Here is a 57,671-nt window from a genome sequence, read left to right on the forward strand (position 1 = left end):
AAGCAGCCGTGAGATTATTTTTGATAATATAGATGAGATCCTATTCTTCATAGAATCTGGCAACAGTCAACAATTAAAAAATCAATTAACTACATTATTCCATGGGATGATAACATCCCATCATATGACTTTAAATGAATTAAAAAAATTTGGTCTCTATATTATCGAGCAAACAAAGGGTATGTTAAATAACCGTTTTAACTTTAGTACGAATTATACATTACCAATTATAGATAAGACAGTCCAGGAAACTATCTTTTCTTTTAATGAATTGATAGAATACTTCCTTGTTTTTCTTTCTAACATTGCGGAAAGCATGCGTAACGAGAAAATATATGCCTCACAGGATACAATTGAAAACGTAAAGAAATATATTCTTAAGAATTATGATAAGAATATTAAGTTAGATTTCTTATCTGATATCTTCTTTCTCAACAGCACTTATTTATCTACTTTATTTAAAGAAAGAACGGGTCAGAAATATATAGACTTCTTGAATTCTGTCCGCATTGAAAATGCAAAAGAATTATTAAAGAAATCAGAACGAAAAATCAGCCACATATCGAAAGCAGTCGGCTATGATAACCCCAAATACTTCTTTCGTGTTTTCAAAAAATATACTGGTTTATCACCGGAACAATATAAAAAGCAAGTACAGAGTAAGGTTAACCCCTTGTAAAGGTCATTTTATATATTGAGATAAGCAGTATTACGAAGGTGATTAATGGAACTTAAAAATGTACAAAAGTGATTGTTTAAGTATGTACAGCTTGTTCACTGAAGCTGCATTATATTATGCGTATTTTTATAAACGCAACTTGGAAATTATTTCTCATCAAATAACACTGCCGAGTTTCTATCATAAGCCAGTTTTTAATTTATTACAGGCATGCCGCCAAGATTGTTACATAAATATTTTTTCTTATCTAAAAAGCAATTGCAACCTACACACTTCTGCAGTATATAAAGAGAAACTGTTTTCTAACAACTTTTCGTATAAAAGAGATCAGAATTGTTCAGGCGACCAAATGATACCCTGATTCAACTCAACAAAGGCACCAATCTTTAGATTCAAAACTTATTCTTCCATTTCCTACGCAAAAAAGGAGTAGAAATCCTACTCCTTTTTTGCTTGATTTTTTGATAATTAATATTAAACGTTAAATAAACCACCATCAATAGTATAAGAGGATGAAGTAACATAAGAAGATTCATCAGATAGTAAAAAGGCAATAACATTTGCCACTTCTTCCGGTTCACCATATCGTTTCATAGGAACAGCATCATTATAAGCATGTTTTGCTGCTTCAGCATCTTCTGAAACATTTGCTTCAATATTACGCATCATTTGCGTATTAATGACACCTGGATTAACAGTATTCACACGTACATTATAAGCTGCTGCTTCTAAAGCTGCTACTTTATTAATACCCATTACAGCATGTTTGGATGAATTATATAAAACCATACTTGGTGCTCCAGTTAACCCAGCAACTGAGGATGTATTAACAATGGAGCCAGCATTCTGTTGTTTCATCACAGGCAATACATGTTTTAGACCAAATAATACGCCTTTTACATTAATGCCATAAACAAAATCAAATTCTTTTTCTGTGATTTCTTCGATTGGTTTTGCTGGTCCTTCAACTCCCGCATTATTAACAAAACCATCAATTCGACCAAATTTAGCTATTGTTTGTTCTACATAATTTTTAACATTCTCTTCATTCGATACGTCAGTTTGTACAACTAAACTATTATCTTGTGTTAATTGAAGCTCTGATTGTACAGATTCGATTGCTTCTTTGTTTAAATCAACTAGTACTACCTTTGCTCCACCACTAACTACTTTCTTCACTACTTCTTTCCCTATACCGCCTGCTGCTCCTGTAACTATAATAACTTTATCTTGAAAATTCATTTTCCATTCCCCTTTTATATATATTGAATTGCGATATCTCAAATTAATAATAACATAGGTTATTTTAAATAACCAACAATTGAACTCAATTAACTTAACCATTCTAAAATTCATATAATTAAATGTTTATCATTTGCACTTTTCTTTTCAAGTTAATGTGCTAAATCTACAAGTAGAAATAGCATATTATCGTAACCTTATTATATAAAACTGCCAGGTTTGTCCCATAAGAAAAGGACTTCCTGTTATAAAGGAAATCCCTCGATTGTTTAGCGTAATTGATCATCATATTGGCCTTTATCTTTACTGTCACATCAAAAAATCATTTTGCTTTCTGTCCTTTTCAGCATTAGATAAATCACTAATAGAGTCTATAATACATTTTTTATAGCTTTAAGAAGAATAGTTTTATATGCCTGCCATTTATATACCATATCCTAGCTTAAAGTAGGTAAGTAAAAAACATTGCTAATTTCAAGTTCTGCTTGAAAACCATCTTATTATCTGGATTTTCCCTCCTCTGCATACTTCAATTCATTTACCTCTAATACCTTCCAAACATTCCCATCAAACTCCAACTTTGTTACACTACCATTAGCAAACCCTTCTGCTGGTACTATACTAGCGTCAATTTGTGAAAGGATTGTTCCCATTGTTATTCCGTGGGAAACCACTAATACATCACCACCACCATTTTCATAGGCTTCATTTGCAATGGATTCAAACTCCGAGAACGATCTTTCTTTCAATTCTTCATAACTTTCTGCCTCTCCAGAAGAATCAATTTCCGCAACGGCATTCATAATTTTTTCAATAATATTGCCACCACTAGCTAAAAGCTCTTCTTGGTTATCGAAACCCAAGTGCTTAGCAGCATCTCCCCACATGACTTCATTTTTTTCTCCTTCATACGCACCAAAATAACCTTCACGAATACCTTGCTTTTGAACTAACTCTATGCTTTTTGCATCCGTTTTATTTTCTGCTAAAATCAAGTTAGCTGTTTGTATTGCTCTCCCACTGTCGCTTGAATAAGCAGCAATGAATGGAATTTCAGCCAATCCTTTTCCCACATTTTTAATTAATTCTTCCCCCTCAGGAATTAAGGGTCCGTCCGCCCAGCCTTGAGCGCGGTCTGTGTTATTTAAAATTGTTTTACCATGGCGCACAAGATAAATGGTTGCATTTCCTGGTTCCTTTTGCTCTTCTGCTGTTTGATTCTCCTCATTTGAGCTCTCGTTTACATTTTGATTTGAACTTGCACAAGCTGCTAAACTAAACATCATTACTAGCATTAAAATGACACACAAAAACTTCCTTTTCATCTTTATTCCTCCACTTCAATTATTTATTGATAAAGACTCTGGAAAAATTCACAAAGCCTCTCACAATCTCAATAAAAAAACCCGACCTAATAAGTAGACGCAATTACTTAGCGCCTCATATCAGTTCAGGTTATGCCCTATTAAGGTAACATTCCATTATGGATATTGATTATATTAAATTTTATTTAACTTCTCATTTCTTCTACTTGGCAGAAAAGAACTACGACTTATACTTCTCCATTTGTTTCAATTACTTTCTTATACCAATAATAGCTGTCTTTACGTATGCGTTGCTGGGTGCCCTCTCCGTAGTCGTCTTGATCTACAAATATAAAGCCATAGCGTTTTGACATTTCCGAGGAGGAGCAGCTGATAATATCAATAGGTCCCCATGCATAATAGCCACGCAGATCCACACCATCTTTGATGGCTTCTTTCATTTGTTCGATATGGGAACGAAGATAGTCAATTCGGTAAGTATCATGAATTTTACCATCTTCTAATTTGTCATAGTACCCAACACCATTTTCTGTAATATAAATTGGACATTGATAACGGTCATAGAAAAGGTTTAAATAGGTTCGTAGTCCAACAGGATCAATGGACCAACCCCATGGATTTGCATCCAATTGAGGATTACGATGGTCTTCATTACCATTGGCAAAACTATCGGCATCACAAATACGAGTATAATAGTAGGAGAAAGACATAAAGTCGGCTGTATTCTTCAGTGCCGCTTCATCGCCTTCACCGAATTTGATATTTATTCCACTATCATCAAAATATCGAAAAGCATAACCAGGATAGTACCCGCGAAGCAATACGTCTGCAAAGAAGTATTCCATTTGATTATGGCGAACAGTTGCGAAAACGTCTTCTGGTTTAGCTGTAGCTGAATATGCCGGACCCCCGCATAACATCATCCCGATTTGTAAATTCGGATAATTTTCGTGAGCGTATTTTGTCGCATGACCACACGCAACCATCTCATTGTGAACACCTTGATATTTTGCTTCCATCAGGTTTTCAACTTTATCTTCGGCAATTCCTAAATGGTTAAATGATTCGTGACCGATTAAATTAATTTGGTTTATGATAATCCAATATTTCACTTTAGTATGATATCGATCAAATAATACATTACAGAAGCGAGTAAAGAATTCAATCAATTCACGAGAATACCAGCCATTATAAGCCGTTGTTAAGTGTAATGGCATTTCATAGTGAGAAACAGTAATCATTGGGATCATCCCATTTTTAATGATTTCATCAATTAGATCATCATAGAATTTTAAACCTGCTTCATTCGGCTCCAATTCGTCCCCATTTGGAAAAATACGAGTCCAAGCAATAGATGTCCTGAATGTTTTAAGGCCCATTCCTGCCAATAGTTTCAAATCTTCTTTGTACGTGTGATAGAAATTTATTCCCCAACGTTTAGGAAAAATATGATTCGTGCTTTTTATAGAATTCTCAATGTATTTTGTATCAAGCTCCCTGTTTGATTTTTGGTCAATAGGAATATCTGCGCGAAATTCGTTAATATCTGCAACACTTAGTCCCTTTCCGTCTACATCATACGCACCCTCGGCCTGGTTGGCCGCAATGGCTCCACCCCATAAAAAATCTTTTGGAAATCCAGTCGGTACTCTACTCATGTTCATTCACCCTTTTTAACCTTTCTAATATAGTTAAACGAGCATCATATGCTTCAAATATTTTAATCATACGTTTAGCAATATTAATCTCACTATAAATTGTCATTAAAGTATCCTGAGCATGGGCAAAAAGCACAGAATATTCCCCAGCCTCCCCTTGCGTTTCGTTTGTAATGCAATTCGTTTGAATCCTATGTGCTTTAACAATTTCATCATTAGCGCGTTTTATTTCGTCTTTTGCTTTATCAAAATCACTGTTTTCAATCGCTTTTAAACCGTTCATACAATGTAGTCGTGCATCTCCTGCATGGAGAATGATTTGCATCGCATCCTGAACCTTTTTTTCTTCAAGCATGTTCAAATCTCCTCGAAATATTATTTTGCTGGGCGTAGTGAAGCTTTTTCTTCTTTTGTTTCATTTTGCATTTCCTGTTGTTCATATACTTTAAAAAATGGATACCAAATGAACGTAGCTGCAACTAAGCAAATTAGCATTAATAGTATTCCTGTAATCGTTCCAGTTGTAACCCATGTAGAAATAGGGAAGGGAACATACCATAAGTCAAATACAATTCTAGGAATTGGCGCAAAGTTGATCACTTTTGTTCCAATCCAAATGATTGTTGGCAATACGATGGAGATAATCCACATTGGAAGCATCATAATCGGATTCCAAGCAATCGCTCCAAAGACTATCGGTTCATTAATATTAAAGATACCAGGAGTGATACTTGCTCTTCCAAATGCTTTCAGTTTTGCATTTTTTGAGAAGGCCATCATGATAACCAAAGGTAATGTTGCACCGATACCACCTATCCATAGATAAGCAGAAAAGATCGTTTCAGAAGTAACAAGGTAGCTAGCGCCAGCTGTTGCATTTGCGGTAATTGCTGCTAAAAAAACGGGCTTTGTTACTGGTGTAAGCACCCACGATGAAATACCCATTGTATATAAGAAACAGGTAATAAAACTAACAAGTATGAATCCCCAAGGTGTTTCAATAATGTTTGCCAATGGCATAAAGAAGCCTAAAATCGAGTTGTATAAATCAAAACCTGCTATATCAACTACTAACCAAGCAGCGACGATTACAACGCCAATTGGAAGCATCGCATCAAACCAGGCTCTTACAAAATCAGGGATAATAGATTCCTCTTTAAAGAATGAAAAACTCCCAAAAATCCCCATTACCCAACCAGTAAAAACACCTGCTACTATCGCGACGAACATACCACCAGCACCTAAGGATGCATGGCCAAAGCCAACTGTTTTATCCGCAACTATTTGAGGAGTTACAGTGATTAGAAATGTAATAAGGCCTGAACAACCAGCAATAAAACGTTGTTTACGCAATCGTTTCTTTTCCATTAGGTTAAAAGGTATTAAGAATGAGATTAATAAGGATAGTACTCCCATTGTCCAGCCGAATAATGTCCAAAAATTCGGGTAATTATTTATCTTGAATACATCACCAGGGATGGTAAGTAAACAAAATACAGATCCTAATAGGATAAACGGAAGTAATTGCATTATCGAATCTTTTAGGGTTACGACCCACACATTATGATTAACTTTGCTCATTTTTGGGGAAAAATCATTTTCAAGCCATTTAATCATTTTATCCATTCTCTAACCCCCGCCCTTATTAGTTTAGAATTCCTTTAAAAGATCTTCTAACGCCGCATCTCCATCAAGAGTGGAATAATAGGTAGGTTTCATCAACAAAACCTTCACATTCGTTTCACCAATATAGTCTTCGATTTCATCCAATATATAGGCCAAGTGAGGGCCTACCATTAAGGCATCAATCTCATCAATGTAGTTTTCAATTTCTGCTTCACCACGGGCCTTAATGTTAATGTCAAGATTCCGCTTCGCGGCTGCTTTACGAATGTTTGCCGCCATAAAACCTGAACTAGCTCCAGACCCACACACCAGTAATACGTTTAATTTCACCATGTTTACTCCCTCCATCTTCTATAATTGTAAGCGTTTTATCCCTTGCTATTACTATAAATTGTTTCTCGACAACTCTCAAATATCGATTTACACTATAATGGTGCAAACAGTTGTATGGTCTCGTTTGGTGAATAAATATTACGATGCAAAAATATTAAAACCTTTATAAGGAGGTTAACGTGTTGAATGTTAAATATAGAAATATTCTTCGACAATTAAGTATGCAATCTGACTGGACTCCTTCCACCCAGCTTGCCAAAACAAATGGCATCTCTAAACGAAGTGTGAAAACCTATATTGCCGATATTAATTCCATGGCAGAAGGTTTGATTATTGCATCGAAAAAGGGGTATAAAGTGGATTTAAAAAAGTTAAATTCCTTTTTCGTGTATACGAATGACGTCATTCCACAGTCTCCGAGCGAGCGTACCGTTTATTTGCTAAAACGTCTGGTAAATTCAGATATTCCGCTTGATCTTTATGATTTAAGTGATGAATTATTTGTCAGTGAAATAACATTAAAGAATGATTTACGCAAAGCAAGAAAGCGCTTAACAGAACACCAATTAGAATTAAATATGTCTGGGGAAACCATTCAAATTAGTGGAAACGAAAAGAACAAACGAAAATTAATGAGCGCCCTTCTTTATCGTGAGGCAAATGATAGTTTCTTAGATATTGATAAACTAAAAACGTCTTTTGAAGGTTTTGATATTGACTGTATTCGTAATGTTATAGCAGAGGTATTTTCAACCTGTCATTTTTTCACTAACGACTATGCACTGACTAATATTGTTTTACATATTGCGATTGCGATTGACCGCATGAAAAATGGATTTATCTATACAGAGCAAATGGATGGGACAGCAAACCTTGACATGGAAAATGACATAGCGCGAATCATTGCCGACCGTCTTGAAAGAAATTTTGGCGTAAAGTATTCAGAAAGTGAAATCAGAGACCTAGCACTGCTTATATCAAGCAGTGGAACAAGTATCAACTTTATGCATTTACAGCTTTCAGAATTAGAGGAAGTTGTAGGAATACGGTGTATTAATTTGATACAAAAGATTTTAGAGGATTTGCGGAATAATTATTATATTGACATTGAAGATACAGATTTTTTAATCCGTTTTACTCTTCATATTAAAAATTTACTATTACGATTAGAGAATAAATTCACTAGTAAGAACCCGTTAACTTCAACATTAAAGCAAAATACCCCCTCCATTTATGACTGTGCAGTACATGTTTCGATTACTATAAAGAAGGAAACTGGATTTACATTAAATGATGATGAGATTGCCTATATTGCTTTTCATTTAGGATACGCTTTAGAAATGCAAAAGCAAGCCAATTTAAAAATTACTTGTTCCATTTTGTTCCCTTTCTATTATAATTTCAACGCACAGCTAATGGACAAACTAAAAAAACACTTTAATGAGGATCTTTTAGTCCAACATGTTGTCACAAATGAAAGCGAGTTAAACGCATTAAATAGCGAACTTATTATTTCAGCTGTGCAGTTAAATTCAGTACCAAAGGTTCCGTTTGTGCTAATCAATCCTCTTTTTTCTAGTGTTGATATCTTTAAGGTTGCTAATAAAATCAATGAGCTGAAAGAAATGAAAAGGCGAGATTCATTCAAGCAAAATATTAGTAGAATTATGGACAAACTGCTGTTTGAAAACACCGAACAGTTTTTAACCCAAGAAGATGCCTTGAAGAGAATGTGTGAAATCATGGAACAATATGAATATGTTGATTCTGGTTTTGTTTTGAATGTAATGGAACGTGAGGCAATGTCCACCACCGCTTTTGGACGGATTGCCATACCGCATGCAATAAAAATGAATGCAACGAAGACTGGTATGTTTGTTCTAATTAGTAAGAATGGTATCCAATGGGGGGATTTTAGAGTAAACTTAGTTTTACTAATTTCCGTTAATAAAGATGATCGAAAACTTTTTCACGAGATATTCGATTCACTCGCCACCATATTGACCGAAGACGGAAATATATCAGAACTTCTCAACGCAGATAACTATCAAAACTTTATGGACATACTAGTTAAATGTTACTGAGTTTACTTTCGATCCTCCCATTTTAGGTTTATTCAAAAAATAACCATTCTTCCTTCCTAGATTGATGCTGGAAATGCGACTAAACACTTATACGTATTTATAAAGCCTTGATAAGAATTTAACTCAACTTATAGATTTATCTTTTCATTTCCCTTGTCTGTTAAAGAAGCTGCATATACTTTGTAGGTAACTTTACATTCCTCTGTTGATAAAATAATGATTTGTTCCTGCTTTAAGCATCTTTCATTCTCTGGAAAACATGGTAAAGCAGTTGGTGCTGCATAATAAATAAGGACTAAAGATCCTGATGTCTAACTATCTCCCCCGATTGTATGAAAGAAAATAAAAAACCGTCTAATTCTGTTTCCCCTCCTTGCCCCGAAACTTAATGTGAAAATCAAACTTCGGGGAGCGGGGGTACAGTTAAACGGCTCTTTAGGTCTAAATAAATGCTTTAGCGTATATTTATAAAATCATATAAACAAAATCTAGTTATTAGTCCACTACAGCAGCTGTAGTTAAGAAGGATTCGTAACAGGCGTATAAAAAGTACGCTCCCGTTTTTCGAGTAAGGGGACGATTGTATCTAATACAATCCGCTTAAAGTATAGTGTTTCTGAGTGGTCGGCAAGTGCTTGTTCGTCTTCATATTGTTCAAACAATAAAAAAGAATCTGGGTCATCTTTCGAGCGGTTAACTAGATAGTTAATACATCCTTTCTCTTCCTTCACTAACAAAATCATTTCTTTCAATGCTTGTTCTACTGTATCTCCCATACCAGCCTTACATTGATAATTTGCTGTGAGAACTATCATGTCATGTCATCTCCTTTTATTAAATAAATGAATTAATTAATATTGATAAGTATTAGTGTAATAACTCGAAATCAGACTTGGCAAGTAAAGAATCCTAAAAACATTAAAATTCTATTCCAATAACACTTGAACAAGCTCTCTTTTAAATATTTGGGACTTTGGTTTTAAATTAAAAAGTTAGTGGAATAACTAAATAACTTATTAAGATTGGAGAATGGTCTCATAACCTTTTAGATCCTTAATAAGGAAGCAAGGTTCTTTGAATGTCCTCATGTTAAGAAACATAATGTAAATTGACAGTACCCGCTTAAATGATACTTAGAAATTCTATAAATACTTCTAGCTTTTTCAGCTTTACTGTCTTTATTTACTTTGTCCTGATTAAGCTTACAATTTATGTTCAAAAAAATTAAAGTATTTCACCTCAAATTATAAAAGCAAACTCTTTCTTTCCATTTTTTTCACAAACCGAGAACAATTATATATTATTTCTTATTTCCTACTTTCCTTGTTTTAATTTATTAAAAATTGACTAAAAGGGAGTGTTTTTAGTGAACGGAAAAAGAGTCATGTATCAAGGGAAAGAATATATAGTAGTTCACAAATATGAAACTGGGTATTGTGAGTTAAAAACCTTAGAATACTTTCAGTTTATATTAGTACACGAATCAGAAATAACATTTTTAGATTAGCGAACCAGCATCATTATTTAAATTGAACTTACTAATGGTCCCTCTCCATAGTAATCGAATGGCATGGTATCCCAAAATGGAACAACTTTTATAAAGACCGTTATTTTTTCTCCTATTTACTCTCTCAAATAATGAAAAAAGGCTTCCAATTGCATACGGAAGCCCCTATTTATTTATGTTTATTTCTTCATGAATACGAATGCAAAAAATGTCCAAGTATTTTCCCCATATCTCTGACCAACATAACTGAAGTCTTTGCCATGCTGTACTGTATAAATATACTTAAACAATACTTATATCCTCTATCCACCTCTCACAATTGCTATAATAGCCAGTACACCAACAAAAGTAATGGCTCCAAGACATATTGCAGCAAATACCTTCACTCTTAATCTTAAACTGTCACGCATATTTATTTCCCTCAAACATATGGTTTTTTGTTTTGGCAGAGATGTTTAAAATTAAGGTTAATGACAACATATTGGCTAGGATGGAGCTGCCTCCATAGCTTAATAGAGGTAACGGTATACCGGTAATAGGAACTAACCCTATTACCATACCTACATTTTCAAATATATGAAATGTCAGCATAGAAACAACACCTGCAGCTATTAAGCTTTCATATTCCCCTTTACTTTTTATGGCGATAACGATTATTCGATAGATAAGGAGAAAATATAAAGTTACGACAACACTTGCTCCGAGAAATCCGTATTCCTCCCCTACCACAGAAAAGATGAAATCTGAGTGTGCTTCTGGAATGTTTACTTCTCCTTTCATGTAGCCTTTCCCGTAATTGGTGCCTGATCCAATCGCTAATATTGATTGACTTAACTGATAGCCAATACCTCCACTATATTCAAATGGGTCTAACCAAGAATGTATTCTATTTAATTGATATTGGTCTAATACCAGCAACAATGTATCCGGATAATAAATATAAATAACAACCAAGGCACCTATAGCCGACAATACAGTGGAGAAAAATATCATAAGGATTTTCCAGTTTACTCCCGATAAAAAAATGACACCAAACATGATTACAAGTATGACCATAGCCGTACCTGCATCTGGTTGCAATAGGATAAACAACAAAGGAACTAGCGTTATTCCTACTATCTTTCCAATTAATTTCATATCTGTTGAAATGGTACGATGAATATTTTTATCATTATGGTCGACAGTAATTTTAGCTAAAAACATGATTAAAAAGATTTTCATGAACTCCGAAGGCTGGACGGAGCCAACTCCTTTTATGCTAAACCATGCCTTAATTCCTTTTGTAGACGGAGCTATTGATTCTGGAGCAAAAAACAAAACTACCAACAAAAATACTCCAAACAAATATATATATAAAGACAATTTCTTAATCTGCTCCAAGTCAAAATAATAAATTACCGATGTAACAATCAATCCCACTGCATACCAAAATAATTGCATGCCCGCAAAGTCTTTATGGTACGGCAGGTACTTCTGTGCACTGTGAATGTTAATAATACTTATAGCCATAAGTAAAATAATGATGAACAATAAGGAATAATCAAAGTTGTTTCTATCTCTGCTTGCCAATGCAATTCTCCTATCCAAATCTCTTTCTCTTTTTTATTAAAAAAGTTAATTTCTTCTTTCTTTCATACCAGTATTAAGACGCAAGGGAGAAAGATCTGGTTTCAGAAAATTGGAGATTGATGAAAAAACATAAGGATTGTGCTGTAAATAAAAAGGGATAATTAGCTCCTATTACGGACTAACTATCCCTTTTTATTAAGCTACTTATATCATTTTTTTGGATTTTTACTGCAAACACTTTTACCGGTTTCATCCTGAAAAAAAGGAAATGCTGTCATTGTTATCACATTATTCAAGGTTATTATAAAGTGCCCCAAACTGAAAAATTTTCAGAAGAATTATGTTGAAGAATAAATAGAATTACGATAACTATTATTACTGCGAAAAGTAAGCTTAAACCCATTCGTTTCATGTTATCACCTAGCCTTAATTATGAATAGCCAATTATATAATAGTTATTTCGGATTTTCCAGGCCTTTTCCTAAACTCTTTTTCCACTTAAATTCTATTTAAAAAAAGCAGCAGACAAATATCTACTGCTTTTCTATTTCTTATTTTACAAAGAAGCTTTTAGGATAGATAAAATATCTATCTTATTTAACTTTTTAAAGTTGCCAAAGCCTCCATACTCCATCTCACGGGCAGCTATTTCTGCTATTTCGTCAAGTCTTTCTTCACCAATATCGTAATCAGCTAATCTTGATGGTGCTCCAAGGCTTGACCAGAAAGCACTTAGCTTATCAATTCCTTCTAAAGCAATTTCTCTGTCACTTTTTCCTGTTGTATCAATATCAAACATACTCAGCATTAGACGCTTCATACGAACTACATCTTTATCTAGAACGTATCTCATCCAATTTGGGAATAAAATTGCCAATCCGCCTGCATGGGGAATATCATAAACTGCTGAGACAGCATGCTCCATTGTATGAGAAGCCCAGTCGCCGAAGTACCCCATTTGAAGTGTGCCATTTAATGCAATTGTTCCTGAAAATAGAATCGTTTCTCGATGTTCGTAGCTTTGTAAATCCTCCAGCAATTTCGGTGCTGTTTCAATCACTGTTTGTAATACGGAGTAGCACATACGGTCTTGTAATGGTGTGTTTTTCACATTATGGAAATATTGTTCAAATACGTGACTCATCATATCTACCATACCATAAACTGTTTGATCTCTTGGAGCAGACATAGTATTAACAGGGTCTAAAATAGAAAAAGAAGAGTGTGTTACATCACTTCCCCACACATATTTTTCATTTGTTTCCCAATTAGTAATAACAGAATCCGGGTTCATTTCAGAGCCGGTTGCTGCTAGTGTTAAGACTGTTCCGAACGGTAGCGCTTTTGTAGCAGTTACTTTTTTGTTGATGATATCCCAAACATCACCGTCATACAGGGCACCAGCAGCGATAGCTTTTGTACAATCAATAACACTTCCTCCGCCAACAGCTAATAAGAAATCAATTTTTTCATTTTGACAGATAGCAATTCCTTTTTTTACCGTAGATAATCTCGGATTCGGTTCTACGCCAGCTAGCTCTAGCACATTTACATTTAAATCTTTTAATAACGTAACAACTTGATTATATAATCCGTTTCGTTTAATGCTTCCTCCACCGTAAACGAGTAAAATATTTTTTCCGTATTTAGGAATTTCCTCTGCTATTGCTTCAAGCTGATTTTTTCCAAAGATTAATTTTGTGGGATTACGATAAGTAAAATTTTCCATAAAACATGTATACCTCCTTGATGAATTTTATGTACATGGTCGCATTTCGCAAACAAGAATGTAAGTATAATCATAAAATCAAATAAAAACAAGAAAAAAGTACTCGATTCGCGTACTTTCCTCTTGTTTATTTTCAGTATACTTCCAGTTCATTATCAGATGGAATACAAAATGATTACTGTTAAATGGAGTGGATGGTTGCAAAAAGGCATTAATCCTTGTAGGAATAATGCCCTCGATTACCATATTGTTTTTATAGAAGATTTACAAATAAACCTGTATAAAGTAAGCCATAAACAACTTCGATAAACCCTGTTAATTATATGGAATTAGAACGCCCAACCCTTTTCATAAATCCATTTGCAAGTGGCACGACAATGACACCAGCAAGGACGAGCTGCATGATATTACCTGGGATGGAGCCGAATGGCTGAATCCAGTTTCCGTAAAGGACAACTTCTGTAAAATAGTAGCCGACAACTTTGATAATTAGGGCAACAACTACTGCCAGTACATGTACGTAAACCTTTTTGCCTGGCATTTTTTCAGCAATAAGTCCTGCAACATAGCCCATTGCGCCAACGATAACAAAAGTAAACGGAGCCCATAACGTCCAGCCTGAAACAATATCGAACAGAGCCATTCCGAAGGCTCCTACTATTGCGCCTGATTTTTTGCCAAAAACAAAGGCAGCAATCAAAAGCGGTACGTTGCCCAAATGAATAAGTCCCCCATTACCCATCAGCGGCAGCCTGATATTGATAAACATTGTAGCCAGAAACGTTAAAGTAATAAATAGTGCATTGAGAACCAGAATTCTTGTTTTGTTTTGTTCTGTCGTGAACATGTAAATCCCCCTTGTCATTCCACGTGGTTGTATTCCAATTTATAAAAAGAATTTCCACTTCTTTAATGATTACTAGTATAATGAAATCTGACAATATAAAAAGTGCCACTTTTTCAAAAAACAACATGGTCAGAACGGAGGGTTCCAAATGGATATGCTAATGTTTGAACTGAATAAAAACACAACAAAACCCTTGTATGAACAGCTTTATATTGGCATTAAAAATGCTATTTTGAGTCAACAAATTGAAGTTGGCACAAAACTTCCCTCCAAAAAAAAGTTGGCCGAATTTTTGAACATCAGCCAAACAACCATTGAGGTGTCGTATGCTCAGCTGATTGCAGAGGGCTTTATTGTGTCAAAACCGCGGATTGGTTATTTTGTAGAGGATATTAATGAATTACCTTATATTGAAACAGAACAGGTTGAGTTGCCTGTGGAGCATGCAGAAAATCAAAATATTCAATTTGACTTTCATCCAGGAAAGGTCGATACAGACTCCTTTCCTTTTCCACTGTGGAGAAAATACGCAAAAAATTTATATGATCTTCCTTCTAAGGAATTGTTACAGAATGGAGAACCTCAAGGGGAATACACATTAAGGACTGAAATAGCAAAATACCTGTATCAATCACGGGGAATTGTGTGTAAACCAGAGCAAATTGTCATTGGTTCAGGAACAGAACAGCTCCTTCCAATGATTTTAAGACTGCTTGAAAATGATTCAAACTTTGCCCTTGAAAATCCTGGCTATTCGGCCATCCCTCGAATTCAACTGCAAAATAAAGCAATCCCGATACCAGTTGATGAAGATGGATTGATTGTCGATGAACTGGAAAAAACAAATGCAAATGTAGTTTACATCACGCCATCCCACCAGTTTCCGACTGGTGCAGTCCTGTCCGCCACAAGAAGAACACAGCTGATGCATTGGGCAGCAAAGCTCGAAAATCGCTACATCATTGAAGACGATTATGACAGTGAATTTCGATACACCGGAAAACCGATTCCCGCCTTGCAAGGAATGGATCAAAACGATAAGGTGATTTATCTAAGTACATTTACGAAGTCATTGATGCCTTCATTACGAGTTGCCTATTTTGTTTTGCCTTCCCCATTGCTGAAAAAATATAAGGAAACATTCAGTTATTATTCAGCAACAGTTCCAAGATTCGATCAGCATATAGTAGCAAGCTTCATGAGAGACGGTTATTTTTCAAAACACTTAAACCGAATGCGGAAAATTTATCGTAAAAAGCTCGATAAACTGACCCATATCTTTCATACAGATTATCCTGAAGTTATCATCACTGGAGATCAGGCCGGGATGCACATTTTAATTTCCCTTCCCCTCCAAAAAAGTGAAAAGGAGCTACAAACAATTGCTGCAGAAAGCTCTATCGCCATTTACCCTGTAATTGATTATCTGTTAAAGCCAATAGATTATAAGTATCCAACGTTTTTGTTAGGATTTGGCGGTATCCCATTTGAGAAAATCGAGGAAGGCATACACCAATTGATGCAATGCTGGGGAATAGCAAGATAATTAATGAGATAGCTTATGTTTTTTCATATTAATTATTTAAAGGCATATAAGCGGAAACTGCTTTCGTATTTTTATATCTTTGATTTCAATCACGTATTCTTAAGGTAACTATTCCAAAGACTGTAGGTAGGAGGTTGTTCTCCTTTTACGTGCAAAAGCCTTGATATTTCAGGGCTTTTTGTTGGTATTAAAATATCCAAATTACAATAGCGGAGTCAACTAAAAGGAAAAGCTACTCTTTTTAGAAAGTAGTCTTAAAATATCATTAAAAATATTAAACATTAGAGTAAAAGTCCTTGAAAGATTGACAATATTCAAAATATTATAAGTGAAGTATTTATTTTTTTTTTTTATCCCTATAATGGGAATTGAGTAGGTGAGAAAATGAAGAAATTATCTAATGTTTTAATATTCGTCCTATTAATGGGATGTCAATTCTTTATGTTAGGTTATAGGTATAAGCTAGTTGATGAAGATGAATATTATCACTTCATACAATTGTTCCAAACAGATATTAACTATAAACTTGTCTTGATAATGCTAATCCTATTCATAATAGCAACTGTTTCATTTTTTGTTTATTTTTCTCTTAAATTTTATTTAATAATAGCCAATAAAGTTTTAAATTTACAGTTGAATGCCCATTTTGTGTACTATTTAGTTTCTATAAATCTAATCATTACTGCATTTCAAGTGTTAATACAAGAAATAATCAGCAAAAACTTACTGCTTTCTTTATACTTAAATCCCCTAGTTTTACTTAGCATAACAATTATTTTTATACTTCTGATTTACAAAACAAAAAGGGTATTAAATTCCCTCTTACTTTCTATGCTATTTTACATAGTCAATATATTTATTACACTTATTTTTGTATAAAAAACGACATAGAAAAGAAACTGGGACAAAACTAAAATACAGCCTTCTAAACACGAATAAAAAATAATTTTTTTCTAACTTTGAAATACTGGGACTTGGGTTAATAAAGTATGGATTCGTGATTAAAAATTAAAAAAACTGAACTATTATTCGATAATCGAGAAAATAGTTCAGTTTTAACCTAGATTTATATACTTTTGTTCATTAGCTCGGACGAACTAAAATTTTACATTCTTTTTTATCACTTATCAGTTTCTCAAAACCGTCTTCCACAATATTATCTAACGCTATAATACTTGTGATGACTGGTTCAACGTTCAATGAACCCTTCGACAACAAATCGATCGCTTGGGCAAAGATATTATTATAACCTAGAGAGGAATTGATTTTTTTCTCACTGACTACTTGAGTTGTCGGGTGATATGTAATTGGATTAGCGAACACACTTACAATCATGAACTCACCATTAGGTTTGATGCAGTCAAGCGATTGGTTGAAGGTAGCTTCCACACCAGCAACGTCAAAGGAAACATCCACTCCACCGTTTGTATGTTCTTTAATAACTTGAACGGCATCCTCTTCCAGCGGATTGATTACAACATCTGCTCCCATTTTCAGTGCTAAATTTCTGCGTTCCTCACTAACCTCCGCTACGAAAATCTTACTAGCTCCTGCTGCTCTTAAACTTTCAGATAACAGTAGTCCGATTGGTCCTGCCCCAAAAAGAGCGACACTATCGCCAATTTTGAACTTGCTTTTCCTAATTGCCTGCAATACAACAGCAAGAGGTTCTACTAAAGCTGCAAATTCATAGCTTAGTGAATCAGGCAATAAAAATAAATTAGCCTCTTTCACTACAACATATTCAGCGAAGCCGCCGTTTTCGTGAATGCCATATGATTTCATATCAGGACAAATATTATAATTCCCTGTTTTACATGTATCACACTCACCACAGCCCCAAATAGGTTCAATAGCAACTCTGTCGCCAGCTTTAAATTTAGTTACATTACTGCCGACTTCAACAATCTCACCAGTAAATTCATGACCTAAAATCATTTTATCTTCTGTTACAAAGGTTTTATGTAAATATTCATGTAAATCTGTACCACATATACCTGCGAATTTAACTTTTACTTTAACAGTTCCTTCTGTAACTTCAGGTGAAGAAACTTCCTCCATTCTTACATCCTTCGAACCATAATAGACCAAAGACTTCATTTATATATCCCCCATTCTCAGTAACTAGTTGTAATCATGAAATAGTAGAGTATGCTATTAACTGTTCCTCGTACCATCCATGACTACCGCTTCTAACTATAGTCATACTTACTTATTATATGTAACTAAATTACTCAAGACAACTAACATGCTCTTACTTAAAAAATACTAGTTTATCTATTATTCAAAAATTACTGCAGACTATTAGTAGTACTAGAAGTAATGTAAGCATGCACTTACATTGCAAATGATTATGTTAATCAGGATTACAATAAAAACAGTAATTATATAGAAGCATGCGACCAGCCAGTCACATACTTCTTAAAACAATCGGTGCGTATAGATTTTTTAGACAAATATAAACCTACATATCTAAAACTCTTTTTAAGAAGTGATAGTTTTAATGTATTGTCCGATCTCATTGCTTTGGTCATTTAGGTTTTGGATATCCTCCATAAACTCTACCATTACACGAGATTGCTCTGCTGAGGCAGTAGAGACTTCACCAATACTCACTGTCAAATTCTCCATATTTGTTTGTATTTCTTGCAGTGATTTACCGATCGTGCCAACGGCATCCTTCGTCCCGATGGAAAGCTTGCGTATTTCATCTGCCACGACACCAAAGCCTCTGCCAGCTTCACCAGAACGTGCTGCTTCAATTGCAGCATTCAGACCAAGCAGGTTCGTCTGTGCAGAGATGTCTTCAATCAATTTAACAACCTTGCTAATTTCCTGAGAATTCGCATTAGCATGTGCTGCTTGGCCATCTATATCCGTGCTGGTTGCGGAAAGTTCCTCCGCTTGAGCGGCAACTTGCTGTACTTTGCCCTGCAGACTGCTGACAATAGTGCGTAATTCATCCAAATCCTTATCTAAAATTTCTTCATCCTTCAATGTTTTCGTTATTTGGAACACACCGACAATTTCACCGTTTTCATCACGAATTGGATTGGCCGTATAGTGCATACCAACGCCATAGCGTTCTTTTGGAATATGTATCTTTATTTTTTCTCCATTAAGTGCTTGTCGAAGTATATCGTTATCTTCAGTAAAGGCAAAGTCCCCGACCTTAACACTATAGTCCAAATCTTTTGACTGAGAAGAGAAAATAAAATTCTCTGTATCTGTAACAACAACAGCACAATTTTCACCAAGGTTTTTTTTGATTTCAGGCGCTAGTTTAACCAACGCTTGTAGTGTTAAATGCATAATGTACGCTCCTATTCCTGATTAGTTACTTTCTTCATATTTTCAATTATTTGTTTACTTTTATCATCCAAAGCTTTAATTTCATCCATGAATTCGACCATGATGACAGACTGCTCATCTGACGACGTGGACACTTCATTAATACTAAGGGTCAGATTTTCGATGCTGGACCGGATTTCAGTTAAGGATTTACCGATTGTCTTCACTGCGTCCTTTGTATTGTTAGATAATTTTCTAATTTCATCTGCCACAACACCGAAACCTCTTCCTGCTTCACCAGAACGAGCTGCTTCAATAGCTGCATTCAATCCAAGCAGATTTGTCTGCGTAGAAATTTGTTCAATCAATTGAACTACTTCGCCTATTTGTCGGGAGTTTTGATTTGCACTTTTTGCTTGATCATTAATATCACTGCTAGTTGCAGAAAGCTCTTCAGCTTGAGCGGCTACATACTGTACCTTACCTTGCAATGCATCAATTACCTCATTAATTTTGCTAAGCTCTTTATCTAGCTTATCTTGGTGCTCTAATGTTCGTGATAAAGATAACAGTCCAACGATTTCGTTTGTTTCGATATCCCTAATTGGAGTGATGGAAGTTACGACTGGCGCACCGAATATACTTTCATCTTCTGTTTTGGAAACAATATGTTCACCCCTAAGCGCCTGCACATAAACATCGTGTTCATCAAGTCTTGACCTTCCGACTTGAATGTCCAGATTTAATAACGTTGACGGGGCGAAAAATACAAATTTCTCCGTATCCAGCACACCCATTGCAGCTGTTGGTCCAAGTGTATCTTTTATAATCGGGGCAATATTGACTACTGCCTGAATCGTAGAATTCATAAAACAATCTCCTCCATATGTACTTTTCCTTTATATCGGTAATATGTACCAAATGTGAAGCTATTCACTAAAAAAAAGACAGATTTTTGTCACTTTTTGTAGAAAAACAAGGATAATGCACTAAAAAAAGGATAGATATCCCTTTTTAAGCCAAGGTTATTTCTTCAACAAGTAATCTTTGAACCTAGGTAAACAATTTTTTAGTTTCTATTTTTATTGCAATTGCAAACACTCCAACTTTAAAAAATGATGTATATTCTTCTCCTTAAAATAGTTATCATTGTTGGACTTTCCTCTACATTCTTCTCAATAATTAAATCCCAACAGAAATTCCCTGCCAAGACAACACTTGACAGGGAATTATTTCGATAGAATAACTCATACCAGAAGTTTAAGAGAGACGGAATTACTATGGGACTTGTAAGCTCAAAAGATTATTACTCATCGTCAAAAAGTCGAAATATCTCATTTAATTTTATTATTCTCTGTATCCATATCTGCTAAAATTTCATCCACAGTTCTTTTTGCTAGAGTAACAAATCTAGGGTTGGTTACTCTGTAGTATGGAATAATAAGCACTGCCTGATGAAGTGCATACCCTCTGGCACGAAGCCAAGTATCTTTGTCCGCATGAATCGAATTTCGAAAGACTTTCCGACCTTGAGAGTTGAATATGGTCCAAGCTGGTATGAGGTCGAACGCCGGATCTCCAATTCCAACTCCTCCGAAATCAATAATTGCAGCCAATCTCCCGGAGTGAACCAAAAGATTTGGTCTAAGCAAATCAGCATGTATCCAAACTGGTTTACCGTTCCAAACAGAGGCTTTACACGCATCCTCCCATGCTGCTAATACTCTGTCCTTTTCCAGCAAATCACCTGCATCATAAATGCTTTCTAATGTTTTCTGATTTAACTCAAGCAAAGGTAATCGTCCTGCTTTAGGCGCATCAGTTGGCACATCAAGTGAATGCAGCTCATTGACAAAATCCGCCAAATCCTTAGCGGCTTCTGTTTCGTCATGAATTAATTCCTCTGAATAGTTATTGCCCTCAATCCATTTGTATATTCCCCAGTTCACAGGGTAAGAAGCAGTTGGTTTTCCTAAAGCAATCGGTTCAGGTATTTTAAGTGACAAACGGGGAGCAAGGTAGGAAATCCAATTCCACTCTTTTTCTATATCCGCCCATTCTTTAACCCTTGGCAGCCGAATATAAAGCTCTTGCCCCAGCCTGTATACATGATTTACCGTTCCAACTGTATTTACTGGAGTTATCGGTAGCATTGAGAATTGAGGGAATTGCTCATTGATTAAATCTCTGGCTAAATTGAAATTAACATCCAATTCATTTTCATGCAATTTGCTCATATTCCCACCTCTATTTTATTTTCCTTTTTTAAGGCATTCTTCTCTTAACTCCCTAAAAATAAAACGCTTTCAAGATTTTAAACAGTTAAAGTAATAATTTTTGTTAACTACTATTTGTCTTTTTTTAGTACAAAGGCTGACTCACTAAAAGTGTCTTTAGGTATAGTAATTGCTTTTTTTATAGATTTTGAGATAACTCCATATCAAACTGTCATTTTCAATCTTTTAGGACGTCATATAGAATAGCTATTCTTAAATTAATAATTCTTTATTAAAACCTGGATCCCTTCTTTAACTTCCATCATATACAAGCTCATAATATCTATCATCTTGAATTTATTGAATAGCTTGGTAGAGGAAAACTTTACATTTCATTTATTACAGGATGCTACCTCGTTCGTTTCAGAAGAATAAGCTATCGAATATACGCCCAGTTAAATTCTAAACAAAAAAGGATGTTATCCCCTCTCGGAATGCCGCCCTGGAATCAAGTTCATACAGTTTTTTTATCACAGGATACAGTCCGCGTAAGTAATTAGCCATAAAAATACGATGTATAAATGAGAAGTTTATATTAAGCTATATTTGTATTATGGAATAAATATCTATTATCGGGAGGTTTTTGGAATTGTATCTATTATTGTCAATAGTAATATCAACAATTAGTTTATATATCATCTATTTTTTAGGTCAAGGTGAAGGACCTACCATAATTACTGGTATAGTGATTGGAATTATCATGTTTAAGTGTAATACTTCACAAACTTAATTTAACTTGGAACAAAAAATGCTGTCATTGGCAGCTGTTATTGCAATTAACTTTTCTTTATTCAATTAAAGCACAACAATTACAGTTGCGTTTTAATGTATTTTTGTAGCGATATTATCTCCTCAACTTCATCAGATACACAATCACCTTGTTTCTTATAATTAGAAGATTGGGCTAATTCTTCAAGAAAAGAACTATTATGAGTACCATATCTAAGTTCATCATATTCTTCCGTATCTGGTACAGAGATAACTAGATCTTTATTATCAATTACCTTATAAACATGGTTATCCAGATTCTCGGATAGTATGGATACAACTGCTTTTATCTGCTTATTTGAAAATTCTCTTTCAAAATTGGGACTACCTGTATAAACTTTGTGAAATAAAGCACAAAAAGCGCTATATGTATTTTTCTCCAGTACCTGAGAAACCGCAAAGGTTCGTTCCTGCAAAGGGAACATAAAAATATCGCCTTGTTTCCACGACTGTTTTTTAGGTTTTTTATATGATAACAATTGTCGACCAACTTTTTCCTCTTCCTCAAATGAAACTGAGTGATATGCTAACTGGTTAAGTATTTTAGCCACTTGAAGCATTAAATCTGCTTAAGAAATTGAAATAATAACGGCATCACCTTCAGAATCAAAATCAATTCGGTTATACACCTTACGTTCTAATTTCTCTCTTAATGTTTTCTTAATTAAACAAGTAGCATCATTGTTTGTTTCTACTTTCAAAGAGCTAGTAAAATCTTCGGATATAAAAAAAATAGGAACTTGTTGCATCTGGTAGGTGAATATCAACAACTCCTAATTTAATTTTATTCATAATCCAACCCCTCAACACTATTGTATAATATTCTTATTATTGTTCCGCTAAACTGCCCTGTTTCTACCATAAGCAGTTTTCATTTATTACAGGAATGCTGCCTCGTTTCTACCATAAGCAAGGTTACCCTTATTACAGGAATGCTGCCCCGATAGTTCCAGAAAAAAGAGCACCTTTCACATTACACAAAAACAGAGATTTTTCCAAGTAAATGGAAGAACCTCTGTTTCACCAGAAAACTTTTTGTTTTATTAATTAGTCTTATTATAATCAATACGCTTTATAACTAATTGGTGATTCTTCTCACTTAAGTTATAAGCTCCTTCAACATTATCTTGGGAAGATAGTAGATTTTTGAAATAATCGTTAAAGGCAGGATCGGTATCTAGTACCACTAAATGACTAGAATTTTTTAGGGATTTCATAAATTCATCTTTCTTAGCTTCATCAGAAACACTTGTTATGACCTTGTAGTTGTTGGATAAATGTTCATACTTTAAAAGATATTGTAGATACCCACTATCTGTTTGACTCAAAGGACTATAGTAAATCACTTGTTTAACATCCCCACTTTTGGATAACTTTGCATAGTTTTCCTTTATTTCTAATCTCAATGAAGACATTACATCAGGTTTTTTGGAAGCTGCAACAAAACTTTCTTGGTAAGGATAAATGAATACCAAAGCAATCAAAATAGCAACTACTATATTTACTACAATTTTGCTCGAAAGTTTAGAGAATTCATATGCTATATACGTCATAAATAGTCCCAAAACATAAATAACAATTGTCGAATAATATCTGTTAAACCCCGCTAATTTAACTGCTTCTTTCTCTGGCATCATGTACAAGTACATCATATAAATCCCTAAGATGTACAACACGAAAACAAAATTCCCAAAAGTAAAAACCCGCACTAAAGTCTTAGGAAATCGCCTTTTCACCAGAATTATCATAAATGTAAAAACAATTAGTAAGACATTCATTAGTAATATACTCTGGAATAAAGTTGAATCTAAATTAAAGGATGCTCTTATTAGTGAAGGGGCCAAATTTTCCTTGAAGTCCATTGTTTTATCCACTTCAGCAATTTTATTAACACTTAAAGCAAACTTGTTGCTATCATATGACGCCTCAGGATAAGCTTTTTGTGTATATTTAATCCATAAATAATTCGTAGTCATCGGGATAACGATGGTACAAATTAAAACATACACTAGTATCTTCCCCTGTTTAAATTTATCAGGTTTCCCTCTTAAGAAATAAACATATACAAGCCACAGTATCAACATGCATTGAAAAAACAGAAATATTTTCCCGCTATCCTTAACTAACATTAATAATAAAAGCAATGGCGTATTTACTATCAAGGATCTTTTCCAATAATTTCGATAATAATAAGCAATGACAGATATCGATAATGCAAGGAGACCTAATAAGGTATCAACCAATAAATTGTATAGATTGTTTTTAATGATAACCAACAACACAATACTTAACACCATATTTAACAAAAGATAATTAACTTTTCTCCAATTACAATAGACAAACAAAACCGACACATTAGCAGCAATAAGAATTCCTTGTGCCATTAATGCATGACTTTCCGTATATCCGATTATCTTATTTATAAAATAGACAAACACAGCACTCCCAGGTGGATAATTGCGGAAGGTAATAGTAGTCGTCCCATCTGGAAGCCCGTCTACTCTAAACATTTCCTTTACAATAAGTCCCCAATGACTAAAGTTATCGTAATGAATGAGTAGCAAGCCTTTTAACCAAAAAACAAGCACCGTTGATAATAGAATAAAAAATATTACACCAGGCGCTAGCAATTCTTTATATTGATATTTATTCTTTGTAAATCTAAAAACAAATACTATAAACAATATTAATCCTACAGAAAATATTAAATAAACAACTAAAGGCATTACATTTAACAAACCAGCACCAAATACTAAACATGTAATAGATGCAAAAAGGAATATTGGTATAAACACAGCATGTATCTTCCATTTATAATGAAAATACATACCCCATCCAATCAAGGACAAGGCCAACATTCCAAACCACATCCAGGTATTATCCATTTAAACTCAACCCATCTTTCCTAGGTTTAAGCTTTTTAAATACCCATTCTCTCTGTACATAGAAACTCACAACAAACAACAGAGCATCAACTATAATTTTTATCACCACTTCATTCATTCCAATGAAATTAAATAACAAATACACACCCACAGCTGAAACTAACATTTGAAATAGACTTAAAGAATAATACTTAATGAGTGTAAATTTAGAATTACTTCGGAAAACAATATTTCTGTTTACTGTATAGTTGAATAGAGACGACAATACCCTAGCTCCTATTGTAGCTCCTATTATGTAATAAGTGGGTAATATCCCATTTAACGCTATTAAAAACAAGGTATAAAATAAAATATCCAAACCAAAAGATACAAGTGAAGAAGATATATATTTTAAAAATAGAGAATATATTTTTATAGAATCCAAAACTGGCCTAAAATGCGAAGTTTTATTTTCTTCAATATAAATCGTTTCAATTTCCACTTCTTCGATATGAATATTATTTCCCTTACTTTCCAACAGCATGTTCATCTCGTATTCAAAGCGTTCTCCTTTAACATTCATTAAGTCTCTAAGAAAGGAGTAGGATATTCCTCTTAATCCAGTTTGTGTATCAGTCACATGTATTCCTGTTGCGAATTGAAATACTTTCTCCGTCAATTTATTTCCAAAACGGCTACGAAAAGGAACATTCTCTACTGAGAAATCCCTAACGCCTAACACTAAAGTATCATCTTTCGAATATGTTAGCTTTCTAGCTACCTTCTTAATATCATTAGTAGAATGTTGACCATCTGCATCAACAGTAATCAAACGAGTCCATTTACCATATTTATTTAACAGAAAATTAAATCCTGTCTTTAAAGCACGACCCTTCCCTAGATTAACAGCATGATGGACAATTTCCACTTCATTATATGAAGATACGGAATGAAAAACCGAGTCACATTCCTTCTTACTGCCATCATTAACAATTAGTATATGTTTAAAACCCTCTCTAACTAGATCTTCTACAAGGCTCTCCATTTTTTCATCTGGATTATATGCAGGAATTAAAACTATAGCATTGGAATAGTCAGCCATTTAACAAGTTCCTCTCATAGTAGTAGTCTTAATGTGTAATAGAAAAAGTTAAAACTACATTTTATTATGTCCAGAAAACTGTAGGTATTCGGTCGACACGAATTACCAATTTCCTTACAACGAAGATATCAGAGTAACTAATAACTAACAATAAAAAACCCATCTTTTTACATTTCATTAACAAAAGATTTAAAAACATAATGAATTCTTTAAATATTATTTCCATTTTCATATTGCATTTAAATTGAAATAATATTACCAAAATCTTGTTTGAAAACATCTTGCCCTCTTTACACAGTCAGTAGAAAACATAGCTATTTGCTTTGTAAACTTCTTTTAAAAAGGGTTCAAGTCTAACGATCCAGTAATTGCAATTTTTAGGAATAGACACACACCTTTCAACTTTGTGATGCTATTCACTTCAACTATCCTGCCACATTTCTTCCATAAACCAGTTTTTCATTTCTCCCTCGTCAATTTATAGGAAAAGTAACTATTAAAAAAAAAAAAAGAGGCCTCCTTTTCTGGACAACCTCTTTTTCGCTAATTATTAAATTTCTAGTAACGCTTGCTACCATTATTTTGGTCACTTCATAATACATCCATACTTTAAAAAAGTTAACGTAAAAAAGTTACTCTCAATCTTTTAAAACTATGAGAATACGGCTATTTTATGTGCGATAGATTCTGTTAAACGAGATGCTACTTTTGGTACAGCCAATTTAATAATTGGTGTTAACACCACACCAGATAATCCGCCTGCATGGATTTCCACCGTGCAAGTCATTACTGTTTCACCATTAGCATCTTCTGCAGTAAAGTGACCGCTTCCAGTAAAATTATCTGATAGACCTTTTAGTTCAAACTTAATATTTGAAGGCTCATTCCATTCAGTAATATCTACCTGTGCTTGTATTGTTTTTTTAATGCCTTTCACACTACCTTCAAACGTCCAAATCGATTGCTTGTCATTTATGATTTGATGTTCTTTATACGCTGGTACTGTCGTTGCCCATTTTTCAAGATCACTGACATAATCCCAAACTGCTTGTACATCTACTGGAACTACTACAGAATGCGTTCCCGTTGCCATTATGATCCCCACCTTCAATATGTATGAAATGTAACATTACATTGCTACAAAATAATTATTACATAAAAAAGCATAAACTTACACTATTAATTATAGAGAGATTTCCTTTTTCCATGCCCCCATTAGTTAGTAACATAAAATAGTTTCTGTAACAATAAGTAAAGCGCAACTCGTAGTAAATCAAATCTCGCTTAATATATTTTTTAATTCAAAACTTTTCATAAACTATCATCAGTGGTTTATGATTTTACCTAATTTAATATCGGTGAACAAACTTGCTTCTCCATTTAATAGTTCCAAAAGAAACATAATAAGAAGAGCATTATCTTTTTTAATGAACCCTTTTCCTAAAGGGCATTTTCACAAGTAGATGAAAATAACCGATATTTATAGTAACCAGTTTTTTAATCTCACTAGGTTTTCTCCTAGAAATAAGGCATTTTTTTCAATTCCACGACGTTTACACCATCCGATACTATTGAAAGCATCAGTAAATCGATAAAAGGGTAATACATTTTCTAAGTCAATTAATGGTCTAATACTGTTATAGCCTTCTTGATATGCATCATACAGGTTAACATCAACACTTAAAAAATCGCGATACAGTTTGGTAAAATCAATTTCTGTTGAACCAAATCTGACGCTTTCAAAATCTATTATTCCTATAACTTTGTCATTATCTACAATTATATTTGCTGGACGAAAATCCATATGGACAAAGCTAGGTCCATCTGGAGACGGGAGTTGTTTTTTCATTTTTTCAAAAGTCTCAATGGATTTTTTATATAATTTCTCATCCAAAATGTCTTCTACATCTTCAGCAAAACTATAAAATTGTTTTTCAATAAAATCTGACCAGTTGATAAATTCATTTTTTATACCCGTTAACACTTTATTTGCAGGAGGATGAGTCAAATGCATTTCAGCATGAAGAGCTCCAACTTGGTACGCAACTGTTGGGATAGCCTTAGATGTTAACGGATTTCCTTTTAATTCAGATAATAAAAAAGCTCCAGCACACTGCGCGTCACCAGACCAATAATCTAACATAATAGGAATGGAAACCCTCCCTTTTAAGATTTCATAGGCTTCTAATTCTCGCTGATACTTCAATCTTGAAAAAGGAATTTTCACATATACAATTTCATTATTAGTCAAAGTACATTTATAGACAGTTGAGCTAAAGGAGTCTTCAACCTCATTAATTGTTATTAACCGCAATCCAAATTGTTGTATTACACGATTTAACATTTAACTTCGCCCCTATTTATCCATTTATAGAAGGTATATGCCGTACACAATAGTAACTCTCTGTATTACAACACTCATACCAATATTAATTTTCGTTCTTGCGCTAACTTGCTTCCTTAGTGAAACAGGCTACCTTAATAGTAGCCTAAACATTCAAGTGTTTATTCCTTTTCCTTTTCCTTTTCCTTTTCCTTTTCTTTTTCCTTTTCTTTTTCCTTTTCCTCATCAAATATTCCAGAGGATAATAAAGCATTTACTCTGTTATCACTCATTTTCAATTTATTCCATAATGAATAATTAAAACCTAATGAAATGAACAAACTAATTAATAGTAGCATTTTTAATAGTTTTTTCTTATTCACTTTTTCTTCAACCTCCCATAACTACTAAAAATTTGGGTAGTATTCTATATAAATTCCTATTTTTAATATACATCTATCGTAGCTCCAATTGTTGAAGCTCGAATTAATTCTATATCTTGAAATTTTTCTAATTCACTAGGTGTGCCAGAAACAACTACTCCCGATATTCGAAGGTCTTCTATTTTCGGAAAGGACTTTGAGTTAATTCCATCTGCCATTTCTTGTGCAGCTGTCTGGTATTTTCCTTCCTTGCTTAATTGTTTAACATTACTTAGAAAAGTTTCAGCTGCAATAATTAAGTTACCGTCTACTTGAAAGCCATCAGCAGACGGACCATCCATTACTTGTAGAGCTGAATCAGCTTTTAAATTTTGAAATCCCTCTTTTGAAGTTGTATTCACCCATACCCAATTGATATCCTCTGGTGCCAATATTTTTTGAATCTCTTTCAGCGTGTATGTTTTATCAAAGGATAACGCCACTTCAGCTAATGTATTTTCATCTAATTTCGTTGCAATATCTAGTTCATTTGGTAAGTTTTCATAATCTAATTGGGGATAATAAAACTCTAATTCTCTTTCGCCAGTAAAATTATTATAATGAACCTGCCGATTCAACCTTTCACTAAACTCTGTATTCTCAGTAAACCGTTCATCATCTATTATATTTTCTCTTCCAAAGAAAGGGACTTCTACTTCCTGTTTGTTCCAAACGATATCACGATCATCTATTGTCTTCTTAAAAGTGATATGCCTTACAGCACTTAAATTCAGAAATCCGTACACTATCATCTCACTTTCCATATAAACATTAGAACCATTGATTTGACTAAAAAGTCTTTCATCATCATTCACAAGTCGATTTTGAAGAAGATATTGGCCAATGGAAAAGATTCCAAACAATAAGATGCAAGTACTTAGTAAACCGATAATGAAAAATTTAATCGTTTGTTTCCACTTTGCTTTTTGGATTGCCTTTTGAAAGGATGGACTCGTAACAAAATCCAATTCTTTATTATTTTTTCCTGATGTGCGGTTACTATCATTAGAACTCATCTGTAAACCTCCTTGTACAGCTTCGCAAATTCCTTTCTGGCTCGAAATAAGGATGTTTTTATGTTGTTTGCCTTTAAATCAAGAATTTCAGCTATCTCATCATATTTAAATTCCCATATGTATTTAAGAAGTAATAATTCTCTGTATGTTGGCTTAAGTTTAGATAAAATATATTCAATTTCAGACCAATGTTCGTGACTCAAAAGAATCTCTTCGGGTAAATCCTTTGAGAGTGTTTTCACTTGATCCTCTCTTAGGTCAAGCTTGATTCTACTATTTTTCCGAGTTTGATCATAATGAAAATTGAGTGCCACACGTATTAACCAACTTCGTATTTTTTTAGTTCTTATTGAATCATAGTACTGAAGAAATTTATATGCCGTTTCTTGTACAATATCTTCTGCATCTTCATGTGTTATCTTCAATTTCCTTAAATATCGATAAACAATATTCAGTTCCGAATTTAAACTTCTTAAATCATCTGAATTATTCATCTCTCCCCCCCTGCTCTTATAAGACGTATGACGAAGAAGAAAGTATACACTTTTCTTTTGAAATTTTAACATTGATTCAAAAAAGGCCCATTATAGTAATAAATAACCAAAACCTCATTAATCACATTTATTATTCTGTCGCCTTATTCATAAATCCCCCTCAAACACTCATTTCTTAGTTCCACTATTATGAACAAGACGTGTGTTAATCCTCTTAAAGAAAAAACCGCCTAATCCCTTATTCAACAGGGTTTAGGCGGTTTTATTACCATATTTATAGTGACTTAACTGCAAATTACTTAATATTATACTTCTTATTGAATCTCTCTGCTCTTCCTCCTCTTTCGCCAAACTTTTGTACTCCAGTATAAAATGGATGTGTATCTGAACTTGTCTCAACTTTTAACAAAGGATATGCTTTTCCGTCTTCCCATTCAATCGTCTCATTACTCTTCTTTGTAGAAGCTGACAAAAATTTAAAACCACTAACTGTATCCATAAATACAACTTTCTGATATTCGGGATGTATTCCTTTTTTCATAATTAATATCTCCTTTGTTTAATGCATTAATGCATTTTAAATATTGAACATAAACAGTAATGATAATACTTATTTTTGATAATAGTAATCATTACGTTTTGTTTGTGCACTTATTATTAAACCATATCTAAAATAATAATTCAAATTAACCGCCTGTAATTCGAATAATCATTATCTAATGACGACTTAGCAACCAGCAGGTACTTGCTTTCTCTCTTTCACACCCTTTAGTGCTAAAGAATAGTAATCAGGTTCATTTGGAAAGAGCATTAATTCTAAATAGGATTAATGCTCTTGTTATTCAACATTTATTTACTAATGATTATTAAGTTACATTACATATCAGATATAAATAACTTCTAATTATTTACACTCCGCTAGCATTTAACCCAATACTTATCTCTTTTACTGAATACTTTGCTGTAAGGATTTTAAGTTTTCACGCATTGCAGCTATATAACCTAATTTTTCATCTTCGAATTCTTTAGACAAAACCTCTAAGTCATACAGTTTGGCTGTTTTTGTTCCTGTTTCCGCAGCAACTGTTTCTGCAATTGCTGAGTTGGCACCTTGTTGATAATAGATTACTGGTACATTATAAACCTTAACTAAGTTTCCAATCTCGGCAATTCTTGATGCACTTGGTTCTACTTCTGTAGATAAACCACCAATAGAAATCTGCTCTAGATTATATCTTTCTGCAAGATATCCGAAGGCTTGGTGCTGCACTACAAATATACGATTCTTCGCATTCTCTAGAGTATCTTGATATTCTTCATGCAATTTTTGAAGTTCCTTTTTAAAGGATTCTGCATTTTTTTCATAGATATCTTTTCCATTTGGATCTGCTTTAATGAGCGAGTCGCGAATAATATTAACCTGCTCCTGTGCTAACACTGGATCTAACCAAATATGTGGATCATGATTTTCGTGATTATCAATTAAAACCGATACTGACTCTGATTCAGCATAAGTATTATCTTTATCGTCCAATAATACTGCTTTTACTTCAAAGCTTTTTCCAGTTGTTTTGTATTCAAAATGGTCTGTCTCTTGCCCAGCTACCAATTCCCATTCGTCATTATGATCATCACGTGAATACCAATGCCAATGATCATAGTTAGTTTCTTCTTGAAGCTCTGCAGCGAGAGTCACAACATCACCTGTATGATAATGATCTGCTAATCCCTTCAATTCTACTTGTTTTGTCTGCGAAGTTTTCTCTCCATCTTCATGGCTGTGTTCTAGTTCTTCTTCACTAACATTTTCATCATCTGTATTAGCTGCATCTGTATCTGTTGCATCATTATCTTCCGTATCCTGTTCATGATGATGGTCTGGTTCAATACCATCTGCAGTTCGGGCTACAATTAATTTATCGTTGTTAATCGTTTTTAATAAGCTATCTACCCAATATTCCATTTCCTCACTACTATAGACAAATACGTCAGCTTTATTGACTCGAGCGACATCCTTAGCACTTGGTTCATAATGGTGTGCATCTTCTCCAGATGATAACATCAAAGTGACATCTGCTTGATCACCTGCGACCTGTCTAGTAAATTCATACATTGGATAAAATGATGTTACAACAGAAACCTTTTCTGATGCATTTTGTTTTTCTCCATTTTGACACCCAAATAGTAACGTGGATATCATTAAAATGAAAACCAACCAGCCTTTTTTCATGTTTGTTTTCAACCTCCAAAAAATCCCCTTAAAGCGTAATAATTACGATTTATTTTCTAGCATTCGTTCTAAATCTAGCTAACTTTAAATACTGTGTATACTTGAAATTTCCCTTTTGTTAACTAATCACTATTAATGAGCTAACAGTTCATTTACGATGCCATTAGCATCTAGATTGCTAGGATAATATGTTGGCCAATGAGTTACTTCCTCTAACAATTTCTCACGGTCATCACCCCAGTATAAGTGGAAATGATATGAATCAGCTGGGAATATGCCATGATCACTAAACTGAATGTATTTTGGCATGTTCTCTGTGCCATCTACTAATTTAAAAATAAAGCGTACACCTCTATTGCCTTTTTCATAGGTAAGAATTTCGTAACCATCTGACTCATACTTCCCGGTATATTCCTGTCCATTTTCAAAAAATGTTACAGAATTATTTTTAATCACTATGCGTTCAAGGTCTGTTTTATACCCTACAGTGTAGTAGTCTTTGTATTCTTCTGCAGTCATATCTCCGCTTTCTGCTTTATGTTCAAACACTTCATCTAAGTCTCCAGATAATAGATATGGATAAATGGACTGCCAATCACCTTCCCAATCAGACAATGGGCGATCTTTAACTTGGCTATCTTCAAAAATCCCTTTATATATTAGCTTGCTAACTTCATCCTGTCCGTGATCATTAATAAGAATTTTAACGGATGCAGATTGAGCACTAGGTTTGTCATCATTATTAAACAAAACAACCTTTAATTCTAAACCATTAACTGCTGCTTCACCTGTAAATTCTTTTGTTTCCTGTCCTTCTACTGCCTTCCAATCCTCATTTGGATTTTCTCTACTGTACCAGTGCCAATGGTCTTGTTCTGTCTCTCCATCTAAAACAGCAGTTAACTTTATTTTATCACCAGTATGATAATGATCTGCTACCCCTTCAACTTTTATATCTTCTGGTACATCCAGATTATTTATATCCACTTCATCGCTATTATCTGCTTTTTTCTCTTGTACTTCTGAATCTGTTTCCCCTGCCCCTGTTACTTGCTCCTGATTTTTTGTTCCTGCACATGCTACTAAGAATATGGAAAGCAGCATGATGTTAAATAAGATGAAAAGTGATCTTTTCATTTTTTCCCCTCCTAATTTTTTATATGTAAATCGAAATTATTACGATTTATAATTTATCAATTAGTTTATTGCCTGTCAAGTGTATCTTTAAATATTAAATTACAATACTATCAAATAACTGGGATTAATAAATACAATTCTAATGCTTACTATTGCAGCTTAACTTACTAATAATGGTTGATTTATACTATTTTAGTATATAAACGTAATCATTACTTTTAACAGGTTGCAAATTTGTTTAATGATATTACTATCTCCTAATATTAAACTAATAAAACAAAACAATTATGTAATATTTGGTACATTAATATTACAGTATAAAGAAAGATTAAAAAGGAGGGATTGATTTCACTCTCGAATGTAAGCACTTTAAATCAGTGGTTTAGTTTCTTAGATTTTGAGTCCTCAAAGTCGATACTTATATGAAAATCTAATTTAGAAAAATTAATAAGATTAGAAACTATACAAAACAAAATATGGCCTTGAAACTGTATTTCACCCGCATGCCCAAACACATGTTGAAACAGAGGAACAAATTGAACAACTATTAAGAGATTCTGATATTCAACTATGCTTAGATACAGGTCATCATGCCTATGCAGGTGGGGATCCCGTTAAATTTATGCTTAAACATCATAATCGAGTATCCTATCTTCATATAAAAAATTGTGATATAAATGTCCGAAGTAAAATGCAAAAAGGAAATTGGTCCTTAGCAAAAGCAGTAAGTGAAGGGATTATTGTTGAACCCAATCTTGGTGCAGTAAACATGAAAGAATTTCTAAAAGTGTTGATCAAAGTTAACTTTAATGGCTGGGCTATTGTTGAGCAAGATATGTATCCAGCACCATTTGATAAGCCACTTCTTGTCTCAAAAAGAACATATGAATATTTAGAGTGTATTGGAATGCTTAAAACAGACAGCTTTGGCATAAAGTAAGTATTGGAGGACTCGTTAAGGATTAAACAATAGTTTGGATAATCTATGGATAGATGACGATAAGTCCCTTCATCTTCCTACTGTTCTAGTTACAAATACGAAGATGATCTAATACTCATTTTAGTCATTCTTTCAAGGTGCTCATTTCTTGAAAATGGATGAACCTGATTTGTTTCATCCATTATTATTGAGACTATTATATTCTTTATATCACACTTGTCCATTAACCTCCTTTATCCACCAGGATACTTTCATTACAAGAGTTCATAAAGGACATCCTAGAAACTTCTAGTGCTGTCCTTTTTTTCATACGGGTATACTTATTTAATATTAATAAAGTCTGGCATTACTTCGCCTTCAAATTTTCTACTTGCAGTTCTTGCCTTAATCTAAAACAGATGAATGGTTTTGTGCTCAAGAATTTATTTATTATCCTTAGTAATCTCTAAAGATATTTCTTTGTGCTAGTTTACCTTTAAGCGCTATAGTACATAAACTTATAACCAAAAAACTGGATACTTTCTATTGCTTCTTAAATTATTAATTATTAATGCTAACAGCACAATCACAATTGATCCTGTTAATACAGGTGTAAATAAATATTCCCATGTATAAGAGCCAAGTATGACTATTATTGGATCTGCCCCAGCGGGAGGATGAGTTGTTTTCGTTAACATCATTAAACCGATAGCTAATCCAACTCCCATAGCCAAAGACCATGGTTCATTTCCAAATACATGATAAATAATTAATCCTATTAAAGTAGAAATAAAATGTCCGCCTATAATATTCCTAGGCTGTGATAATGGTGAATTCCATAACCCAAAAGCTAATACACAACTTGCCCCAAATGAAGCTATTAACAGAGGAGTGTAGGTAAAGCGTGTTAATAAACCAAGAATAAAAATGGTTATCGCGCCACCCAAAAATCCGGTTATAATATCGTACACATTTACTTGTAGAGGGCTCTTCCCACCTTCCCCCTTCATTTTCATTAAATAGGAAGTTGCTGCTTCTAGTTGTTCTTTTTTTGCTAGATTTCCTTTTGTAATCAAATAATGTTTCCTCCTTACTAAAAAAACTATTCTAAATATATTACATTACTTCCTATCTTAAGTGAAGCCCACTCCTTCTTAAACTTTCCTGGAATTCTACTTATTTTGTTTTATTAAAATGAATGACTAATAGACAAAGAAGCCAACAAACTGACTAAAGGATGCTAAATCACCGGTAAGCTGAAAACCTCCATCATTTGCCGCATCATGATGGAGAAAATCTAATATAATCGACTAATTTATTATCTTTATTTTTTCAATTTGAGGTTGATTTATCTTCATCTAAACTTCCAGATTGTTCCTTAAGGAAAAGATAAAGCTGTCCCTATAAGGACAGCCCTTCTAATACAACTTTCACATTTGGTTTTCACACTAATTCTAATAATTCAAATTCAAACTCAAACAGCTGCTTTATTTTTTTTCTCTAATTCAGAATAAATTTTCTCCATTTCTTTATTTGAATTGATTGGATAATATTTAATCATAAATAAAGCAAGCAGACATACAAAACCTGGTCCAACGGTTCTCATTATGTTAATACATAGAAATGTTGCATTATTTTGAATTTCTTGATTTGGAACATAGCCTGTGGAATCAAGAAGCAGTCCTGCAACTCCTGCCGATACTGCGAACCCAATTTGGATAGATAGGGCATTGAGTGAAAAAAGGACACCATCAGATCTTTTGCCTGTTTTAAACTCTGTGTAATCAGCTAAATCGGCCATTAACGCCGTCATTGATACAAGCACTAAACCTATAAAGAAGGACACCAGCACTGCCAAGATAAAATACACAGCAGGATATTGTATTGGAGCAAAGAACATGATAAGACTAAATACCATTATCCCAATGAAAGAACTTACAGTTATCCTTTTATTCCCCCATTTTTTTGTAAAAACTGGGGCAAAGATAGACCCAATGACTTTAGCTCCTAATGTCAAAAACATATATATTGGGATTAACTCAGGCTTTTTCATATAATAAGTCAAATAATATAAACCTACTGCATTCTGTAATCCAAAACATAATCCATAGCTTAGAACTACTGTAACTACTGATAGCACACCTTTATTATTTAATATTACTTTAAAATATTCTTTAAGTGTTGGCGGTTCTGTTTTTCTTTTGTACTGTTCTTTCGTATTGAAAAATGTAAAAAAAGAAAATATTGCACCTAAGACTGCAACAATTACTGCCAGATAAAAATAGCCTGTTTGGTCGTCTCCTTTACCAAAATAATGAATGACTGGCAATGCAAAGGTAGATACAATTAATCCTCCAACTGCCGTGAAGACTCTGCCAAAGGAGATAAGCTCCGTCCGCACCTTTGTATCTTTAGATAAACTTGGAACTACTCCCCAGTAAGCGACATCATAAATGGTAAAGCAAATTCCTGCAAGATTGTATGTGATTAATGCATAAACAAATTTCATCCCTTCACTCATATCTGGTGCTGTAAATGTAAGTATCGTAAATACAGCAAAAGGTATGGGAACAATAAGAAAATATGGTCTAAACTTACCGAAGCGAGTATTCGTACGATCCACCATCATTCCGATAAGAGGATTTGATACTCCATCCACCAATTTTGTAATTAACAGAACTAATCCTGCCAAGGAGGCTGTCAGGCCGAATACATCTGTATAAAATATTATTAGATAGGCTGAAATAATTCCATTAAATAAATCTTTGCCTAAACTGCCTGTTCCAAAAAATAATTTTTGTCGGAAATTTAACACTTTGTCTCCTCCTAGCATTCATTCTATTTTTATAATGATAAAAAATACAACTAGAGTATAAAACATCCTTCCCCTTATAGGACGTTTTTTTTAGAAGAAGGATGTTTTTGCAGTTATCTGAGCTTATTTAATTGAAGACCGTATCTGAATAAGTAAAACAGTAAGAACCAGAGCCAACCGTAAAATGGACCCCATCTTCTACCTCATTAGCTGACTTGATTCCCTCTCCAATACTCCATCTTTGTCCTCCTTCCAATACATTGCCTAATAAAGCATTCGGAAGAAGAATATCTGCTGTTGTATTCACAGGGATTTGTACTTTAACTAAGATTTGTTCCTCCTGCATGCTCCAGTTAGTTTCAATCCTCCCATACGGAGAAATAAGAGAGCCCTTAGCATACGTTAATTCTCCATTTGAAAAATGAGGTTGTATCCGAATACGCTTATATCCCGCTACCTGCTCATCCATATCCAATCCTGCAACATAGCGGTACAACCAATCACCAATTGCTCCATACGCATAATGATTAAACGAGTTCATCGCATCACTCCAGAAGGTACCATCTGGTTTAATGCCATCCCAATGCTCCCAAATAGTTGTCGCTCCTTTCGTAACCGAATACAACCAAGATGGATAGCTTTCTTGTAGCAGCAGCTTAACAGCTGTGTTGTGATAACCATTTTGCGAGAGAACTAAACATAGGTATGGTGTACCAACAAAGCCGGTGGTCAAATGATAGTCATTCTGAACAACTAATTCATTTAAATCGTGTGCAACTTGTTTACGAACCTCTCCTTCTACTAAATCAAACATGAGAGGCAGTATATGCGCAGTTTGTGTATTTGCAGCTATCCTGCCATCTGAAGTGAGGTAGTTCTCATGAAAGCTTGTAACTATCCCTTTTAATAGTTTATTGTAGATATGTAAATCATTTTCTTCGCCGAGCACCTGTGCACTATCCCGAAGAATCCTTGTCGATAGTGCATAGTAGGCGTTTGCAACTAAGTATTCCGGTGTTGCACCATAATAGCTGTCTTCTTCAGCATCTAAAGCTAGCCAATCGCCAAATTGGAATCCTGTATTCCATACAAATTCATTGTCTCCTTGACTTCGTATATATTCGACCCATGCTTTCATACTTTCATACTGCTCAGCAAGCAAGCGATTATCACCATAACAAAGGTAAAGTGTCCATGGACATACGGAAGCTGCATCTCCCCATGCTGATGAAGTATACGTCTCATCTCCCCATGTCTTCTTACCAGATCTCCGCACGAAATTAGCTAATACGTCTGGAACTACATATGGCACACTGCCATCAGACTTCTGATCTGCTTTTAAGTCACGCAGCCACTTCGTAAAGAATGGGCCAACATGATAATTAAATGCAGCAGTTCGAATAAAAACCTGTGCATCCCCAGTCCAGCCTAGACGCTCATCACGTTGAGGGCAATCTGTTGGCACATCTAGAAAGTTCCCCCTTTGTCCCCACATTATGTTGCTTTGCAGCTTGTTTACCAGTGGGTGCGAACATTCAAATTTACCAGTCGGCTCCATATCTGAATGCATGACTTCACCAGTAAAGATTTCTTTGAGCAGCTTATGATTTTGTTCTTGTTCAGGAAAGCCTTCAATCTTAACATATCGAAAGCCTTGGAACGAAAAATAAGGAGCATACGTTTCCACACCACCGCCTTTGGCTGTATAAGTGACCATTTGTTTTGCTGAACGGAGATTACCAGTATAAAAGTTTCCATCCTTATCTAAGATTTCTGCATGCTGTAAGGTAATACAGATCCCAGTAGGAACATTCAGAGTCATACGGATACGGCCAACCATGTTTTGTCCCATGTCGAGAAGAGTATCCCCAGTGGGAGTTTGAATAATCTTCTTGGGCCTAATAGTTTCAGTTACCTTAGTGGGCCAATTCTCTTGTGCAACTAAAGTATTAATTGGGAGATTAAGGATAGTCGTCCTATACCAATTGGAATCCTCATAATCTCCACTAGTCCAGCCGTCTTTTTCCAAGCGGGCGTCATATGTCTCACCAGCAAAGAATTCAGATAATAAAATGGGCCCTGTATGTGACTTCCATGTTGAATCAGTTGAAACTACTTCCTCTGTGCCATCATCATATTGAACATGAAGCTGTAACAATACTCCTCGGCGGTCACCGTAAAAATTTCTTCTAGGTATAAATGACACCTCCCCTTTATACCAGCCATCCCCTACCATGACACCAATTCCATTCGCTCCATTTTGCAGCTGACTAGTGACGTCATATGTTTGGTATTGATGACGATGAAGATAGCTGGTCCATCCAGGCGCCAATAAATCTTCTCCAACTTTACTGCCATTTAAATAGACTTCATAAACCCCCGCAGCAGTGGCATAAAGACGTGCAGAGTGAATGCCTTTTTTCAGATGAAAATTTCTTCTTAATAAAAAAACAGGGTTAGCATGTGGATCAATGCCAGTTGAATCTGGTGTAATCCAACTAGCTTTCCATTCAATCGTAGTCAGAAAAGCGGTTTCCCACCATGAAGTTTCACTCCAGCCAGATTCCCTTCCGCAGTTATCCCAGACCTTAATTCTATAATGATAGCGAGTACGGGATTCAAGTTTCGGACCAATATAATCAACATGCAAAGATTGGTCGGATTCAATTCGGCCAGTATCCCAGATAGGAAACTCGAAGTTTCCGTCTGGTCCTGTGACTTGAATCTGATAAGCTCGCTGATACGTCCCTCTTTTTTCTGAATCAAGCACCCAGCTCAATCGGGGAGTTTGTATATCTGTACCAAATAGGTTTGTTCTGTATTCACATGTTACTTTTTTTATCAACAACATCGTTGTGCTTACCTCCTTATCATTTCAAATTTTTAAAAAGAACTAAACACGAAATCATGGTATTTGATTAGAGTTTAGTTGTCTTATTATCAAACATTTTTTAAACTCGAGTTAATTATAGCGCTTACAATTATAAAAATATTTGGTAATATTACTATAAATACATGGTAATCTAATCATTTAAAAAAGGAGGAAAAACTTAATGAATAGAAATATAGAAAGTTTCAAGGGGAAGAAATATTTTTCAAAGGACTTATTTATTTATTTAAATAGATTAGAAGAGGATTTTTTAAGACCTCACCATTATCATGATTTTATTGAAATTACGATCATTGAAGAGGGCAGCGGATTTCATTATGTTAATGAAAAGGTCCTTAAAGTGCAAAAAGGAGATTTATTTGTGATTCCCATTGGGGCATCACATGTTTTTCGTCCCTCCTCTTCCAATTCAAAGAATAAGCTTATAGTTTGTAACATCCTTTTTGATTGCCAAGTCTTAAAACAGATAGTAAATACATCAATTGTTCATGGTGAGAATTCATTTGCAAAATGGTGTACTCAATTAGAAAATAATAACACTTTTGATTACCTGCATTTAAAAGATGACCATGATACCTGTTTACCATTACTTCGCTCCATGTTTGTAGAATTCCAAGAAAAACAAATTGGGTATTCCCTTATTTTAAATGCTAAATTACGAGAACTATTAATCAAATTATTCCGTATTGAATACCGAGCATTTCCTAACTTAAATCCTAAAATAACCTCCTATGCCATAAATGAAGTTTTGTCATATATGCATCAAAATTTACATAAAATGATAACTTTAGCCGACATGGCCAGTCTCATGAATATAAGCGAAAGTCATTTTGTACGCATATTCAAGAAATATACAAATCAAACCTTTATTGAATACTTACAAAATATCCGAATTGAAAAAAGTTGTCATCTATTGCTTCATACTGATTTCAGCATTAAAGAAATCAGTTATCTAGTTGGGTACACTAATATAGATTATTTCCGTGAACTTTTTGTAAAAAAAATAAGTGTCTCTCCAAAGGCATATAGAAAAAAGAATGCTATCTTGTGAGCTTCAGACAATATATCATTGTAGTGTCACACATTTTTCTTGTAATACTCCCTCACCAAACACTTATAACTCCTAAAAAAATAAAAAAAAAAACGTCTAATCCCATATATACCAAGGGTTTAGACGTTTTAACGTTAAAAAGATTACTGTGTTTACCAATAATTTATGTAAAGAATATACTCAACCTAATGGTCATACTTAAACTATCACACTCTCTCGTAAGTAAACAGTTTAATGAAGAAACTGAACGTTAGCTCTTAAAGAGCTTAAGACCTTCTTCGCGCCCACAAATATATCTAGTTCACTAATCCAAGTTAATACTCATTACTTTTTTCATGATACTACCCTAAGCTTGGCGCATACCTACCTTTTTGATAACGTTTATAATTATGAAACAATATTATATCTCTTTAAAAACTTCCTTCCAGCCAATGCAAATAACCGATCCATAGAGAAACCCATTAATCCTAGAACAACTAGCCCTACAAATATCCAATCTGTCTGGAAGTACAATCTCGCGTTCCAAATCATGAACCCTACGCCTTCATTGGCCGCAACCATTTCTGCGCCGATGATTGCCATGAAAGATGATCCCATAGCAAGCTTAGCTCCTGTGAAAATATAGGGGGTAGCTGCTGGGATTATAACATATCGCAATACCTGGAAATCACTTGCTCCCATGCTATTTGCAGAACGTATTTTATCCTCAGATATGGAAAGCACTCCAGTTAATGTATTAATTGTAACAACAAAAAACGTTGCATACATAATTAGGAATATTTTCGATTGTTCACCAATCCCAAACCAAAGCATAAATAAAGTGATAAACGCTAGCGGTGGAATAAAGCGGACAAAATTTATCACTGGTTCAACAAGTAGTCGAATTGTTTTATTGCTGCCAATAAATAATCCCAACGGAATAGCAACAATATTTCCGAGGAACCAGCCGATCAGCACACGTACTAAACTATATGCCATATAAATGAATAATGAGCCATCACTTCCAAGTTCAAATGCTCCCCGTAATGTGGCAAGTGGACTTGGCAAAAATTGCGGATCAGAGAAATGAGCAGCAACTGTCCATATCACTAGTAATCCGATCCAAGTAATAATTCCTGTTTTTAAAATCTTTTTCCAATAAAATTTAAACGGCAGTTTTTTCTCTAATGGTTTTGATTTTAATTCCTGCTGCACGATCGTTTTCATCTTATTTCCTCCTAATCAAAATGCGATTGAACAACTTTATAATACTCATTGAAATTTGGACTAGTAATTTCTCGTGGATATGGCATGTCGATTTGATAGGATTGAATTATTTTAGAGGATGGTCCAACTGACATAATCCCAATCCGTTGACCTAGCGTAAGTGCCTCTTGAATATCATGAGTAACAAATATCACTGTTTTATTTGTTTCTGTCCAAATCCTTATTAACTCCTTCTGCATCGTTCGCCTTGTCATTGCATCTAAAGCACCAAATGGTTCATCCATTAGTAATATTTGCGGATCATTAGCTAAGACTCGTGCCAATTGAACGCGCTGTTTCATTCCGCCGGATATCTCATTAGGGAATTTTTGATTATGGCCTATTAACCCAGCTAATTTAATATAATGGTTTGCAATTTCTTTCCTTTTTGCTGTCGGTACTTTCTTCATTTTCAATCCGAATTCCACATTTTCTTCTACAGTCAGCCATGGAAATAATGCTGAATCGGCTGATTGGAAAACAAACCCTCTATTCTCTTCCTTTGCTGTCGACTGGCTCTGAATCGTCAACTCTCCGCTGGACTTCTCTATAAATCCAGCAAGAATATTTAATAATGTGGATTTCCCGCAGCCACTTGGACCTAGTAAAATATAAAATTCCCCTCTATTTATCGTTAAATCGACATTTTCCAATACAAAGTTTCCTTGATCATGATTTTCTGAAAATGATTTTGATAAACCCTTTAAGACAATATTAGGAGGATCTGTGTGAACTATTGTCATTTAATTTACTCCCTTCTTACATATCGGATAATGGTGGATTCGCAAAACCGAATCCACCTTCCCCTTACTCGCTTTTATATGTTACTGCCTCAGGCAGGGCCTCCTGCAACACATCTAACGCCAGTTTATCCTCGATATTGTAGTCTTTTTTTAATAATCCCCTGTCTAGGAGCCATTGTTTCATTTCGCTTAAGTGCTTTATATCCTCATCTGTAAACCCAATAGTATAATTGATATTTTCTAAGTCTCGTAATGTATCCTCTTTTTTGACTTTCAATTCCTTGTAGGCAATTTCTGCTGTTCCATCAGGGTTTTCTTTAACATAAGCAATCCCTTCTTTAATGCCTTTCAATAGATTTACAACAGCTTTTTCGTTATTTTTAACAAATTCTTTATTGGCAACAAGATAACTGCTTGTGGAAACATTAGCTGAAGAAAGGTCGTCGATTTTATGTACTCCCTCAATTGCTTTTAACTTCTCTAATACTGCTCCACTCGATAAAACGGCATCAATATCTCCTTTTTTCACGCCAACTATTGCTTCATCAGGTGTGCTGAATGGCACGTATTCAATATCCTTTTCACTTACGCCAATTGTCGCAAGATAATTAGCCCAATGATATTCCGATACTGTTCCTTTTGCGACACCAATTCGTTTCCCTTTCAAATCAGCAGGTTTATCTATTCCCTTTACGGCCACAAATTCAGATTCTTTAATCGTTGCTTCTGTGCTGTGTGACAAGGAGGAAATGACAACTATATCGCCTCTGTTTAATGAGTTCAAAAGGACATAATCTGCTGCTAACCCTGTGTCTGTTTGTTCTGTCAGTAATGCATTGATTGTATCGATTCCATAGGCAAAGTTAGAGATTTTTGGGTCGATATTCAAATCCGAAAAAAATCCTTCTGCATTTGCCGCCCTAATTTGTAAGGAGCCGCCTGCAGCTGTATCAATTCCAATCTTAATGGCATCCTTACCTCCACTACCTGAAGTGGAGCTGGAGCAGCCTGCTAATAAAACAGCTAACAACATCATGAAGGCTGCAATTTTAAATTTTTGTTTCATTAAGAATCCCCCCTTTTAAAACTATTTATTTTGTCTCTTTTTCATCAAACCGTGCTACGCAAAGAGCACCTTCCCCGAATGATGCAGCCCCTTTTACTTCAACTGCTGAATCAATTCCGCTTGGAGCCGCATTTGGCACTCTAAATGTTTCAACTGCCAATGGATGTATCTCCACTTCTTCTGGTTTTTCAAGCTGAGGAACCCAGCCGTAAGGAACTCTGTAAGCTCGGTATACCATATTGGAATTACGGTTATTTTTAAATGGTGAAATATACTCCCAAACTATTTCATGTTCTGTGTTTACTTCAAAAATACGACCATTCGCACCTTCTGTAATTAACGTATTTCCATTTTCTAAACGCTGAGCAGAACTGATATAAGGGCTATAAAAGCGAAACGAATCTGTAGGAGCTTGATAGTTTGCTTCTTGTCCTGTATACTGCCATACAATTTCGAGGGTAACAGGATCAATTTCCAAAACTCGTGAATGATCACGCAAAGCGTTTTTCGTACCGTCTGGAGAGCCGGGATTCGGAGCTCCATAACCTCCCCATCCACCGTTATCAAATACGAGGAGATTTCCTTCGCCAGGCAGTCCTCTTGGAATAATATGAGCATGATGCTGCCCGATAATCCAACCAATTTCCTTTAATTCCTCTGTAGAAAAATCGGGTCCAATTTGCCAAACAATTTTGCCAGAACGTTTATCCGTTATGCCAATGATATTGGCTTCACGGGCATCCCAGATGATATTGTCAGGATGAAATCTTTCATCACCATTATCATAATGACGATTTGGCCCAATCGCAGAAATGGAGTTTATATGTAGCCAATCACCAGACTCATTACCAAAGAAACGACGATTTGGCTGTTCATAAATTGTTTTTTTCGCCTCTTCATCAAATTGCAATTCATCAAAATGATCACTGAATGACCATTCCCATACAATATCTCCATTCCAATCCACTTCAAGAATGACATCATCTAATAGCTCATATTTAGAAATATTCAAGTTGACAACATTACGGTGTGCAAGCACTAGTGTATTGCCTCCATCAATTTTCGGCTCCAGCCCAGGCGCATAATACCCCACAGGGCTACCCTCCCGCTGATAGTCATGATGCGCTCTTGCAATCCATCTACCTTCATAGCCCGGATCAGTAATAAATTCATGTTTGTCAAACTTCCAAACAACGTTACCGTCAAAATCTACTTGTGCCACATCTCCCTCATCCTGAAAACCATGCTGTGGATCTCTGTTAAAAGTATGTCCCAATACATAGCCTCCTGGGAAAATCTTATTCGGAAATCCTCTCAAGCCTTTCCACAAATGTACCTCTCTTCCATTCATATCAATCAATAATGCCCCTAGATCTGGTGCTTGGAAGATAGTGTAACCGCTCCAAGCCTTATTTGGTGAATAAATTGTCGCACCTGTCGGATAAATAGTAGGATGTCCCATATTCAATTTCTCCTTTTAAAATAATTTTTCAAATCGGTTTAATCGGATTAAATCGCAAAAGTTAATAATAGTCTTTACTCAATGCCCCCTCCTTATCGAACGATCAGTAGCTAACAAAAAAGAGATTCAATGAAATACATCTTATGCATTTCATTGAATCTCTAGTGATCTAGTCGATTCTTTATTTATTGTTTAATTCTGAAAATTATCATAACAGCTAGAAATAAAGCGTGTCAACATTTTTTTACTATTCATATGAATTTACTTGGTTTAAAGAGATAGATATTATCTGAATCCCAGTTTCCTTAATTTAAGTTATAGTTTAAAAAAAGAATGGGTTGAGGCTCGTTGGTGGATGTGGACAGGCGGATTGTTAGGTGCTTTTTATGTTCTTGCAACAACCATTTTTTTACCAAGATTTGTTACTGCTTCTACAGTAGGTTTGTTATTATCGGACAAGTAATTATTTCTAATATTATTGACCATTTTAGCCTTATAGGATTAGCTACATGCTATAAGCCTCCCACGAGTGATGGGTGTAATATTTATTATTATTGGGGTTATAATTGTGAAAACGTTTTAAGTGAAATATTCCTCTAACCTATTACAAATATTATTTTCAAGGAAAGGTAGCCATTGAAATATGAGTTCAGGGTTACCTAATTTTTTGTACATAAGGACACACTCTTACCGTTTATCTTTTATTATATATCGTGTACAAAGTATAGGGCAGATATTTGTAGAGAATATAAAATCACACTATCCGCATTAGATCATTGGTTTAAAAATTTATTCAAAGGGCTTTATTACTCCGATAACACCGTAGATGCCCGAAATAATAGATGCATAATTTTTTCCGACACTGATGATTCATGATTTTAATCCTTCTTGATTAGTTTGTATTAAATAAGAACCCCATTCATATTAAGAAAATGGGGTTCTACAGTTTAGTTTAAGAGATGTAGCCTACTTGATATCTTACCTTTTAGGTAATGTGTCTATAGAAAATTCCGCTTAAATTATAATTTACAAATGACTGTTAAAGGAAGAAAATTCCCACTGAAATATTACGTATTAAAGCAAGTTCCCTCATCGCATATATTAACACTAATGTATTCCTTGTTTTTATGTTACTCCCCGCACCTTACATTTCATTTACCGTGAAAGAAAAGTGACTTGCTTTATCGCTTGAGCTGATTATAAGAAATTAGTCTGTGTATATGCACTGCAAGGTAGGCCAATTCCTCGTTAGGAATTGTTTTTTCATATACTTGTTTAATATATGCCTTAATTTTAAAGGCACTATCCATCGCTTGAGGATATAAACTAGCGATTTGCTTAAATAGTTCACTATCCTCCTCCTCTAGCATGGTATCTGCATAGATTCGTTCTACAAAGAACTTTATATGAGTAATAAAACGAGTATAATGTATGTTTTTCTCATCACTGCTGATATTCAATGTATACCGAACTAGGTTTACTATACTCCCAATCATCTTGGCAGTCTTCATTGCATCTTTAGACTCTTGCTTTTCTCCTTGCGCATTTACTAAATGGAATGCTATGTTTGCAGCTTCTTCAATTGGGAGATTTATATTAAGTCTTTCATTCATTAATTGAAGCGCAAATTCTCCGATTTCGTATTCTTTCGCGTAATAATTTTTAATTTCCCAATAGACTCGGTTCGTAATATTAATATTTTTCATAAATCGCTCGACAGCGAAATGTAAGTGATCCATTAATGTGAAATATATTCCAGAATTGAGCTTTGTGTTTAACTGTTTTTCTGCATAATCGACAATCTGCGTAGTGAGCTCTATAAATACAGGTGGCATGGAATCTAATAATCCCAGAAATTCTTTTACTTTTACATTTTCAACAGGTATGAATATTTGGTCCGCTTTGCTTTCTTCCACAATATTACCTGCTTTCTTTCCATAACCGATTCCTTTACCCAAAAGAATATATTCTTTTTGTTGGTCATTTTCTACCAATACGATACTTGAATTTAATACCTTTTTAACTTTAATCATTTTATTCCCCCCTAACCATTCAACATAAATTCATAAATTGAATGAACTACCAATCTTCCACAATAAAAATCACTCAACAACTTTTATTAAAAAAATTATTCGAATTAAATATTGGACCTATTAAATAAAACTGTGGCTACCTATAAAAAGGGTCTGCATAAGCAAACCCTCTCCTCTTTAAATATTTTCACCGTTTGTTTCAATAACTTGCTTGTACCAATCAAAGGATCCTTTCTTGATACGCTTCATTGTTCCAGTACCATCATCCTGTTTATCTACATATATAAATCCGTAACGCTTCTTCATTTCTCCAGTACCAAGTGAAACAGAATCAATACATGCCCAGCTTGTATAAGCAATGAGAGGAACTCCTTCATCAATAGCTTGTTTCATTTCTCTAATGTGGCTTTGGAAGTAATCAATTCGATAATCATCATGAATTTCTTCATTCTCATCAAGTTCATCTGAAGCTCCCAACCCATTTTCTACAATCATTAATGGAACTTGATATCTGTCATTCAAAGTATGAAGTGTGTATCGCAAACCGATTGGATCTATTTGCCACTTCCACTCACTCTCTACTAAATAAGGATTCTTTACACCACCAAGTAGATTACCACCTGTTTGCTCTTGATTTGGATCAGCACTAACGCAAACAGACATATAATAACTAAATGAGCAATAATCTACTGTATTTTCTTTGAGTAATACATCATCTCCAGCTTCTTTACTAATCACAATTCCTTCTTGTCTAAAGTAATGATCTGCATAAGATGGGTAATATCCCCTATGAAGTACATCTGCACAATAATAAACCTTCATTTGCATTTCTCTAGTTGCAAGAATAATATCAGCTGGATTACATGTTAATGGATAAAATGTTAAATGAGTAATCATGGAACCAAATTGGAAATCAGGGTTTATCTCTCTTCCTCTTTTTACAACAAGTGCATTTGCGACAAATTGATGATGTAAAGCTTGGAAGCGTAATTGTGCATTATCTTTTGTTAAATTAATCAGTTCACCAGTCTCATCATATATAATTCCGCCTGCTTGATATGCCTTTTGGGAAAGAGTTAAACAATTCATTTCATTAAATGGAATCCAATACTTCACGATATTTTTATAACGATTAAATAATACCTCTGCATAACGAACATAATGGTCAATCATTTCTCTACTTGCCCAACCATTTATTGTTTTTGAAAGATGGAAAGGAAATTCGTAATGAGCAATAGTCACAAGTGGTTCAATACCATATTTCTGTAGCTCCTCAAATACACTATCATAAAATTTCAATCCCTCTTCATTCGGCTCTAGCTCGTCCCCATTTGGAAAAATGCGAGTCCAATTTATGGATAGTCGGAACATTTTTATTCCTAGATCAGCTAACAATTTAATATCATCCTTATAATGGTGATAAAAATCAATTGCTTCATGTGTTGGATAACGTTCACCAGGGTCTAACTCAAGTGTTATACGTCTCTTTTGGTGAAGTGATCCACCTGTATACATATCTAAAGTGCTTACACCTTTACCATCTTCCTGCCAAGCACCTTCAATTTGATTTGCTGCTGTTGCTCCACCCCAATAAAAATCCTTTGGAAATCCCTTATTCATAATAACCATCTCCTCTTTTTTAGTATCCTAACGCTGATATATACATCAATGTGTCTTTAGGCTCAACCTGCTTTATGTCCGCAACCTTGACGGTGTAGTTTTCCTTACTTGTAACAACTGCAATAGTTACTGGATCAAATTCTTCTTTTATTTTTTCAAGGTCAAATTTCAATAATAAATCCCCAGTCTTTACTTCATCCCCAACTTTGACTTGGGGTTCAAAATATTTCCCTGCCAACTGGACAGTATTTAGGCCCACATGGAATAATATTTGAGCCCCCTGATCAGTAGTCAATCCTAATGCATGGTTTGTTTCAAAAATCATTTCGATTTTACCATCGGTAGGAGCATAGAGTTCACCTTTTGAAGGAATAATTGCAATCCCATCACCCATAACCTTTGAAGAAAAAACTTCATCATTTACATCAGATAAATTAACCATTTTTCCTACCAATGGGCTTTTAAACTCGCTTTCTAGTTTTGAATGATTCTTAGTCACTTGATCTTGCGGGCCTTCTACTACCTTTTTATCTGCACTTTTATCTTTCCCCAATAAAAATGCGGCAACAAATGCAACTCCGAACGAAATGACCAAGCCGATAATAGCATTGATAATATTGTTAGGCAATTCTTCCGATATAAACATTGATAAGCTTGCTAATCCTGGTCCAACTAGAACGAAAGCCTGCAAGCCAGCAATACCGATAAAGGTACCGCCTACAAAGGAACCAATCATAACACTGCTCAGAACCTTCTTATTTTGGATAGTTACCCCGTATAATGCAGGCTCTGTAATTCCAAAAAGAGCAGAGATACCCGCAGAAATTGCTGTTGATTTCAACACTTTATCTTTTGTTCTTATTGCTACCGCAAAACAAGCTCCACTCTCTGCAAGATTATGTGCAAGTGATGCAGGCAGATAAAGGATTTCCTTTCCAAGTTCACTCATTGTTGTTACTGCATATGGAACCATCGCTTTATGCATACCTGTTGCGACCATAAGTGGCAATACAGTTGCCAATAACGCTACTGCAATCCAGCCTACTTTGTCAAAAATAGCAAGAATGACTGCAGATAACCCCTGCCCGAATGTAAAGCCAATTGGCCCCAAAATTAGTAAAGCAATCGGAACAGTAATCAATAGGGAAATCATCGGAACAAAAAAGATTCTAATCGGTTTTGGAGAAATTTTTGTAAATAGCTTTTCTACCTGTGCATAAAATAGAATCGTTAGAATTGCTGGGAATACTTGATAGGTGTATGCAATATTCTCTATATTAAAACTGAAAAGTTGAGCCCCTTCTCCAATCATTGCTGCCATATTCGGCAGTACAAGTGCTCCTACCGCTGAAAGAGCAACAAGCGAATTGACTTTTAGTTTATTAGCAGTTGTAACGGCAACCAGTAAAGGTAAAAAATATAACGGTGCATCTCCAATCATGTTTAATATCTGATAGGTCTGCCCTGCTGGGTCCATTACCCCCATCACTGAAAGTAGTAACAAAAGTGACTTTAAGATTCCACCACCAGCTATTGCTGGAACTAGTGGCTGAAAAATACCAACAACAAAATCCAGGATAACGCTTCCAATTTTTTGCTTTTGTTTAGGTTTATGTTGAGAATTGGCATTGGTAGCTCCTTCATTTGTTACTAAGAGTTTTTTTACCTCGTCATATACTTCAACTACTTCATTACCTATGACAACTTGGCATTGGGCGTTCATTTTAACCGCCATTACACCTGGAATCTTTTTTAACTGATCTACATTTGCTTTACTATTATCATTTAAGGAAAAACGTAATCTTGTCGAACAATGCTCTAGGTGGGAAACGTTTTCATTCCCGCCCACATACTTTAACACCTCTGCTGCTGTTTGTTTGTAGCTCATCCTGTGTACTCCTTTTTAATAGTATTGTAATGTCGCTGGATTTAAGACAAAAAAGGCAGGACCTAAAATAACAAATACATAAAGTATTATTTGTTATTTATAGATCCTGCCTGCATTACCAGTCACATGTCCAATTGGTTTATTTAATTATCTATAGTATATACTCCCATTATGAAAGCGTCAACTTTTTTTTATTTTATATTCCCTAAAAGCATCAACAATCAACTGATGATCCTCAACATGGTCTAATCCACTTACTATAAAACTACCAACTATCTCATCTTTAACAATGATTGGAAAGCCTCCACCGCAAATTACAATCGTTTCATCATCTTTATATTGTTCATAGGTACTATTTTCTTCATTATCCAAGAAAATGTAGTAGCCGCTATGATGGAATCTTTCAATAGTATTCTGTTTTCTATTTAACCAGATATCGCCTTTTTTGCCTTTCATCAGATACTGAAATACTATCTCGCCATCTAAAACAGCTCTTATTCTTATATTTTTCAATTGGTCTTTCTTTATTCTATTTACAATACTTAAAGCTATATTATAAGCATCTTCATTACTGAAAGAATCAAAGGATAATTCCTTTTCTAACTGAAGTACTTCATCTTTCGTCATATGCTTTCCTCCAAATATTATAAGAAAAAGAATCCTTCCGGTACCTTTTTCTTACGTTTCATTCATTAGTTTTACTTATTGAACTTCATATTTTACTTCTTATTTATTACTTCTCATCTAGAAACTTGTCTAACTATGCTATTCTATTCCCCTCTTTAACATTCTCTTTCTTCATTCGAATGCTTTCACATCCACTGACTGTGTTGTTCCGTTCTCATAGGCTTCAAAAATGAATGTAATCAACCTCCTCCTGAGCAATTGATTCATAGCAACATTTATTCTCTCTTAAAAATTGATACTTTAAAATGACAGCTCGTTCTTGAACTAATGAACCAATTCGCCAAGATATACGAAAATCCTTCTTCCGCATAACAGCCGCGATTGTTACATAAGAGTGACTACTTACTCTAATTATATGAATGCTGCCATGCTAACATAAAATATGGCTGTGATTCTAACGTGTTAAAGGATAAGAGACAGAAAAAATCTTGCATAATAGATATAATATTATAAAAACTCATAATTAACGAAAGGGAAATTAGCTTTTATAACAAATGACTTACTTCACAATAGGGGACTTATGTAGAATTAGATTGATTAATATTTTGTATCCCATAATTTATTTAATAGTTCTTTTAAATATTGTATTTCTTGCTCACTTAAATTACTCGTTACATTCTGATGAGCCTCCATCACTACAGGTAATATTTTGTTTTTTATTTCGTGTCCCTTTTCAGTTAAGTAAAGGTTTTGAGAACGTTTATCTTGCGCATTGTTTCTTTTTTGTATAATTTCTTTTTTCTCCATAGACTGTATCATTCTTGCTACTGTTGTCTGATCCTTATCAATTGCTGCAGCCAATTCTTTTTGTGTTGTCCCTTCATGCTTACAAAGCACGCTAATGATTCCCCATTGCTCCGGAGTAACTTCAAAGGGCTTTAATCTCTTAGTAAAATAATTGGTCATCTTTACATCTGTCCGATGAACAAGATAGCCAATTAAATCATGTAATTCCATACTCCACCTCTATAAAGATTATATTAACGAAATGGTACCTAAACTTTTAATTTGAATTAATTGCTATTGCGTGTACGTATGCTACTATACTGTTTCATTTTATCAAAACCTGATATAAGCCTGAATAGCTACCCCTTCTTGAATATGCTGTTCTTCTGTCTTCAGCAAATATTTATATTAAAAAAGATAAAAGGAACTTACACCTAAACTTAAAATCATTAAAATTATGGCTGGGATTGACTTTTTAAATTGATCTTTTACTATTACTACTAAAGTAAAAGCAGCAACAAACATAGTTCCCCCTAATAGTAATCCTGCAAATAACGCAACATATGGAACCCAAATACCAATTAACATACCAATTGCACCAATCAATTCAAAAGCACCAGTAAGAAAATTAAAAATAGATGGAAAACCAAACCGCTTAAATTCTTCAGCCATTTTTCCAGAGATTATTTTTGTTCCGGTCATAATGAAAAAGATAAATAATAAGACTTGAACAATATTTACTAAAATAGAGATAATAATCACCTCTTTCTTCATAGAATTAATACATGCTATAGCATGTATTATACAAACAATTATTATTTCTTTTACGGTAAATAACAATTAGACTAGTTGTCAGATTTAATTAATATTGTTGAACATAGATGCTATAGCATATATATTGGTTTATTTTATGCTAAATGTCAAATCAATCTTTCTTATTAGGTTCTTTATAAAATCCGCTAGATAAATGAGGAATAACCAATTTAATATACTCCTCTGGTGGTAGCTCACTGTTTTTATTCCAAGCAATAGCAGCTCCATATATTCCCCAACTCAACATAACGGACGCAATTCTATCTCTTTCTTCTCCCTCACTTTGCCTTTGTAACATTTTATAAAAGATAATCTCCAGTTGTTCCTTGATTATTCGTGCTATCGTTTCTTCATATCCATTATGACAGCGACTTGATAAAGAACTATTGAAGCTAGTTATTGCTAAAAATAAGTTCACTATTACTTCTTCATTAAGTACATAATCCTTAATTATTTCATCATTTAAGTTAATTAGGAATACTTCAGACAACACCTTTTCCAATAAATCATATTTATCTACAAAATGATAATAAAACGTTGCCCTGTTTATCATAGCCTCTGTTGTAATATCTTTTACGGTAATATCCTTGAAGTCTTTTTTCTCGGATATCTTCATGAATGCATCCATAATTGATTTTCGAGTGCGAATATATCGCAAGTCTTTTTTTACTTCGGTCATCTATATCTCCTCCTTTTCAGACAAATGATCGAATATGTCGTATATACGATAAATGACTACATCTATTGGTATTGTTCATTTTTATTATGTACTAAGATGTAATCGTAATCAACTTTACTAACTGACTGGAAGGAGATATATGTTGTTCAAAATAGGAATAACTACTGGAAGTACAAAACAAACAAGGGTTGGAGATCAAGTAGCTGAGTCGGATAAATCGTAAAGAGTACAACCTGGCAATTTATAATGAACCAATTCATGGTCATCTGCTTTAAAATCATTTAGGAAGTAAGAGGAGTGAAGAAGTTAGTATGAGCAAATACCCTATGGCTTGTGATTTAGAAACTGGAATTTGCGGTGTTCCTGATAATGACGAAATGGAAATGATTGATTTAACCAATTCCAATAAAAAAATTGAATTATATTACGTAACAGATCCAATTTGCTCTCATTGCTGGGCACTGGAGCCCGTACTTCGCCGCTTTGTTTCGCAATATGGTCACTACTTTAATTTCCATACTGTTATGGGAGGATTGTTGGAGAAATGGGAAGACTTTGGTGACGCAGCAAATGGCATTTCTAAACCTTCCGACGTTGCAGAACATTGGAAAGAAGTTGGTGTACACAGCCGCATGCCAATTGATGGATCTCTTTGGTTGGATAACCCTATTCAATCTTCTTTCCCACCATCTAGAGTTTATAAGGTTATTCAAAAAAGGCGTAAATCCTTAGCAAATGCGTTTTTACGTCGTGCGAGGGAATCTGTATTTGCATTCAATCAAAATATTGGGGATCAAGGTGTCCTCATTGATATAGTGAATAAGTTAGGTCTAGATGGTGCATCCATTTTAGAGGAAGCACAACAGGAAACCGGAAGAAAGCTCCTCAAAGAAGACTTCAGACTAGCTGCTAGTTTGGGAGTAAGAGGATTTCCCACTATTATCATGGTCAATCAAGAAAATAAAGGTGTCAAGATTGTTGGAGCACGTCAACTACAATACTATATAGACGGTTTAAAACAAGCACTCCATCTGGAGAATATACAACCTGGAGTACTACCTAATATTTTTGGTCTATTGAGGGAAGAAAAGTTATTATTCTCGAAGGAAATGGAGGTTATGTACGATATTCATCAATCAGAAGTATCCTCATTTGTAAAAGAGAACCTTTCTTCTGAGAGCTATCATAAAAAAGAAATACTAGGTGAGTCCTATTTTCTACAAGCAGAATAATTAATAAAGGAGAATATAAAATGGCATATATTTTACAGGTTGATTTTAGGATGCAAGGTCCCTTTGGAGATGAGATGGCTCAGACTTTTTCTGGTCTGGCGGAAAGCATTAACAAAGAAGAAGGATTTCTTTGGAAGATTTGGACAGAGAATCAGGAAACAAGTGAAGCTGGGGGCATCTATTGCTTTCAAACAAAGGAAAACGCAGCAAACTATTTAGAAATGCATTCTAACCGAATAGAGAATTTAGGAATAAATGAGATAAATGCAAAGATTTTCTCCATTAATTCTAAATTAACTAAAATAACAAAAGGTTTATATTAATTTCCCACGGATCTATAAGAGAAATTAAAATTGCTAATAAAAACATGCCACTTTTGTGACACAAGAAAGAGCTCTCCTTGAAAAGTGAGCTCTCTTCATTATAAAAACAAATCACTATGCTTAATTTTTATGATTATCAAGCAGCTTTTCTTCTAATTTACAAATCCACCTATAATATCCTGTTAGGATTAGTATAAGCATGGGAGCACAAAATGTATCATACCATAATTTCCACCATCCTAGATGGAAGAATCCCCAAGGTTCAGGAATTAAAACCAATGCCTCGTAAATAATAATACCTACTGTGCAAAGAGTTAATAAAAATTGCTTTTTTAACAAAACTGGAGTTAAATGGGAACAAGCTTAATAACATTATATTGAATGGTGGAATTAGAATTGTATGTGCAAGAACTCCCATCCAGTCTACGCCTTTATCAAAATACCAGTATCCTTTAAACTTAAATTCGATCACCACATCAAAAACCACCTGAAGCGCAATGGTAAATGTCCATATATTTACTTTTCTATTCATTGTCGGTATTTTATTTTTTTTAAACGCTATAACATTAAATAGAATAATCGAAATAAAAAGGATTACCATAGATTTTCCTGTCCTTATAATTTTAGTATTAGATTAACCATTGCAACTTATTTAATACCTTAATTAACTAAGTAACAAGAATTTTTTCACTGTCGCTTCCATTTCGAATGACCGGATGAGGGTTATTTATGTAGAAGGGTCAACCAATGAAGGTTGACAAAAATCGTATTAGTGAAGCAAAAGAAAATTTTAATTACTGGCTGACACTATATATTATTCATTATTCTCTTTAAAGGATGGGTTTTTGTCTATAAAAAAAATGTACCGTATTGTACGATAGTACATCTTTCTAAAGATAAATATTTCTTATGGATAACTCTTACCAATTGTCCATTATCCATGAAATTCAGATTATTATAATGATTGTTTCTTTTACCGCTGTTTGGAGTTTAAAAACTTAATAGGAAAGGAAAATTTCCTTTACTTTATGATAAGCAAGCTTTTCTCTTCGATAAGTATCTACGAGTCCTTTATTGTTTTGGGATTTCGGCCTTCCATGAAACCATCCTTTGTCTACTCTACAATCTGCATACTGCCAGATGATTACACCACTTAATTCTTCATCCGATAAAATGGTAGTTACTTGTTCCGTTAAAGCAGTCTTCTGGTATTCTTCCGTCCACTTTTCCTGATTATTATTCCTGTAACCATAAATTGCGCCAGCTCCAATTTCACTGATTAGTAGTGGTTTACCTGCTCCAGAAGTACTATTAACGAACTTTTTCAGATTGTATAAAGAATCCTTTACTGATGTTTCATGATACCATCGCGGGTAGATATTAAAAGATACTATATCAACCAAATCCAGGC

At 34.4% G+C, this 57,671-nt stretch carries 47 protein-coding genes and 1 pseudogene (2 of these 48 cut by a window edge); 8 read left to right on the forward strand and 40 right to left on the reverse strand.

The window, feature by feature from the left end; all coding sequences use genetic code 11:
• Positions 1–679: the final stretch of a response regulator transcription factor gene (locus EM808_RS16770; RefSeq protein WP_127739343.1), read on the forward strand. 788 nt of this gene lie to the left of the window's left edge; the window shows 679 of its 1,467 coding nt (coding positions 789–1,467); the start codon falls outside the window, past its left edge; its stop codon occupies positions 677–679.
• Between the two features lie 474 nt (positions 680–1,153).
• Here the strand turns inward: EM808_RS16770 and EM808_RS16775 are convergent, their stop codons facing one another.
• The 6 genes from EM808_RS16775 to EM808_RS16800 form a co-directional block, all read right to left on the reverse strand.
• Positions 1,154–1,921: an SDR family NAD(P)-dependent oxidoreductase gene (locus EM808_RS16775; protein WP_127739344.1), complete on the reverse strand. Its 768-nt coding sequence runs from the start codon at positions 1,919–1,921 to the stop codon at positions 1,154–1,156.
• Between the two features lie 500 nt (positions 1,922–2,421).
• Positions 2,422–3,246: a histidine phosphatase family protein gene (locus tag EM808_RS16780; protein WP_127739345.1), complete on the reverse strand. Its 825-nt coding sequence runs from the start codon at positions 3,244–3,246 to the stop codon at positions 2,422–2,424.
• A 227-nt stretch (positions 3,247–3,473) separates the two neighbouring features.
• On the reverse strand, positions 3,474–4,904 hold the full coding sequence (locus tag EM808_RS16785) for a glycoside hydrolase family 1 protein (RefSeq protein ID WP_127739346.1): 1,431 nt from the start codon (positions 4,902–4,904) through the stop codon (positions 3,474–3,476).
• Positions 4,897–5,259, reverse strand: a complete 363-nt coding sequence (locus EM808_RS16790) for a PTS lactose/cellobiose transporter subunit IIA (RefSeq protein ID WP_127739347.1) — start codon at positions 5,257–5,259, stop codon at positions 4,897–4,899. Before EM808_RS16790 ends, EM808_RS16785 begins: the two co-directional genes overlap by 8 nt.
• A 20-nt stretch (positions 5,260–5,279) precedes the next feature.
• Entirely contained in the window at positions 5,280–6,530 is a 1,251-nt protein-coding gene (locus EM808_RS16795) for a PTS sugar transporter subunit IIC (RefSeq protein WP_127739348.1), read from the reverse strand.
• Between the two features lie 24 nt (positions 6,531–6,554).
• A complete protein-coding gene (locus EM808_RS16800; RefSeq protein WP_127739349.1) occupies positions 6,555–6,863 on the reverse strand; it encodes a PTS sugar transporter subunit IIB in 309 nt (102 codons plus the stop codon).
• 182 nt (positions 6,864–7,045) lie between these two features.
• Here EM808_RS16800 and EM808_RS16805 point away from each other — a divergent pair, with 182 nt between their 5' ends.
• The gene (locus EM808_RS16805) at positions 7,046–8,947 is read left to right on the forward strand and encodes a BglG family transcription antiterminator (protein ID WP_127739350.1); all 1,902 of its coding nucleotides are present in this window, start codon (positions 7,046–7,048) and stop codon (positions 8,945–8,947) included.
• A 518-nt stretch (positions 8,948–9,465) separates the two neighbouring features.
• Here EM808_RS16805 and EM808_RS16810 read toward each other — a convergent pair.
• The 4 genes from EM808_RS16810 to EM808_RS16825 form a co-directional block, all read right to left on the reverse strand.
• Positions 9,466–9,762: a putative quinol monooxygenase gene (locus EM808_RS16810; protein ID WP_127739351.1), complete on the reverse strand. Its 297-nt coding sequence runs from the start codon at positions 9,760–9,762 to the stop codon at positions 9,466–9,468.
• A gap of 1,094 nt (positions 9,763–10,856) precedes the next feature.
• Entirely contained in the window at positions 10,857–12,023 is a 1,167-nt protein-coding gene (locus EM808_RS16815) for an FtsW/RodA/SpoVE family cell cycle protein (protein WP_235856636.1), read from the reverse strand.
• Positions 12,024–12,579: 556 nt separating this feature from the next.
• On the reverse strand, positions 12,580–13,752 hold the full coding sequence (locus EM808_RS16820) for an iron-containing alcohol dehydrogenase (protein WP_127739353.1): 1,173 nt from the start codon (positions 13,750–13,752) through the stop codon (positions 12,580–12,582).
• A gap of 319 nt (positions 13,753–14,071) precedes the next feature.
• A complete protein-coding gene (locus EM808_RS16825; RefSeq protein ID WP_127739354.1) occupies positions 14,072–14,599 on the reverse strand; it encodes an ECF transporter S component in 528 nt (175 codons plus the stop codon).
• Positions 14,600–14,747: 148 nt separating this feature from the next.
• On the opposite strand from EM808_RS16825, the gene pdxR reads away from it, so the two are divergent.
• The gene (gene pdxR / locus EM808_RS16830) at positions 14,748–16,145 is read left to right on the forward strand and encodes a MocR-like pyridoxine biosynthesis transcription factor PdxR (protein WP_205685866.1); all 1,398 of its coding nucleotides are present in this window, start codon (positions 14,748–14,750) and stop codon (positions 16,143–16,145) included.
• Between the two features lie 1,083 nt (positions 16,146–17,228).
• Here pdxR and EM808_RS16835 read toward each other — a convergent pair.
• The 15 genes from EM808_RS16835 to EM808_RS16905 all read right to left on the reverse strand — a co-directional run bounded on the left by EM808_RS16835 (position 17,229) and on the right by EM808_RS16905 (position 34,068).
• On the reverse strand, positions 17,229–18,245 hold the full coding sequence (locus EM808_RS16835; protein ID WP_127739355.1) for a 2,3-butanediol dehydrogenase: 1,017 nt from the start codon (positions 18,243–18,245) through the stop codon (positions 17,229–17,231).
• Positions 18,246–18,629: 384 nt separating this feature from the next.
• On the reverse strand, positions 18,630–19,457 hold the full coding sequence (locus tag EM808_RS29550) for a methyl-accepting chemotaxis protein (protein WP_127739356.1): 828 nt from the start codon (positions 19,455–19,457) through the stop codon (positions 18,630–18,632).
• Positions 19,458–19,468: 11 nt separating this feature from the next.
• Entirely contained in the window at positions 19,469–20,305 is an 837-nt protein-coding gene (locus tag EM808_RS29555) for a methyl-accepting chemotaxis protein (protein ID WP_127739357.1), read from the reverse strand.
• Positions 20,306–20,770: 465 nt separating this feature from the next.
• Positions 20,771–21,673, reverse strand: a complete 903-nt coding sequence (locus EM808_RS16850) for an aminoglycoside phosphotransferase family protein (RefSeq protein ID WP_127739358.1) — start codon at positions 21,671–21,673, stop codon at positions 20,771–20,773.
• An 848-nt stretch (positions 21,674–22,521) separates the two neighbouring features.
• Positions 22,522–23,040 (reverse strand): Imm26 family immunity protein, encoded by a 519-nt coding sequence (locus EM808_RS16855; RefSeq protein ID WP_127739359.1) that lies wholly within the window; start codon positions 23,038–23,040, stop codon positions 22,522–22,524.
• A gap of 483 nt (positions 23,041–23,523) precedes the next feature.
• Positions 23,524–25,365, reverse strand: coding sequence for a hypothetical protein (locus EM808_RS16860; RefSeq protein WP_127739360.1), 1,842 nt, complete (start codon positions 25,363–25,365; stop codon positions 23,524–23,526).
• Positions 25,358–26,446 carry a bifunctional glycosyltransferase family 2/GtrA family protein gene (locus EM808_RS16865; RefSeq protein ID WP_127739361.1) on the reverse strand — a complete coding sequence of 363 codons (1,089 nt, stop codon included), beginning with the start codon at positions 26,444–26,446 and terminating at the stop codon, positions 25,358–25,360. Before EM808_RS16865 ends, EM808_RS16860 begins: the two co-directional genes overlap by 8 nt.
• Before the next feature lie 652 nt (positions 26,447–27,098).
• A complete protein-coding gene (locus tag EM808_RS16870) occupies positions 27,099–27,539 on the reverse strand; it encodes a CoxG family protein (protein ID WP_127739362.1) in 441 nt (146 codons plus the stop codon).
• 387 nt (positions 27,540–27,926) lie between these two features.
• Positions 27,927–28,790, reverse strand: coding sequence for an aminoglycoside phosphotransferase family protein (locus tag EM808_RS16875; protein ID WP_127739363.1), 864 nt, complete (start codon positions 28,788–28,790; stop codon positions 27,927–27,929).
• A 161-nt stretch (positions 28,791–28,951) separates the two neighbouring features.
• Positions 28,952–29,152 carry a hypothetical protein gene (locus tag EM808_RS16880; RefSeq protein ID WP_127739364.1) on the reverse strand — a complete coding sequence of 67 codons (201 nt, stop codon included), beginning with the start codon at positions 29,150–29,152 and terminating at the stop codon, positions 28,952–28,954.
• 62 nt (positions 29,153–29,214) lie between these two features.
• Complete coding sequence (locus tag EM808_RS16885) at positions 29,215–30,207, reverse strand: anti sigma factor C-terminal domain-containing protein (RefSeq protein ID WP_127739365.1); 993 nt, start codon at positions 30,205–30,207, stop codon at positions 29,215–29,217.
• The gene (locus tag EM808_RS16890; protein ID WP_127739366.1) at positions 30,204–30,701 is read right to left on the reverse strand and encodes an RNA polymerase sigma factor; all 498 of its coding nucleotides are present in this window, start codon (positions 30,699–30,701) and stop codon (positions 30,204–30,206) included. The genes EM808_RS16885 and EM808_RS16890 overlap by 4 nt, the downstream gene beginning before the upstream one ends.
• Positions 30,702–30,996: 295 nt before the next feature.
• On the reverse strand, positions 30,997–31,242 hold the full coding sequence (locus EM808_RS16895) for a type B 50S ribosomal protein L31 (RefSeq protein ID WP_127739367.1): 246 nt from the start codon (positions 31,240–31,242) through the stop codon (positions 30,997–30,999).
• A 405-nt stretch (positions 31,243–31,647) separates the two neighbouring features.
• Positions 31,648–32,931, reverse strand: a complete 1,284-nt coding sequence (locus tag EM808_RS16900) for a metal ABC transporter solute-binding protein, Zn/Mn family (protein WP_127739368.1) — start codon at positions 32,929–32,931, stop codon at positions 31,648–31,650.
• A 132-nt stretch (positions 32,932–33,063) separates the two neighbouring features.
• Positions 33,064–34,068, reverse strand: coding sequence for a metal-binding protein ZinT (locus EM808_RS16905; protein ID WP_127739369.1), 1,005 nt, complete (start codon positions 34,066–34,068; stop codon positions 33,064–33,066).
• 532 nt (positions 34,069–34,600) lie between these two features.
• On the opposite strand from EM808_RS16905, the pseudogene EM808_RS16910 reads away from it, so the two are divergent.
• Positions 34,601–35,008: pseudogene (locus tag EM808_RS16910) on the forward strand (sugar phosphate isomerase/epimerase family protein); the annotation flags it as partial.
• 497 nt (positions 35,009–35,505) lie between these two features.
• On the opposite strand, the gene EM808_RS16915 reads toward EM808_RS16910, so the two are convergent.
• The 3 genes from EM808_RS16915 to EM808_RS16925 all read right to left on the reverse strand — a co-directional run bounded on the left by EM808_RS16915 (position 35,506) and on the right by EM808_RS16925 (position 40,653).
• A complete protein-coding gene (locus tag EM808_RS16915; RefSeq protein ID WP_127739412.1) occupies positions 35,506–36,003 on the reverse strand; it encodes an HPP family protein in 498 nt (165 codons plus the stop codon).
• A 458-nt stretch (positions 36,004–36,461) separates the two neighbouring features.
• Positions 36,462–37,802: an MFS transporter gene (locus EM808_RS16920; protein ID WP_164849692.1), complete on the reverse strand. Its 1,341-nt coding sequence runs from the start codon at positions 37,800–37,802 to the stop codon at positions 36,462–36,464.
• A gap of 127 nt (positions 37,803–37,929) precedes the next feature.
• On the reverse strand, positions 37,930–40,653 hold the full coding sequence (locus EM808_RS16925) for an alpha-L-rhamnosidase (RefSeq protein ID WP_127739371.1): 2,724 nt from the start codon (positions 40,651–40,653) through the stop codon (positions 37,930–37,932).
• Positions 40,654–40,855: 202 nt separating this feature from the next.
• Between EM808_RS16925 and EM808_RS16930 the strand changes: the two genes are divergently transcribed.
• Complete coding sequence (locus EM808_RS16930; protein ID WP_127739372.1) at positions 40,856–41,743, forward strand: AraC family transcriptional regulator; 888 nt, start codon at positions 40,856–40,858, stop codon at positions 41,741–41,743.
• 387 nt (positions 41,744–42,130) lie between these two features.
• Here EM808_RS16930 and EM808_RS16935 read toward each other — a convergent pair whose 3' ends face one another.
• From EM808_RS16935 to EM808_RS16950, 4 genes are all read right to left on the reverse strand, one after another.
• Positions 42,131–42,949: an ABC transporter permease gene (locus EM808_RS16935; protein WP_127739373.1), complete on the reverse strand. Its 819-nt coding sequence runs from the start codon at positions 42,947–42,949 to the stop codon at positions 42,131–42,133.
• Positions 42,950–42,960: 11 nt separating this feature from the next.
• Positions 42,961–43,731 (reverse strand): ABC transporter ATP-binding protein, encoded by a 771-nt coding sequence (locus EM808_RS16940; protein ID WP_127739374.1) that lies wholly within the window; start codon positions 43,729–43,731, stop codon positions 42,961–42,963.
• Between the two features lie 64 nt (positions 43,732–43,795).
• Positions 43,796–44,797: an ABC transporter substrate-binding protein gene (locus EM808_RS16945; protein WP_127739375.1), complete on the reverse strand. Its 1,002-nt coding sequence runs from the start codon at positions 44,795–44,797 to the stop codon at positions 43,796–43,798.
• A 25-nt stretch (positions 44,798–44,822) separates the two neighbouring features.
• Positions 44,823–46,259 carry an aryl-sulfate sulfotransferase gene (locus EM808_RS16950; RefSeq protein WP_127739376.1) on the reverse strand — a complete coding sequence of 479 codons (1,437 nt, stop codon included), beginning with the start codon at positions 46,257–46,259 and terminating at the stop codon, positions 44,823–44,825.
• Between the two features lie 289 nt (positions 46,260–46,548).
• Between EM808_RS16950 and EM808_RS29560 the strand changes: the two genes are divergently transcribed.
• On the forward strand, positions 46,549–46,722 hold the full coding sequence (locus tag EM808_RS29560; protein WP_268926521.1) for a DMT family transporter: 174 nt from the start codon (positions 46,549–46,551) through the stop codon (positions 46,720–46,722).
• Positions 46,723–47,440: 718 nt separating this feature from the next.
• Here EM808_RS29560 and EM808_RS16960 read toward each other — a convergent pair.
• The 7 genes from EM808_RS16960 to EM808_RS16990 form a co-directional block, all read right to left on the reverse strand.
• Positions 47,441–48,292 (reverse strand): PRD domain-containing protein, encoded by an 852-nt coding sequence (locus EM808_RS16960; RefSeq protein WP_127739377.1) that lies wholly within the window; start codon positions 48,290–48,292, stop codon positions 47,441–47,443.
• A 177-nt stretch (positions 48,293–48,469) separates the two neighbouring features.
• Positions 48,470–49,921, reverse strand: a complete 1,452-nt coding sequence (locus EM808_RS16965) for a family 1 glycosylhydrolase (RefSeq protein ID WP_164849693.1) — start codon at positions 49,919–49,921, stop codon at positions 48,470–48,472.
• 10 nt (positions 49,922–49,931) lie between these two features.
• The gene (locus EM808_RS16970; RefSeq protein ID WP_127739379.1) at positions 49,932–51,800 is read right to left on the reverse strand and encodes a beta-glucoside-specific PTS transporter subunit IIABC; all 1,869 of its coding nucleotides are present in this window, start codon (positions 51,798–51,800) and stop codon (positions 49,932–49,934) included.
• Between the two features lie 180 nt (positions 51,801–51,980).
• The gene (locus EM808_RS16975; RefSeq protein WP_127739380.1) at positions 51,981–52,427 is read right to left on the reverse strand and encodes a heme-binding protein; all 447 of its coding nucleotides are present in this window, start codon (positions 52,425–52,427) and stop codon (positions 51,981–51,983) included.
• 597 nt (positions 52,428–53,024) lie between these two features.
• Positions 53,025–53,444 (reverse strand): MarR family winged helix-turn-helix transcriptional regulator, encoded by a 420-nt coding sequence (locus tag EM808_RS16980; protein ID WP_127739381.1) that lies wholly within the window; start codon positions 53,442–53,444, stop codon positions 53,025–53,027.
• A 177-nt stretch (positions 53,445–53,621) separates the two neighbouring features.
• Complete coding sequence (locus EM808_RS16985) at positions 53,622–53,987, reverse strand: DoxX family protein (protein WP_127739382.1); 366 nt, start codon at positions 53,985–53,987, stop codon at positions 53,622–53,624.
• 151 nt (positions 53,988–54,138) lie between these two features.
• Positions 54,139–54,705, reverse strand: coding sequence for a TetR/AcrR family transcriptional regulator (locus EM808_RS16990; RefSeq protein WP_127739383.1), 567 nt, complete (start codon positions 54,703–54,705; stop codon positions 54,139–54,141).
• Between the two features lie 311 nt (positions 54,706–55,016).
• Here EM808_RS16990 and EM808_RS16995 point away from each other — a divergent pair, with 311 nt between their 5' ends.
• Entirely contained in the window at positions 55,017–55,937 is a 921-nt protein-coding gene (locus tag EM808_RS16995) for a DsbA family oxidoreductase (protein WP_127739384.1), read from the forward strand.
• A gap of 20 nt (positions 55,938–55,957) precedes the next feature.
• Positions 55,958–56,260, forward strand: a complete 303-nt coding sequence (locus EM808_RS17000) for a monooxygenase (RefSeq protein WP_127739385.1) — start codon at positions 55,958–55,960, stop codon at positions 56,258–56,260.
• Between the two features lie 998 nt (positions 56,261–57,258).
• On the opposite strand, the gene EM808_RS17010 is transcribed toward EM808_RS17000, so the two are convergent.
• Positions 57,259–57,671, reverse strand: the 3' end of a protein-coding gene (locus EM808_RS17010) for a glycoside hydrolase family 2 protein (protein ID WP_127739386.1). 1,258 nt of this gene lie beyond the right edge of the window; the window shows 413 of its 1,671 coding nt (coding positions 1,259–1,671); its start codon lies beyond the right edge, outside the window; the stop codon is at positions 57,259–57,261.

The sequence above is a fragment of the Niallia taxi genome (genome assembly GCF_004005475.1).
In the GTDB taxonomy this organism is placed as follows: Bacteria; Bacillota; Bacilli; order Bacillales; family Cytobacillaceae; genus Niallia; species Niallia taxi.

What these genes read in the sequence shown, in the direction of transcription:
- EM808_RS16780 (WP_127739345.1), bottom strand. Translation starts at nt 3,246, where the DNA reads ATGAAAAGGAAGTTTTTGTGTGTCATTTTAATGCTAGTAATGATGTTT.
- EM808_RS16790 (WP_127739347.1), bottom strand. Translation starts at nt 5,259, where the DNA reads ATGCTTGAAGAAAAAAAGGTTCAGGATGCGATGCAAATCATTCTCCAT.
- EM808_RS16865 (WP_127739361.1), bottom strand. Translation starts at nt 26,446, where the DNA reads ATGGCTGACTATTCCAATGCTATAGTTTTAATTCCTGCATATAATCCA.
- EM808_RS16825 (WP_127739354.1), bottom strand. Translation starts at nt 14,599, where the DNA reads ATGTTCACGACAGAACAAAACAAAACAAGAATTCTGGTTCTCAATGCA.
- EM808_RS16990 (WP_127739383.1), bottom strand. Translation starts at nt 54,705, where the DNA reads ATGACCGAAGTAAAAAAAGACTTGCGATATATTCGCACTCGAAAATCA.
- pdxR (WP_205685866.1), top strand. Translation starts at nt 14,748, where the DNA reads ATGGATATGCTAATGTTTGAACTGAATAAAAACACAACAAAACCCTTG.
- EM808_RS16905 (WP_127739369.1), bottom strand. Translation starts at nt 34,068, where the DNA reads ATGAAAAGATCACTTTTCATCTTATTTAACATCATGCTGCTTTCCATA.
- EM808_RS16975 (WP_127739380.1), bottom strand. Translation starts at nt 52,427, where the DNA reads ATGACGAAAGATGAAGTACTTCAGTTAGAAAAGGAATTATCCTTTGAT.
- EM808_RS16960 (WP_127739377.1), bottom strand. Translation starts at nt 48,292, where the DNA reads ATGATTAAAGTTAAAAAGGTATTAAATTCAAGTATCGTATTGGTAGAA.
- EM808_RS16985 (WP_127739382.1), bottom strand. Translation starts at nt 53,987, where the DNA reads ATGAAGAAAGAGGTGATTATTATCTCTATTTTAGTAAATATTGTTCAA.
- EM808_RS29555 (WP_127739357.1), bottom strand. Translation starts at nt 20,305, where the DNA reads ATGAATTCTACGATTCAGGCAGTAGTCAATATTGCCCCGATTATAAAA.
- EM808_RS16930 (WP_127739372.1), top strand. Translation starts at nt 40,856, where the DNA reads ATGAATAGAAATATAGAAAGTTTCAAGGGGAAGAAATATTTTTCAAAG.
- EM808_RS16965 (WP_164849693.1), bottom strand. Translation starts at nt 49,921, where the DNA reads ATGGTTATTATGAATAAGGGATTTCCAAAGGATTTTTATTGGGGTGGA.
- EM808_RS16820 (WP_127739353.1), bottom strand. Translation starts at nt 13,752, where the DNA reads ATGGAAAATTTTACTTATCGTAATCCCACAAAATTAATCTTTGGAAAA.
- EM808_RS16885 (WP_127739365.1), bottom strand. Translation starts at nt 30,207, where the DNA reads ATGAGTTCTAATGATAGTAACCGCACATCAGGAAAAAATAATAAAGAA.
- EM808_RS16850 (WP_127739358.1), bottom strand. Translation starts at nt 21,673, where the DNA reads ATGAGCAAATTGCATGAAAATGAATTGGATGTTAATTTCAATTTAGCC.
- EM808_RS16795 (WP_127739348.1), bottom strand. Translation starts at nt 6,530, where the DNA reads ATGGATAAAATGATTAAATGGCTTGAAAATGATTTTTCCCCAAAAATG.
- EM808_RS17000 (WP_127739385.1), top strand. Translation starts at nt 55,958, where the DNA reads ATGGCATATATTTTACAGGTTGATTTTAGGATGCAAGGTCCCTTTGGA.
- EM808_RS16775 (WP_127739344.1), bottom strand. Translation starts at nt 1,921, where the DNA reads ATGAATTTTCAAGATAAAGTTATTATAGTTACAGGAGCAGCAGGCGGT.
- EM808_RS16810 (WP_127739351.1), bottom strand. Translation starts at nt 9,762, where the DNA reads ATGATAGTTCTCACAGCAAATTATCAATGTAAGGCTGGTATGGGAGAT.
- EM808_RS16895 (WP_127739367.1), bottom strand. Translation starts at nt 31,242, where the DNA reads ATGAAAAAAGGAATACATCCCGAATATCAGAAAGTTGTATTTATGGAT.
- EM808_RS16935 (WP_127739373.1), bottom strand. Translation starts at nt 42,949, where the DNA reads ATGAAAACGATCGTGCAGCAGGAATTAAAATCAAAACCATTAGAGAAA.
- EM808_RS16890 (WP_127739366.1), bottom strand. Translation starts at nt 30,701, where the DNA reads ATGAATAATTCAGATGATTTAAGAAGTTTAAATTCGGAACTGAATATT.
- EM808_RS16900 (WP_127739368.1), bottom strand. Translation starts at nt 32,931, where the DNA reads ATGAAAAAAGGCTGGTTGGTTTTCATTTTAATGATATCCACGTTACTA.
- EM808_RS16870 (WP_127739362.1), bottom strand. Translation starts at nt 27,539, where the DNA reads ATGGCAACGGGAACGCATTCTGTAGTAGTTCCAGTAGATGTACAAGCA.
- EM808_RS16995 (WP_127739384.1), top strand. Translation starts at nt 55,017, where the DNA reads ATGAGCAAATACCCTATGGCTTGTGATTTAGAAACTGGAATTTGCGGT.
- EM808_RS16915 (WP_127739412.1), bottom strand. Translation starts at nt 36,003, where the DNA reads ATGAAAATGAAGGGGGAAGGTGGGAAGAGCCCTCTACAAGTAAATGTG.
- EM808_RS16925 (WP_127739371.1), bottom strand. Translation starts at nt 40,653, where the DNA reads ATGTTGTTGATAAAAAAAGTAACATGTGAATACAGAACAAACCTATTT.
- EM808_RS16980 (WP_127739381.1), bottom strand. Translation starts at nt 53,444, where the DNA reads ATGGAATTACATGATTTAATTGGCTATCTTGTTCATCGGACAGATGTA.
- EM808_RS16940 (WP_127739374.1), bottom strand. Translation starts at nt 43,731, where the DNA reads ATGACAATAGTTCACACAGATCCTCCTAATATTGTCTTAAAGGGTTTA.
- EM808_RS16945 (WP_127739375.1), bottom strand. Translation starts at nt 44,797, where the DNA reads ATGAAACAAAAATTTAAAATTGCAGCCTTCATGATGTTGTTAGCTGTT.
- EM808_RS16800 (WP_127739349.1), bottom strand. Translation starts at nt 6,863, where the DNA reads ATGGTGAAATTAAACGTATTACTGGTGTGTGGGTCTGGAGCTAGTTCA.
- EM808_RS16855 (WP_127739359.1), bottom strand. Translation starts at nt 23,040, where the DNA reads ATGCTTCAAGTGGCTAAAATACTTAACCAGTTAGCATATCACTCAGTT.
- EM808_RS16875 (WP_127739363.1), bottom strand. Translation starts at nt 28,790, where the DNA reads ATGTTAAATCGTGTAATACAACAATTTGGATTGCGGTTAATAACAATT.
- EM808_RS16950 (WP_127739376.1), bottom strand. Translation starts at nt 46,259, where the DNA reads ATGGGACATCCTACTATTTATCCGACAGGTGCGACAATTTATTCACCA.
- EM808_RS16860 (WP_127739360.1), bottom strand. Translation starts at nt 25,365, where the DNA reads ATGGATAATACCTGGATGTGGTTTGGAATGTTGGCCTTGTCCTTGATT.
- EM808_RS16785 (WP_127739346.1), bottom strand. Translation starts at nt 4,904, where the DNA reads ATGAGTAGAGTACCGACTGGATTTCCAAAAGATTTTTTATGGGGTGGA.
- EM808_RS16970 (WP_127739379.1), bottom strand. Translation starts at nt 51,800, where the DNA reads ATGAGCTACAAACAAACAGCAGCAGAGGTGTTAAAGTATGTGGGCGGG.
- EM808_RS29550 (WP_127739356.1), bottom strand. Translation starts at nt 19,457, where the DNA reads ATGCATTTAACACTACAAGCGTTGGTTAAACTAGCGCCTGAAATCAAA.
- EM808_RS16835 (WP_127739355.1), bottom strand. Translation starts at nt 18,245, where the DNA reads ATGAAGTCTTTGGTCTATTATGGTTCGAAGGATGTAAGAATGGAGGAA.